The organism is Neobacillus sp. SuZ13 (assembly GCF_030123365.1).
Classification (GTDB): Bacteria; Bacillota; Bacilli; order Bacillales; family Cytobacillaceae; genus Neobacillus.
Window position 1 is genome coordinate 3,867,501 of the sequence record NZ_CP126107.1, and the last position, 57,671, is coordinate 3,925,171.

General features: G+C 40.0%; 48 protein-coding genes, 12 tRNA genes, 4 rRNA genes and 2 pseudogenes (2 of these 66 cut by a window edge). 5 read left to right on the top strand and 61 right to left on the bottom strand.

The window, feature by feature from the left end; all coding sequences use genetic code 11:
* The 14 genes and pseudogenes from QNH17_RS18920 to QNH17_RS18985 form a co-directional block, all read right to left on the bottom strand.
* Nucleotides 1-699 (bottom strand): 16S ribosomal RNA (locus QNH17_RS18920); it reaches 839 nt to the left of the window's first position.
* 329 nt (nucleotides 700-1,028) lie between these two features.
* The gene (locus tag QNH17_RS18925; RefSeq protein WP_283874347.1) at nucleotides 1,029-1,601 is read right to left on the bottom strand and encodes a kinase; all 573 of its coding nucleotides are present in this window, start codon (nucleotides 1,599-1,601) and stop codon (nucleotides 1,029-1,031) included.
* A gap of 18 nt (nucleotides 1,602-1,619) precedes the next feature.
* On the bottom strand, nucleotides 1,620-2,546 hold the full coding sequence (locus tag QNH17_RS18930) for an NAD-dependent epimerase/dehydratase family protein (protein ID WP_283874348.1): 927 nt from the start codon (nucleotides 2,544-2,546) through the stop codon (nucleotides 1,620-1,622).
* Nucleotides 2,547-2,598: 52 nt separating this feature from the next.
* Nucleotides 2,599-3,672 (bottom strand): phosphotransferase, encoded by a 1,074-nt coding sequence (locus QNH17_RS18935; protein ID WP_283874349.1) that lies wholly within the window; start codon nucleotides 3,670-3,672, stop codon nucleotides 2,599-2,601.
* 30 nt (nucleotides 3,673-3,702) lie between these two features.
* On the bottom strand, nucleotides 3,703-4,881 hold the full coding sequence (locus QNH17_RS18940; protein WP_283874350.1) for a carboxylate--amine ligase: 1,179 nt from the start codon (nucleotides 4,879-4,881) through the stop codon (nucleotides 3,703-3,705).
* A gap of 15 nt (nucleotides 4,882-4,896) precedes the next feature.
* Nucleotides 4,897-6,198 carry a glycosyltransferase family 4 protein gene (locus tag QNH17_RS18945; protein ID WP_283874351.1) on the bottom strand — a complete coding sequence of 434 codons (1,302 nt, stop codon included), beginning with the start codon at nucleotides 6,196-6,198 and terminating at the stop codon, nucleotides 4,897-4,899.
* Nucleotides 6,195-6,851 (bottom strand): PIG-L deacetylase family protein, encoded by a 657-nt coding sequence (locus QNH17_RS18950; protein ID WP_283874353.1) that lies wholly within the window; start codon nucleotides 6,849-6,851, stop codon nucleotides 6,195-6,197. Before QNH17_RS18950 ends, QNH17_RS18945 begins: the two co-directional genes overlap by 4 nt.
* Before the next feature lie 233 nt (nucleotides 6,852-7,084).
* Entirely contained in the window at nucleotides 7,085-7,252 is a 168-nt protein-coding gene (locus tag QNH17_RS18955) for a hypothetical protein (protein WP_283874354.1), read from the bottom strand.
* A 176-nt stretch (nucleotides 7,253-7,428) separates the two neighbouring features.
* Complete coding sequence (locus QNH17_RS18960; protein WP_349632591.1) at nucleotides 7,429-7,944, bottom strand: ABC transporter permease subunit; 516 nt, start codon at nucleotides 7,942-7,944, stop codon at nucleotides 7,429-7,431.
* A gap of 455 nt (nucleotides 7,945-8,399) precedes the next feature.
* Nucleotides 8,400-8,522, bottom strand: coding sequence for a GapA-binding peptide SR1P (locus QNH17_RS18965; RefSeq protein WP_081825451.1), 123 nt, complete (start codon nucleotides 8,520-8,522; stop codon nucleotides 8,400-8,402).
* Between the two features lie 519 nt (nucleotides 8,523-9,041).
* Nucleotides 9,042-9,143, bottom strand: a pseudogene (locus tag QNH17_RS18970) (VOC family protein); the annotation flags it as partial.
* Between the two features lie 652 nt (nucleotides 9,144-9,795).
* Nucleotides 9,796-10,251, bottom strand: coding sequence for an N-acetyltransferase (locus tag QNH17_RS18975; RefSeq protein WP_026565582.1), 456 nt, complete (start codon nucleotides 10,249-10,251; stop codon nucleotides 9,796-9,798).
* Between the two features lie 363 nt (nucleotides 10,252-10,614).
* Nucleotides 10,615-11,562, bottom strand: a complete 948-nt coding sequence (locus QNH17_RS18980; protein ID WP_283874358.1) for an N-acetylmuramoyl-L-alanine amidase family protein — start codon at nucleotides 11,560-11,562, stop codon at nucleotides 10,615-10,617.
* A 241-nt stretch (nucleotides 11,563-11,803) separates the two neighbouring features.
* Entirely contained in the window at nucleotides 11,804-12,895 is a 1,092-nt protein-coding gene (locus QNH17_RS18985) for a CotH kinase family protein (protein WP_283874359.1), read from the bottom strand.
* Between the two features lie 205 nt (nucleotides 12,896-13,100).
* Here QNH17_RS18985 and QNH17_RS30065 point away from each other — a divergent pair.
* A pseudogene (locus QNH17_RS30065) lies at nucleotides 13,101-13,175 on the top strand (CotG/ExsB N-terminal domain-containing protein); the annotation flags it as partial.
* A gap of 14 nt (nucleotides 13,176-13,189) precedes the next feature.
* Here QNH17_RS30065 and QNH17_RS18990 read toward each other — a convergent pair.
* Nucleotides 13,190-13,477 (bottom strand): hypothetical protein, encoded by a 288-nt coding sequence (locus QNH17_RS18990; RefSeq protein WP_283874361.1) that lies wholly within the window; start codon nucleotides 13,475-13,477, stop codon nucleotides 13,190-13,192.
* 130 nt (nucleotides 13,478-13,607) lie between these two features.
* Nucleotides 13,608-14,330, bottom strand: a complete 723-nt coding sequence (locus QNH17_RS18995; protein ID WP_283874363.1) for a DsbA family oxidoreductase — start codon at nucleotides 14,328-14,330, stop codon at nucleotides 13,608-13,610.
* A gap of 374 nt (nucleotides 14,331-14,704) precedes the next feature.
* Between QNH17_RS18995 and QNH17_RS19000 the strand changes: the two genes are divergently transcribed.
* Nucleotides 14,705-15,178, top strand: coding sequence for an SRPBCC family protein (locus QNH17_RS19000; RefSeq protein WP_283874365.1), 474 nt, complete (start codon nucleotides 14,705-14,707; stop codon nucleotides 15,176-15,178).
* Between the two features lie 78 nt (nucleotides 15,179-15,256).
* On the opposite strand, the gene QNH17_RS19005 is transcribed toward QNH17_RS19000, so the two are convergent.
* The gene (locus QNH17_RS19005) at nucleotides 15,257-15,745 is read right to left on the bottom strand and encodes a PD-(D/E)XK nuclease family protein (protein ID WP_349632592.1); all 489 of its coding nucleotides are present in this window, start codon (nucleotides 15,743-15,745) and stop codon (nucleotides 15,257-15,259) included.
* A gap of 252 nt (nucleotides 15,746-15,997) precedes the next feature.
* On the opposite strand from QNH17_RS19005, the gene QNH17_RS19010 reads away from it, so the two are divergent.
* Nucleotides 15,998-16,726 (top strand): hypothetical protein, encoded by a 729-nt coding sequence (locus QNH17_RS19010; protein ID WP_283874369.1) that lies wholly within the window; start codon nucleotides 15,998-16,000, stop codon nucleotides 16,724-16,726.
* 92 nt (nucleotides 16,727-16,818) lie between these two features.
* On the opposite strand, the gene QNH17_RS19015 is transcribed toward QNH17_RS19010, so the two are convergent.
* The 29 genes from QNH17_RS19015 to QNH17_RS19155 all read right to left on the bottom strand — a co-directional run bounded on the left by QNH17_RS19015 (nucleotide 16,819) and on the right by QNH17_RS19155 (nucleotide 41,069).
* The gene (locus tag QNH17_RS19015) at nucleotides 16,819-17,040 is read right to left on the bottom strand and encodes a hypothetical protein (protein ID WP_283874371.1); all 222 of its coding nucleotides are present in this window, start codon (nucleotides 17,038-17,040) and stop codon (nucleotides 16,819-16,821) included.
* A gap of 89 nt (nucleotides 17,041-17,129) precedes the next feature.
* Nucleotides 17,130-17,852 (bottom strand): CBS domain-containing protein, encoded by a 723-nt coding sequence (locus QNH17_RS19020; protein WP_283874373.1) that lies wholly within the window; start codon nucleotides 17,850-17,852, stop codon nucleotides 17,130-17,132.
* A gap of 74 nt (nucleotides 17,853-17,926) precedes the next feature.
* Nucleotides 17,927-18,766, bottom strand: a complete 840-nt coding sequence (locus QNH17_RS19025) for a deoxyribonuclease IV (RefSeq protein ID WP_283879545.1) — start codon at nucleotides 18,764-18,766, stop codon at nucleotides 17,927-17,929.
* A 71-nt stretch (nucleotides 18,767-18,837) separates the two neighbouring features.
* On the bottom strand, nucleotides 18,838-20,310 hold the full coding sequence (gene dacB, locus QNH17_RS19030; protein WP_481858535.1) for a D-alanyl-D-alanine carboxypeptidase/D-alanyl-D-alanine endopeptidase: 1,473 nt from the start codon (nucleotides 20,308-20,310) through the stop codon (nucleotides 18,838-18,840).
* A gap of 715 nt (nucleotides 20,311-21,025) precedes the next feature.
* Nucleotides 21,026-22,300, bottom strand: a complete 1,275-nt coding sequence (locus QNH17_RS19035; RefSeq protein ID WP_283874375.1) for a glycosyl hydrolase family 18 protein — start codon at nucleotides 22,298-22,300, stop codon at nucleotides 21,026-21,028.
* A gap of 100 nt (nucleotides 22,301-22,400) precedes the next feature.
* Nucleotides 22,401-24,995 (bottom strand): polynucleotide kinase-phosphatase, encoded by a 2,595-nt coding sequence (locus QNH17_RS19040; RefSeq protein WP_283874376.1) that lies wholly within the window; start codon nucleotides 24,993-24,995, stop codon nucleotides 22,401-22,403.
* Nucleotides 24,992-26,341, bottom strand: a complete 1,350-nt coding sequence (locus QNH17_RS19045) for a 3' terminal RNA ribose 2'-O-methyltransferase Hen1 (protein WP_283874377.1) — start codon at nucleotides 26,339-26,341, stop codon at nucleotides 24,992-24,994. The genes QNH17_RS19040 and QNH17_RS19045 overlap by 4 nt, the downstream gene beginning before the upstream one ends.
* A gap of 115 nt (nucleotides 26,342-26,456) precedes the next feature.
* Complete coding sequence (locus QNH17_RS19050) at nucleotides 26,457-29,033, bottom strand: DEAD/DEAH box helicase (protein WP_283874379.1); 2,577 nt, start codon at nucleotides 29,031-29,033, stop codon at nucleotides 26,457-26,459.
* Nucleotides 29,034-29,110: 77 nt separating this feature from the next.
* Entirely contained in the window at nucleotides 29,111-29,302 is a 192-nt protein-coding gene (locus QNH17_RS19055; RefSeq protein WP_283874380.1) for a YbxH family protein, read from the bottom strand.
* 133 nt (nucleotides 29,303-29,435) lie between these two features.
* On the bottom strand, nucleotides 29,436-32,105 hold the full coding sequence (gene ppdK / locus QNH17_RS19060) for a pyruvate, phosphate dikinase (protein WP_283874381.1): 2,670 nt from the start codon (nucleotides 32,103-32,105) through the stop codon (nucleotides 29,436-29,438).
* A 1-nt stretch (nucleotide 32,106) separates the two neighbouring features.
* Nucleotides 32,107-32,922 (bottom strand): pyruvate, water dikinase regulatory protein, encoded by an 816-nt coding sequence (locus tag QNH17_RS19065; protein ID WP_283874382.1) that lies wholly within the window; start codon nucleotides 32,920-32,922, stop codon nucleotides 32,107-32,109.
* A gap of 22 nt (nucleotides 32,923-32,944) precedes the next feature.
* Entirely contained in the window at nucleotides 32,945-33,580 is a 636-nt protein-coding gene (gene ccpN, locus QNH17_RS19070; RefSeq protein WP_283874384.1) for a transcriptional regulator CcpN, read from the bottom strand.
* A 188-nt stretch (nucleotides 33,581-33,768) separates the two neighbouring features.
* A complete protein-coding gene (gene mutM / locus QNH17_RS19075; protein ID WP_283879547.1) occupies nucleotides 33,769-34,578 on the bottom strand; it encodes a DNA-formamidopyrimidine glycosylase in 810 nt (269 codons plus the stop codon).
* A 139-nt stretch (nucleotides 34,579-34,717) separates the two neighbouring features.
* Nucleotides 34,718-34,852: an FbpB family small basic protein gene (locus QNH17_RS19080; RefSeq protein ID WP_283874386.1), complete on the bottom strand. Its 135-nt coding sequence runs from the start codon at nucleotides 34,850-34,852 to the stop codon at nucleotides 34,718-34,720.
* A gap of 166 nt (nucleotides 34,853-35,018) precedes the next feature.
* Nucleotides 35,019-35,100 (bottom strand) — tRNA-Leu (locus tag QNH17_RS19085).
* A gap of 53 nt (nucleotides 35,101-35,153) precedes the next feature.
* Nucleotides 35,154-35,224 (bottom strand) — tRNA-Trp (locus QNH17_RS19090).
* A gap of 3 nt (nucleotides 35,225-35,227) precedes the next feature.
* Nucleotides 35,228-35,312, bottom strand: a tRNA-Tyr gene (locus tag QNH17_RS19095).
* A gap of 24 nt (nucleotides 35,313-35,336) precedes the next feature.
* Nucleotides 35,337-35,429 (bottom strand) — tRNA-Ser (locus QNH17_RS19100).
* Nucleotides 35,430-35,453: 24 nt separating this feature from the next.
* A tRNA-Met gene (locus QNH17_RS19105) sits at nucleotides 35,454-35,530 on the bottom strand.
* Between the two features lie 22 nt (nucleotides 35,531-35,552).
* Nucleotides 35,553-35,628 (bottom strand) — tRNA-Ala (locus tag QNH17_RS19110).
* Nucleotides 35,629-35,645: 17 nt separating this feature from the next.
* Nucleotides 35,646-35,722 (bottom strand) — tRNA-Pro (locus QNH17_RS19115).
* Nucleotides 35,723-35,730: 8 nt separating this feature from the next.
* A tRNA-Arg gene (locus QNH17_RS19120) sits at nucleotides 35,731-35,804 on the bottom strand.
* A 21-nt stretch (nucleotides 35,805-35,825) separates the two neighbouring features.
* Nucleotides 35,826-35,914: transfer RNA gene (locus QNH17_RS19125), tRNA-Leu, on the bottom strand.
* A gap of 5 nt (nucleotides 35,915-35,919) precedes the next feature.
* Nucleotides 35,920-35,994, bottom strand: a tRNA-Gly gene (locus QNH17_RS19130).
* A 9-nt stretch (nucleotides 35,995-36,003) separates the two neighbouring features.
* Nucleotides 36,004-36,088, bottom strand: a tRNA-Leu gene (locus tag QNH17_RS19135).
* Between the two features lie 18 nt (nucleotides 36,089-36,106).
* Nucleotides 36,107-36,182, bottom strand: a tRNA-Thr gene (locus tag QNH17_RS19140).
* Nucleotides 36,183-36,205: 23 nt separating this feature from the next.
* A 5S ribosomal RNA gene (gene rrf, locus QNH17_RS19145) occupies nucleotides 36,206-36,322 on the bottom strand.
* 76 nt (nucleotides 36,323-36,398) lie between these two features.
* Nucleotides 36,399-39,333, bottom strand: a 23S ribosomal RNA gene (locus QNH17_RS19150).
* A gap of 198 nt (nucleotides 39,334-39,531) precedes the next feature.
* A 16S ribosomal RNA gene (locus tag QNH17_RS19155) occupies nucleotides 39,532-41,069 on the bottom strand.
* The 16S, 23S and 5S rRNA genes sit together here with 12 tRNA genes alongside, the layout of an rRNA operon.
* A gap of 442 nt (nucleotides 41,070-41,511) precedes the next feature.
* On the opposite strand from QNH17_RS19155, the gene QNH17_RS19160 reads away from it, so the two are divergent.
* A complete protein-coding gene (locus QNH17_RS19160) occupies nucleotides 41,512-41,649 on the top strand; it encodes a hypothetical protein (protein ID WP_283874387.1) in 138 nt (45 codons plus the stop codon).
* Nucleotides 41,650-41,700: 51 nt separating this feature from the next.
* Here the strand turns inward: QNH17_RS19160 and QNH17_RS19165 are convergent, their stop codons facing one another.
* The 6 genes from QNH17_RS19165 to QNH17_RS19190 all read right to left on the bottom strand — a co-directional run bounded on the left by QNH17_RS19165 (nucleotide 41,701) and on the right by QNH17_RS19190 (nucleotide 46,703).
* Nucleotides 41,701-42,471 (bottom strand): class I SAM-dependent methyltransferase, encoded by a 771-nt coding sequence (locus tag QNH17_RS19165; protein WP_283874389.1) that lies wholly within the window; start codon nucleotides 42,469-42,471, stop codon nucleotides 41,701-41,703.
* A gap of 110 nt (nucleotides 42,472-42,581) precedes the next feature.
* Nucleotides 42,582-43,334: an exodeoxyribonuclease III gene (locus tag QNH17_RS19170; protein ID WP_283874391.1), complete on the bottom strand. Its 753-nt coding sequence runs from the start codon at nucleotides 43,332-43,334 to the stop codon at nucleotides 42,582-42,584.
* A gap of 288 nt (nucleotides 43,335-43,622) precedes the next feature.
* Complete coding sequence (locus QNH17_RS19175; RefSeq protein WP_283874393.1) at nucleotides 43,623-44,423, bottom strand: divergent polysaccharide deacetylase family protein; 801 nt, start codon at nucleotides 44,421-44,423, stop codon at nucleotides 43,623-43,625.
* 95 nt (nucleotides 44,424-44,518) lie between these two features.
* Nucleotides 44,519-44,959, bottom strand: coding sequence for a peptidylprolyl isomerase (locus tag QNH17_RS19180; RefSeq protein ID WP_283874395.1), 441 nt, complete (start codon nucleotides 44,957-44,959; stop codon nucleotides 44,519-44,521).
* A 243-nt stretch (nucleotides 44,960-45,202) separates the two neighbouring features.
* Nucleotides 45,203-45,655 carry a CBO0543 family protein gene (locus tag QNH17_RS19185; RefSeq protein ID WP_283874397.1) on the bottom strand — a complete coding sequence of 151 codons (453 nt, stop codon included), beginning with the start codon at nucleotides 45,653-45,655 and terminating at the stop codon, nucleotides 45,203-45,205.
* Entirely contained in the window at nucleotides 45,582-46,703 is a 1,122-nt protein-coding gene (locus QNH17_RS19190) for a DUF2515 domain-containing protein (protein ID WP_283879548.1), read from the bottom strand. The genes QNH17_RS19185 and QNH17_RS19190 overlap by 74 nt, the downstream gene beginning before the upstream one ends.
* An 89-nt stretch (nucleotides 46,704-46,792) precedes the next feature.
* Between QNH17_RS19190 and shc the strand changes: the two genes are divergently transcribed.
* Complete coding sequence (gene shc, locus QNH17_RS19195; protein ID WP_283874399.1) at nucleotides 46,793-48,658, top strand: squalene--hopene cyclase; 1,866 nt, start codon at nucleotides 46,793-46,795, stop codon at nucleotides 48,656-48,658.
* A gap of 38 nt (nucleotides 48,659-48,696) precedes the next feature.
* Here the strand turns inward: shc and QNH17_RS19200 are convergent, their stop codons facing one another.
* The 9 genes from QNH17_RS19200 to QNH17_RS19240 all read right to left on the bottom strand — a co-directional run.
* Nucleotides 48,697-49,203, bottom strand: coding sequence for a mismatch-specific DNA-glycosylase (locus QNH17_RS19200; RefSeq protein WP_283874401.1), 507 nt, complete (start codon nucleotides 49,201-49,203; stop codon nucleotides 48,697-48,699).
* A gap of 62 nt (nucleotides 49,204-49,265) precedes the next feature.
* A complete protein-coding gene (locus QNH17_RS19205) occupies nucleotides 49,266-49,850 on the bottom strand; it encodes a YitT family protein (RefSeq protein ID WP_283874403.1) in 585 nt (194 codons plus the stop codon).
* A 111-nt stretch (nucleotides 49,851-49,961) separates the two neighbouring features.
* Entirely contained in the window at nucleotides 49,962-51,290 is a 1,329-nt protein-coding gene (locus QNH17_RS19210; RefSeq protein WP_283874404.1) for a Na+/H+ antiporter NhaC family protein, read from the bottom strand.
* A gap of 217 nt (nucleotides 51,291-51,507) precedes the next feature.
* Nucleotides 51,508-53,379 carry a ribosomal protection-like ABC-F family protein gene (abc-f, locus tag QNH17_RS19215; RefSeq protein ID WP_283874405.1) on the bottom strand — a complete coding sequence of 624 codons (1,872 nt, stop codon included), beginning with the start codon at nucleotides 53,377-53,379 and terminating at the stop codon, nucleotides 51,508-51,510.
* A gap of 161 nt (nucleotides 53,380-53,540) precedes the next feature.
* The gene (locus QNH17_RS19220) at nucleotides 53,541-53,675 is read right to left on the bottom strand and encodes an RAxF-45 family protein (RefSeq protein ID WP_283874406.1); all 135 of its coding nucleotides are present in this window, start codon (nucleotides 53,673-53,675) and stop codon (nucleotides 53,541-53,543) included.
* Between the two features lie 222 nt (nucleotides 53,676-53,897).
* Complete coding sequence (locus QNH17_RS19225) at nucleotides 53,898-54,311, bottom strand: hypothetical protein (protein ID WP_283874408.1); 414 nt, start codon at nucleotides 54,309-54,311, stop codon at nucleotides 53,898-53,900.
* A gap of 27 nt (nucleotides 54,312-54,338) precedes the next feature.
* Nucleotides 54,339-55,226, bottom strand: coding sequence for a peptidylprolyl isomerase (locus QNH17_RS19230; RefSeq protein WP_283874410.1), 888 nt, complete (start codon nucleotides 55,224-55,226; stop codon nucleotides 54,339-54,341).
* Nucleotides 55,227-55,247: 21 nt separating this feature from the next.
* The gene (locus tag QNH17_RS19235) at nucleotides 55,248-56,687 is read right to left on the bottom strand and encodes a S1C family serine protease (protein ID WP_283874411.1); all 1,440 of its coding nucleotides are present in this window, start codon (nucleotides 56,685-56,687) and stop codon (nucleotides 55,248-55,250) included.
* Nucleotides 56,688-56,850: 163 nt separating this feature from the next.
* Nucleotides 56,851-57,671, bottom strand: the 3' portion of a protein-coding gene (locus QNH17_RS19240) for a sensor histidine kinase (RefSeq protein ID WP_283874412.1). The gene runs 598 nt beyond the window's last position; 821 of the gene's 1,419 nt are visible here — the last part of the coding sequence; its start codon lies off the right edge, out of view; its stop codon occupies nucleotides 56,851-56,853.

Below are 57,671 nucleotides of genomic sequence, written 5' to 3' on the forward strand. Positions count from 1 at the left end.
CTCTACGCATTTCACCGCTACACGTGGAATTCCGCTTTCCTCTTCTGCACTCAAGTCCCCCAGTTTCCAATGACCCTCCACGGTTGAGCCGTGGGCTTTCACATCAGACTTAAAGGACCGCCTGCGCGCGCTTTACGCCCAATAATTCCGGACAACGCTTGCCACCTACGTATTACCGCGGCTGCTGGCACGTAGTTAGCCGTGGCTTTCTGGTTAGGTACCGTCAAGGTACCGGCAGTTACTCCGGTACTTGTTCTTCCCTAACAACAGAGCTTTACGACCCGAAGGCCTTCATCGCTCACGCGGCGTTGCTCCATCAGACTTTCGTCCATTGTGGAAGATTCCCTACTGCTGCCTCCCGTAGGAGTCTGGGCCGTGTCTCAGTCCCAGTGTGGCCGATCACCCTCTCAGGTCGGCTACGCATCGTCGCCTTGGTGAGCCGTTACCTCACCAACTAGCTAATGCGCCGCGGGCCCATCTGTAAGTGTCAGCCGAAACCGACTTTCAGCTTTTCCTCATGAGAGGAAAAGGATTATCCGGTATTAGCACCGGTTTCCCGGTGTTATCCCAGTCTTACAGGCAGGTTGCCCACGTGTTACTCACCCGTCCGCCGCTAGACTCCGAAGAGTCTCGCTCGACTTGCATGTATTAGGCACGCCGCCAGCGTTCGTCCTGAGCCAGGATCAAACTCTCCAAGAAAGTTGATTAGCTCATAAATATTACGTTGGCATAGTTTCAAAAATAGAAACTAAAATTTATAGTTTGTTTGCACGATTTTGTTTGTTTAGTTTTCAAAGAACAAACTCACTCCCTTATGAAGCGACAAAAAATATTATACTGTAACTCTCGCAAATAAGTCAACATTTTTTAAAATTAAAAGTGTTAATTGTTCGAAAATGTTTACACGCTCGAAGAGAACTTTCTTATAGTACCATGTAAGTTATCCAAAGTTCAATGATAAATTTTTCCAACTAATTAAAAAGGGCTGTGATTCACAAACCACAACAGCCCTAATGTCCTTTTTATTTTTATATTAACTTAATCTTTTTCCATTGCTCATATATGGATGGGTGTAATTCCTTAACATGTCCTAAGAACTGATCTAAATAGCCAAGTTTTTTTAATCCAGTGAATAATTTTGTCGGGACAGACCTTACAGTAGTCATTGCCCTTTTGTGATCGATTACTTTAATTTCTCCCAGCTCATTAAAAAAAATGTGGCGAACCTCGGTGTCAAGTCTAGTAAAACCAACCTTTTGTAATTCTGCTAGCATGAATAATATCTTCATTGCGATTAGTTTGGGTAGTTGCTTCTCTTTTTTTAAGTAGGCTTTAAGATTACCACCATTCACTAATTCCATTACAATATAATTGGATCCATATTCATAGAGACGGGGGATAACGGAACTTGACTGTCCTATTTGTAGAGCATATAACTCCTTTTTTTGATTGTCTTCATTAACATATACTTTGACACATTTCTCAGGTGACAATTGAAAGACGGACCCATCTGCACCTTTCCCAAGCATTGTAAAACCGTTCAAATCTTGTATTGTAATTTTGCCCTTATTTTTGGCTGCTATTTTATCAAAATCATTCATTTCTAATCTCCTTTAATTTCATTTGTCTTTCAACATCCTTTTATAATAGTTTAATGTTTCATTTAATCCTGTTTGCAAATCAAAGTCAGGTTTCCACGACAAAAGATTCACAGCTTCGGTATTATCCAATCGACTATAACGAATATCCCCTTCGCGTTCAGGCATAGGGATGGGTGATAGTTTACTATTAGTTAGTGAAGTAATTATTTGAAATAGTTGGTTAATGCTTGTTTTAGAATTAGTGCCGATATTGAAAATACCATTTGCCCCCTTTTCAATGGATAATACATTGGCACGCGCGACATCTTTCACAAACACAAAATCTCTTGTTTGTTCTCCGTCTCCAAATATATATGGGGCATCACCATTAAGCACTTTTTTAAAAAAGATCGAGATGACCCCGCCTTCTCCAATAGAAGATTGGCGCGGTCCATAAACATTCGCATATCTAAGAATCGTGTATGGAAGTTGAAAAAGTTGATGAAAGGTCTGAATGTATAGTTCTGAAGAATGTTTGCTAATTCCATAAAAGGATTGAGGCTGAACGGGGAATGTTTCCTTTATACTACAATCATCTTTTTCCCCATAAACAGCACAAGACGAAGAAAAAATGAATTTTTTTACATTAAACTTTTGAGAGCATGCTAGCAAACGAATCGTTCCCAGAATATTTTGGTTAGCATCCTCGACTGGTTTTTTTACCGAGTAGGCAACATCTACTTGTGCCGCCAAATGGATCACCACATCCGGTTTTTCTCTGGCAAAAACCTCCTCTATTTGGGGCGAAGAGATGTCCATTTTAAAGAATCGAACGTTTGGAGGGACAAATTTTCTATTACCAGACTGTAAATTATCTACTACGATCGGTTCATAACCGGATTGAATTAATAAATCGACAACATGCGAACCAATGAATCCAGCTCCCCCAGTAACGAGCACCTTCATCTCAACAATCTCCTTTCATGTATAAATCCTTATTTAGACTTTGAGATCTTCACTAATATAATCCCAGTTCTTTGCCCCAAACCTCTATTTTCTCGAGGTATCTCTTGAGGAGTGTGCTCTTTCCTCCATCCAACACCTTTTGCAAATGACTAGAGAGCTTTTTTTCAAGCGTTCTCTGTAAATAGGCTTTTTTAAGAAGATTTAGTGGATCTTCTTTGAAGGTTATTCCATATTTTAACATTTCCTGACAATAAACTTGCACACATTTTCTTCTAATCTCTTCTTCACTCTTCTGCCAATCTGAGCGAAAATCTATTAATAATTCAACAAGAACGGCCAAATCATACCAGCATGGATAATGCTTCGCAGACTCCCAATCAATTAAAGTAACTTTCCAATTCTCTACTCCATCATTGGCAATTTCACAGCAAATATTGTGGACATGGAGATCGCCATGGATGAGACATTGTCCGGTTTCAGTAATTTCCGGAAAAAAATTTGGCCCTTTTTTTAATATTTTTTTGATCATCTTATACCTTGGAGCTACCAATTCTTTTAAGTTAGGATCTTTCATTGCCAGATCCAGGTTTTCCTTTGCCTTTTTGATTCCTTTAGTCCGTTCCTTTACCTTTTCCTCAGAATCAAAAAACGGAAGAGAAGAGTCAAATAGATCCGCATGCTGCAAAAATCGTTTATCAAATGTTATGGCATGAAATTTGGCCACCGTGGGGATAATTTGTTCCAAATGTTTTGGAGCTAATTTTATTTGTCCGCGTAATGGCTGCAAACATTCAGTAAACATCCATGTCTCATTCCCATTAACGTTCGGTTCCAACAAATACAATTTCGGCATAAACTCTTGATAAATATTATAGGCTTTTTGATACATATTGATTTCCAACCGATGATTTTCTTTCAGCGGCTGTTTGTAAATTTTAAGCACGATGGGAATGAACTCCTGCCCATCGGATAGAGTCAACTTCCAAATACTTGTCTTTTCACGAGTATTTTTGAGACATTCAATTCTTTCATCTACTAATTTTACGTTTTTTTTAAAGACTTTTTTTAGCTTTTCTTCCCAATCATATTGTTTCCAACAGCTTAAAACTTCTTCTAAACTATTCAAATAGAAAGTTCCTCCTTCTTTAATTATTTATTACTTTCTTCCCCATAAATTTCGTAAATGGGAAACAAAACTTCGAACAAATGGTAGTGGGTCATTCCAAGCAAAGAGAGCTTCAACTTTTTTTCCAGATAAGCTCTTTATCCACTCAATGAATTTCATTTCCCCAGTTTTTTGTTTTTGACGAAAGGATAGAAAATCGCGAACAAAGTAAACCCATTTGACCCCTTCTTTCTGCTGTGTCACAGGTGAAGGGTTTTGCCCGGTAAGGGATAAATAATACAAGTGAGCCAAATTAACCCCACAAGCACTCGATAACGCTTGAGTTAATCCGATTCTTGAATTGATTTCAATAAATTTCAGCTTCCCATCTCTTGGGTCGCGTTTAAACTCGGCAATAGCTAAGCCTTTGAATTGAATATCTTTTAGGAATGTCGTAGCGAGTTGAATAACTTCTTCGTCCCTAATACTAAGGGCAAGTGCTGTAGATCCAAAATGTGGGGGAAATTGATGTAATTTTTGATTCATCCACAAGCCAACTAAATTCATATTTTCATCAAAAAATGTTTTCACAGAATAAATGCAATCCTCATTACCAGGGATGACTTCCTGGATCATGAGTTCACCGAATGGGCGATAAAAATGGTACTCCTCTCTCAATTTGGAAGGCTCTTCAACAACGATCGCTTTTTTATAGAGTCTATGATCGATATTTGTGCGAAAATGGGAGGAATAAACTGGTTTTAAAATGCAAGGAAAGGTAACTTGCTCAATAATTTCCTCGAACTGCTCTTCGTTATTAATAGCGAATGTTTTTGGGCATGGTACATTTGATTTCAGGGCCAATTCGTATGTTAGTCTTTTATCCAATACCGCTTCAACCAGTGTGTGTTTTGGTAAGAGAAATCTATAATAGTGGGAAAGGACAAATCTATTTTTTGAAATAAACTGAACAAAGTCATCAGAACCTGCGTACAAGACTGCCTTTTGTCCTAATTTTTGTGCCAGCCTGGTAAGAAATAAAATTAATGCAGGTCCCTCACTAACTGGATTCGGACAAATCCCACAGTCGGCAAAACGAGTTTTACCAATTTCATATTTACCTCTTGTATCAAAGGCATATACTTTTATTCCTTTTTTCGCTAAACTCCTCACAATTCCTATCCCGGTAGCACTTAAATCAAGAACAACAGCTGGAATATCATGTCGCATGCTTTTTTCCTCCTTTCATAATAATGATTGATAAACTTCTTCAATTTTTCGAACCATTTTATTAACGGTTAAATTTTGTTGTGCAAATGTATAGGCATTTCGTGCTAATTCTTCCCTTAATGATTTTTTTTGTAAAAGAAGCAATAACTTGTCTGCAAGTTGCTTGTAGTTAGCCGGTTCAACGATAAATCCTGAATAACTATCTTTAATAATCTCCGGGATGCCGCCACAATTGGTTGTAAGAATTGCCTGATTGCTAAACATTGCTTCGATAATAGAAATTGGCAGCGTATCACTTGTGGTTGGGAGAACAAAAATGTCTGATTCACTTAGCAATTTTGGTATGTCTTTTCTACTCCCTAAAAAGGAAACATTTTTTAATCTCAATTCACTAACCTGTTTTTCAAGTTTCTTTCTCATTTCACCATCGCCTACAATCCGCACTTCTACATTTTTCATCTGGTCTTTTATAAGAGCCAAAGCTTTAAATAAATACTTATGGCCTTTCCGAGGACGAAGTCGTGCGATACAAGTTATGACCGTTTTATTCCTGCTTTTCTTCTGAAAATCCTCAACACCAAAATCAATCCCTGTATAAATAGTGGTTATTTTATTATCTCTTGCACCTAAATTTCCTAGAATTGGGCGAAAGATATCGCAAAGGACGATTACTTGATTGGCATTTTTTATGGCCTGTCTGTCAACGGCCCAAAAATAGAATTCCTCAACCGATCCTTTTTCAATTAAGTTAAACTTTAGTCTGTTTTGGGTCATAAATCCGTGAGGTGTAAAAAGAAGCGGTTTTTGAAAAGTTTGGTTTAGGATTCCTAGCACATTAGCTGTGTATCGATCTTGTGGGTGGATAATATCGTATTGAGACAGATCAAAATTTTCTAGCATTGTATAATAACTGGATAATTTGCTGATATTGTGTAGAATTTTTTCATTAAAGCTGCCATAACGATTGAGAAAAAATTGCTTGTATTCCTCAGAATATCGATCGCGTAATGCTTTCATTTCCTCTGACGGAAAAGAGTTTAATGCTATTATATCGACACTATGTCCTATATTTTCCAAACCGTTTTTAAGGGCATTGATATAGTGCTGCAAGCCACCTATCAATGGAAATTCCCAAAATGTTGTGATTAATATCTTTAATTTTTTGTTTTGAATTGCAGATGTATGGATTTGCTTTCTTTTTTTTACTTGTTTTTGTTCAAAAGGTTGATCGACCCCATAATATTGATCCAATGAAGAAATTAAATGAGGAAAAATGGTCGGCATATTAGGTTGGTCATTGGGTTGCTGATTTATCATTTCCATACCCTCCTAATGATTTCAAATGCTTCCCCGTATTCAACCCCAACCGTCATTCCTCTGACGCGCGCCAAATATCTCACACCATCATAGGAACGTGGATGTGGGAATGGTCTCATTTCAACATCATAATATTGAAGAGATTTGATTTTGTCGTCGATGGTATCCGTAATATCCACAAAATAATTGGGTTTGAATTCTTTGTCGTTTGTATGCTGACTCCATTCACTTGAAGAAACGGTTTCAAAACAAAGTATCTCAACCGGCTTTTTTCCCGGCAATGGACGAGCAGCAGTTAACACGGCCTGAAACAATATTTGGTGGTCACGGTTGGTATCACCATAATGATGGGTGAATATCATAGCGGGACTATACTTGTCCAGCAGGTTCTCAATGGATTTGTTAATTTCAACAAGCGGGATTGTTTCCAGCAATAAATTTGGTAATTCCAGAAAAAGGACCTCATCTACTCCTAAGTGTTTATTTGCCTTCAGCATGAATTGTTGTATATGATGCTCCTCTTCCTTCCGCCCCTTAACAGCAATCACAGTAATGACTTTATAGCCATGATTAATTAACTTCTTAATGGTTCCTCCGCTCCCAAGAATCTCATCATCAGGATGAGCGGCAATCACTAACACATTTTCACTCATTAGAACACCTCAACTCCAGTTAAAGTAGTTTTCTTGTAATTATATGATAATAAGAAGCAGGCGATATGGACTTTATGGTAATAATGAAAAATAGGCTAATTAGTGGAAGTTTTGACTGTTTAATTCCCCCCTTAGCTATCTAAAAATAAAAAAAAACATATGCATTTCGCATATGCTCTCTAGAGCTGCATATTTTATTCAAGGAAATATTCTAAAAAGCAACCCTTTTCTCATTAGAAACTCGTTAACCTCTTCATGATGGCTGTTTTACGTTCCTTATCCTTGATTCTGGTTAAATCTAGTGCATACTCATGTCCTTTATTTTTTGATTTTAAGATTTCTCTTATTGCATTTTTCACACTTTCTTCAGTATCTGTAACCATAATCACCTTCCGCAGCATTCTTTCCCACCTCTAAGTTTCATTTATTTTTCGAACTTGATTTATTGTTTTGTTTTTAAAGAAGTCAGCGACTGATGAATTTATCAAAGAAACACAAATGGCAGTAATAATAAAGAAGCCAATGGGTACGAGTACAATCCATGGTTGTGTATATAAATAACTGATATCTCCGCCAATCACACCAGACCATTCATAAGAAATCGTCCGTGGCGGTGTATCTTGATCCGGATAATGTGTTCCTCCAAAAAAAGCTTCATAAATCCAAGATGAGCAAGCAGTTGTAAGCATTGAATAAATTGCTGACCAAATAGTAGAATCGACTTTTCACAGACATGCGGGACAATATGTTTAAAAAAGATCCGTGTTTTACCCGCTCCAAGTGTTCTTGAAGCTTCGATAAATGATTCCTTCTCGATCAGCCTCATTTCATTGGCCACTTGAAGGCTTAAGTTCGGTATCGCAATCATCACCAGAATAAAAGTTTCAAATAAGGCCCTTTTCCAAAAAGGGGTATGAAACACATCCAGCGGCATCCATAAAACACTGTACAAGATAAAGTATGCAATAATGGTTTGCGGTACAACCGAAAACTGCTCAAATAAAGTTTTTATGCTGTTGTAAATACGATGGTTGCAGGAGTAGATTGAGACGTTCCAACTTATCTTTGAAAAAAATTTTAGCGCAGTCCATATTTAGTTGGAGGGTACCTTGAGGATCATTTTCGAATCTCTTAGTGCTCTCTTAAAAAAGTCCATCTCACTTGTGATACGGTTCACCGCATCAACTAAACCAGCGGTTTATTCAAGTATATGAGGGTTAGGATTTAAAATGAAGTTTAAATGATTAAAGATAATAACATAAGGGAGTTGAGGTAGGGTCAAATAGATTGTTGAAGAAAAAACTGTATTACCATGAATGGAAGTATGTCTTTTATAGCATAAAAAACAGATTTCCTTTTTAAGGAAATCTCAGAGTGTAGACAAACCCTTTTTAAAAAGTTATCTGAAGAAAAAGGGGTTTTGTTACTTTTTTAGTTACATATTTGGTTATTATCCTGAGAAAAAACACCATATATTGATGATTTATTAACTATAAAAACCGTTCTCAACATTTGAGGACGGATTTTATAGTATTGATTTATCTTGAATTATTTAGAAGCCTTCTTTTGTTTTTTATCACAGCAAGTGCATTGTCCGTACAAAGTTGATACTTTCTCATTCTCAAAATGATCAATTGTGTTATTGCAAATTTGGCAAATGATAGTTCCCATTAGAAAAACCCCTTTGTTTGAATTTTATAAGATAGACACTTTTAACCTCTTAAAATGTAAGCGATTTATATTCTTTGATATTATAATAGTATATCACATTTAGTTTGTCAACCGTAAATTGTATAACACATTTCAAGAGATAATGTCGATTGTTAGGAAAACTATAAATTTAAGGTCCTGGTGCAAAATTTCAGATAACTTGAAATTTATCTATAAATCTTAAGTTATGACACTTTTGGAAGTTACTTTTGGACAAGGTTGTCACTTTAGGATTTATTTTGTACCTTTTTTAAGTGCTATTTTGCACATACAACTTTAAAACCCAGCTACCTTCACATGAGAAGATTAGCTGGGTTTTTTAATTATTTACATCCAATTATTATAGAACTATTCAGATCCGACTAGTAAAAAAGCGACTGCTCATTGTTCAGCAATGGCGCCCGTTTGTTGAACAAGGAAAGTGATGCTCTTGTTTTTCAAGCATCGCACCCGTAAATTTAATTAAAAGCAAATAAAATTTTAATAGTTAGAAATTTCTACTAGATCACAATCTGGATCCCAAGTATAAAAAGAAGTTATTGATCCTAATGCTCCAGTTCTTTTTACTGGACCTTCTTCAAGTTTTTCTTATAATTTTCTTTCAGTCTTGATTTCCACATGATTTAAGGAATGATGTTAAGTATATAACCACAAAGACAAATTTACATCTGTCCCTAGTATCGGCCCCACCTACGCCAGATACGCTGACGGCCACGCATGCCATCCAACCCATTATCTATTATAATAGAAAACGCTTACATTTTCAAATTTTGCTTTCAAGTTAGCTTGGTCTTTCTTCTTATGTGGAAGCACTCAAGAAACTCAAAAAAATTGACTTCTTCTAATATCGTCTGACTGGTCTATTCCAAATGGCCTTTGACTTCCGATTATTTAAGGAACAACAATGGATAAGAGAACAGACCATTAATCATCTTATAGAATAATCGATTTAAATGGCTGTATTGAGCCAAGGATAGGCGCTGGCGCTGGACAATTCTCAAAGTCAAAATTTTATACTTTCTTATCTTTCAACAAAATAGGTAACTCGACTTAAATCACGTCCCAAGTGGCGATTATTTACTTGGGTCTTTTCTCGTACGTCGTATTGTAATTACAAATCTAGAATTTATCATTTCCTACACAACGAATAAAATGGCACCACATTATGGCGCCATTCCTATTTCTCTTGTAAACTGCCAAGTTTATTATCACTGTATGCAACCTATCTGACACCTTAACCAACATACTTAATCATTGCGACTTCATCACAGCAATCCAACTTAGGACAATTCATACAATCCACCCATACTTTTTCAGGCAAAGTCTCCTTTGCTACGATCTTAAAGCCACATTTTTTGAAAAACTCTGTTTCGTATGTGAAAGACATTACACGGCTAATTCCAAGTTTCGGTGCATCACTTATAATACGATTAACTAATGTGCGACCAATACCTTTTCCAGCATAATCGGGAGAAACAACCAAAGATCGTATCTCTGCCAGGTCCTGTCCTAAAACATGTAATCCTGCAACCCCTAGTATATTATTATCCTCTTTCATAACATACAAACATTGTAAATGTTGATAGAGTGATAAATACGTACGAGGCAATACGATTCCTTTTTCAGCAAAAATTTGGATTAAATCATAAATATCTTTAACATCACTTGTCACTGCATGGTAAATATCCATTCTGTATCTCCTTTTGTAATAATTATTTATAAATATACAACAATATGTATTTTTATTCAATGGTTTTAAGGACAAAAAATTTTTTATCCCCTTAAGTAAAAAATAGCTTGGATCAACCTCCTAAGCTACATTGCCATTAACAACTCCTCCTTAATTCATTTTCAATCGTTTCTTCTCCTGTTCACAAAATTTTTCAATGATCCGTTTAGTTGCGTGTCATCCTATCCCCTCCTGTTGACTTAGTCAACATCGAAACGGAAAATTGATTATGTTGCAGCTGACTTTACCTTACAAAGAGATTGAACCTAATAGCAAAACAAGGGTGTCAAGCACCAATAGCGCCTGACACCCTTTTACTAACAACTATTTATTACTGTTTGAGTAGTTTATAATACCATCGGAAATGCTGGTGAGTAAGTTGGTAAGATAGCTAGTGTCGGACAAGTGCTTGTCTTCGCTTGGATTGCTCATAAAACCCATTTCAATTAACGTACTAGGCACTTTCGACCAATTAAAGCCTGATAGGTCACCACGATACGAAATCCCATTTACTTTTACAGCTGGATTTTTTTTAGTTTCATCAAGTATAAGCTGGGAAGCCTTTAGACTATCTTGATAAATAGCCTTTGTATATTGATCATCCTCAGAAGGGGTTAAGACAGAAAGACCTTTAACATTCCGATTGGTTGATCCATCGGCATGAATCCGCACAAATAAGTCGGCGTGATTTTGATTAGCAATTTCGGCTCTTTCTTTATTACTCAAATTCACATCATGGGTTGTTCGAGTGTAAATGACTTTTACTCCTCTTTTTTCAAGCAATTTGCCTAAAATTAGTGAGGCCTCTAACGTTAATTTGTACTCTGGCTTCCCTGTGGCAACTCCAGCCGTTCCACCCGTTACTTTAATTTTGGTTTCTGACGCACCAGGTCCTACAGGCTCCTGTCCCAGGTTAGCCCGTCGTTGGTGTCCTGGATCAATGACCACTATGAAGTCATTTCGCACTTCTTCTTTTTCTTCTTCAACTGTCGTTTTCGCTGTTTCTTGCACTTCTTTACTAATTTCCTGTTTTATAGCTTGTTCGCTTAATTCTAATGTTGGGCTATTTTGGCTTTCTGAAGTCAATGCATTCGTTCCAGTTGTTTCACTCTCGATTTCTGTTCCTACTGTTTTAGCAACTTTTTGTTCCAACTTCACATTCTTTGTTGATGGGTTTTTTCCTTCCTCATCTTGTTGACTGAAGATATAATACACAGGAATCACTGTTAGAAGGATTATGATCGTGATTCCTATCTTAACTGACTTAGACATTACTTCAGATACTCCTTTCGGCTTTTGATCAAATTTCCATTGTAATTCTCCAACAATATTTATTGTATAATCAAATTATGGGTCCGAGCCATCATTAATAACATTAAATTGAGAATAACTCCCAAAAATAACAGATAGTTTAAAATTTAGACAAATCTCTACGAAATCCTATTTTTCCAATTACAAACCAAATAAAAATAACCACCTAGTTAAGTAGATGGCTCCTTTTCCTCTGGACATTTCAACTTAGCGCTGCTAATTTCCTGGATAAGTATTTTCTTCTTTCCTCGATATATTTCGTGATGACCGATAATTCCTGGTCGAAAATATCTATATCTTGTTTTTTATATGGATCCTGAAGAACATACGGACGAATCAATTCTGTCAGTTTTTCTGCCTTCGGAATCATATGTCCTACTGTAAATTGCTGCTCCATTATTTCCTTAAGGAGCAGTTGATATTGCTTACGAAAAGTATCTACATATAATAATCGCGCCGTTAATGTATTAAAGCCATCATACGGAACATAATCAGACTCCATCATTTTTCCATTGACATCTCGGCCCCATGTCGCATCATAGTCCCACGGTATAATCTCAAAAAGGCGTGTTTCACTATTCCTATAAAGAGCATAGTTATGAACAAAACCATCATAGTTTGATGTAAATATAACACCAGCCACCCATCGGAGATATTTATCAATATCTACAAACTTATGAATCTCCTTTTCAAATTCACTTTTTGAGAATGTATTAATGTTAAAGATAAATTCCTGTAGATGATAATCATCTTCTGGCGTACCAACTTTTCTTTCATAGCCCAATCGGAGGGATCTTTTAGTTACTTTGTCCAGATCACTCATCAGTGAAAAGTTGGCATCCCCATCCACGGCATAAAAAATGCTCCCCTTTGGCAGGTCCCTTCTTTTTAAGAAATTCTCATCAACACTCTCAATTTCCAAATAGACCCCCTCTGCTCTTGCATTTTGAATCAGAAAGATATGACGCGATTCTGGTGATAACACACCAAGCTCCGCAAAGAAATCAAATGACAGTTTGTTTCTGATTAATGAAGGATCCTTAAATTCTGCATTCAAATGAATATGTTTGGAACCTCTGAATGTTTTCGGTTTATAGAAGGAAACCTGGTAAGACTTTTTCGATAAATCACGGATATGAGATCCTCGATAGGCAATATCGATATCGAGCCGTTTCCCTTCAATCGTTAACTGGGCTGGAATTGGGTCATCAATCCAAATGTCCCTTTTCAACTCCCGCAGGTCGATTGGTCTAATAAATAGTTTGTATTGCGGTAGTAGTGCTGTCTCGTCCATTTTTCTATCCCTCCTTCCTATATTCGTATGAGAATTGAAGGAAGGAGGTCCCTTTTGGACAGCTTTTTTTTCGTTCATAGGCCTTTTTCTCACTCAAATGTACCTGTACATACGTAATTTAGTAGAAGAAGAGTGAGTTTCTTGGACAAATTTGTCAATTAGTTATGTGCTCCCTTTTCAAGCTTAAAGGAGGTGCTAAGTTACAATGAGCGATTTTTCAGCTGAAGATATTCAAAGAGCCGCAGATGAAGTAAGACGAGGCGATTTTTGGGACTTTTTGTTCCGTGATCCTAGTCAAGACCGTCGCACTACACGCAGAAGAACATCTAGACGCAGAACATCCAGACAGCAAATGACATCACGGATGAACACATCTAGACGTAATACATCCAGAAATCGTAACACTTCGAGAAACCAGAATACATCTAGAAATCGTAACACTTCGAGAAATCGGAATACATCCAGAAATCGTAACACTTCGAGAAATCGAAATACATCACGCCGAAATACTTCCAGAAGATGTACTTCAAGAAGAACTTCTAGATGCAGATGGACAGGATGGCGTCGAGGTTCAAGAAGCAATACTATCATCAATCGTTGTTGGAAAGACGGCAACATGTGGAATTTGAGAGTCCGCAACCGCTAATAAGTTCTTTTTAATAGAAAATGGGAAAGGAACTTGTCTTCCTTTCCCATTCTTATGAATAAACCTCTACTTTTTCTCAGGAATAGCACAATTCCCATCCGCACAACTAACATCTTCCTCTGTTGAAAGATCTTGCAGGACTGGAACCGGAGACTCTTCTTCCCAGACCTTTTGCAACGCTCCCATAAACGTTTCTGTCGGTTGGGCACCTGAAATTGCATATTTTTGATTAATGACAAAGTACGGTACCCCGCGAACACCATACTGCTGAGCAAGGGATTCATCCTGACGGACATCTGCCGCAAACGCATTTTTATCATTTAGGACATTTAACACTTCTTGACGATCCAATCCTGATGCTTCTGCAATGTCAGCAAGTGTATCTATATCCCCAATATGCTTCGATTCTGTAAAATAAGCACGAAGAAGTTTTTCAGAGACAAGAGCCTCTTTCCCTAGTGTCTCTGCATATTTAGCCAAACGGTGGGCATCAAATGTATTAGTCGGCTTCATTTCATCAAAATTAAATGTTAAGCCCACAGTGGACGCCTGCTGCCCAACTCCTTGATTTGCTTGTTTCGCTTGATCAACACTCATACCATATTTCCCAGCTAAAACTTCATGAATATTTTGACCAATATTCTTAGGAGAATTTGGGTCAAGCTCAAAGCTTTTGAATTCAACTTCCACTTGATCCTTATGAGGAAATTGATCTAGCGCCATTTCTAATCGGCGTTTTCCTATATAACAAAACGGGCATACATAATCAGACCAAACTTCAATTTTCATATCGACACCTCTTTTTATTCTAATAATAAATATAGTAACACAAGACGGATGAAAACCAATCCAAAGTGCTCAATGAAAAATTGGTTGAATTTACCTAAGAACAAGGTGAAATTTGTTCTTAGGCCTAGTAGGCACTCCAGAGGGTGACATTCTTAAAATCAGTGAACACGGCCATGAAACTGTCCTCCTTCAATACATAGTCCCCACGATGATGTTTATTTTTGTCCTATGGTTCCAGAGATTTATAGGAAGAACACCACCATCTCCATGAAAAAAGTCCCGTTCTCGACATAAATGGTATAGTAAAAGGATATTTCTTGTTAAAAAGAGAATTATTAGTAAACTAATCAAAAAATACCTCGAGGTGATATTGGTTGAAAGAGTGGTCAAAGGAAATTGAAATCCATGCTCCCATTGATATTGTTTGGGGATTGTTAGATGGTTCATTAGAGGATATGCAAAAGATAATGCCTCAAGTAGTCGATCATCAACCGGTAAAAGTGACAAATGAAGGTGTCGGGAGCATCTATCGGCAGAAATATCGAGAAGGGAAACGTGTCGAAGAGTATGATGTTGAAACATTAGAATTTAAAAATACTCCAGAACAAAAGAAATTAAAGGTTGGCTTTACGCTTGCCAAAATGTTTGAGATCACCGCTTTGTATGAATTAAAAGCCATCAATGAGCAAAAAACTCTTTTTAAATACACCTGCACAAACAAACCACTAAAAGCCTTCCTCAAGTTATTCTTATTCTTAGCAAGCGACAAAATTGTCGTTCAATTTTGTGAGAGAGTAAAAAAAGTAGCTGAAGAAGAATATAAAAATAGCAAAGTACTTATAAGATAGCCTGGTTAAAGACTATTTTTACAAAAGAAATTCCACAAGTTTGAGACCTGTGGAATTTTCTTTTTTCATATGGACTATTCAATTAGCTATTATTTTATTGGGCTCCAAAAAGTACAGAAGATCGCGGGTTACTATTTCTCCGGTTAACTCCTCCCACGCATACTTATAGAAGGATAGTTGGCTTCGATAGAATGCCTGCAGCTTTTCGTAGTCTTCGACCTGCTTAGCTCGGTCCGTTTTGTAATCTACAATTGTCCATGTCCCATTCTTTTTATAGATGAGATCAATTGTTCCTTTCAAAAAGAAAGGATGCTTATCCGCAGGGTTTGCTGTGATTAACGAATAAAGAGAATGCTCTCTTTCCACTTTTAATGTAAAGGGAACCTCCGTCAGCACTTCCTCTGCCATCAGCATTTCATCCCAAAGCGGTGAGTTTCGAAAGTTTTCTAGGTAGGTGTTTACTTCTTTTTCTCTTTCGATTGGAAGCTTATATTTGCTTAAACCGACCTTAATATAATTAGAAATAGCATGACCTTGAACTACTTTTTCAAAAATATCATGAATCAGCGTGCCCTAAGATTTGCCGCCGCCCGATTCCCTTTCAATTGTTATCAACTCAGAATAATCCTTATCCTTGGTTGGCGACCAATGTTCAAAGGTTTTTACCTTACTCTGGTCCAATTACTTTATAAAATATATCTACATACTCACTCTGTTCGAGTTTCATGTTTGTTATTCCTTCAATGTTATATGAAAAGACATATATTCTTCATATTTGGTAATAATAACCTCGATAAACATTGAAAGGATGGATGTTTGATGTCGTTAGAATGGTTTGACAGAGTATGTGGAGAACTGCAAGAACACCTGGAATCTATTTGTGAAGAATACGATCAGGTTGGTCAAATGACAATTGAAAGAGCTGCCAAACATCCGAGGATTGAGTTTTATGTCGATACCGCAGATGTTGATACCGAAGAACTGGAGCGTGATTATTTCTGCTCATTGTTCTTTGATCCTCAAAATGAGGAATTTTACATCGATACCTTCGATGTGGACACCGGACATACGGCGAAGGTCATCCTTTCAGACATAGAAGACATTGTAGAGGAAGTTCACGCCAGTTTACATGATTACATGAACGGCGATGACCACTATACAGATGATGGGGTCTATCTTCAGACTTCCGAGGTCTATGATGATGATGAGGATGAGGAAATCGAAACCGTCTATGTGGATGATGAGGAAGAAGAGTATTATGAAGCCGAACAAGTAAACAGTGACGACATTTTTGAGGAAATTGATGTTGACTGGTCGACACCGGAGGTAACAGCCTTTAAACATGAAGACGAGGTGGAAGTAACTTATCAATTCGGATTGGTCCAAGCCACTGGCGACGGTGTCCTCAAACGTGTCAACCGGATCTGGACCACAGACGATGAATTAATCAAAGATGAGTCCCATTTCATTTTTAGCAAAGAAGAAGCATCAACAATTATCGCTATGATCGCCTCACATATGGATCAATTAAGCGAGTTTGAATTTTAGCAAAATCAGCTTATAGCTACGAGCATGCCTACGAGGTGTGCTCGTTATTGAATGCAAAATAAAAGCTCTCCAAGACAGGAGAACTTTGCTGGTTATTCCATCACTATCCCTTTATGGTAATCTTGCATAAAGGTTTCAACCGCTTCTTGTGCTGCCCCATTGGATTCAAAAATTTGGACTAGCACTTCATTGCGATTATCAACCGACAAAATATTTACGTCATTAAAACGGTTAATGTCCAATTGTACTCTTAAGTCTTCCGCAATGCTGTTGGCTTGAAATTGATCATTGATGAGAAATCGATAATTCCGCATAAATTCACCCTGCCCTTTCTGTGGGGATTCCATCTATTACAGTTTTTCCGATTTCAATTGAATTTATTGATCATTAGGATGAATTCTATTCACTCCACTGTGTAATCAATTTGAATTAGATCCCAAGCAGTAATCATGCCCAGGGGCGTCTCGTCCACTTTGCCATTTTCAGTGATGATTATTCCTTCTATCTTGCGCTTTTTCTTATGTGCTTTTTCAAAAATATTTTCAACCTCAAAAATATTAATCTCTTTTGAGAGGATTTCGATTGGGTATTCTTTCTCATAATTCATGATATCTGATACATGAATGTTGGCAAGATTGACAAGACCGCTTTCCATATTTTGCGCCATCCATTTCACAATCGAACTTGATGTAAGTAAGCCCATACATTTTTTGTTTTTATAAACCGGAAACTTAGAATAACCGTACTGTTTAATTGCGGCGGTTACTTTTAAGATACTGTCGTGATAATCAAAGAACACCACTTTCTTTGTAGCAATCGACAGCGCATAATTAGGACGGCTAAACACATTAGCTATTTTTTCAATATGAGAAACAACCTTTGCGTTAGGCTCTGCAATATAAAATCCAATTTCCATTTTCTCGTGCACAATGGCGTTACGAAGCCGAGCATATTGCTCTAAGTCTTTTTTATACGTTTCAATCATTTGATATTTTTTGGCGCCAACCTTCACGAGGACGACGAACCTATCATCATTTATTTGAACGATATCCCGCAATGCATCGTGTACTTGGTTAAAAGCTACTTCAAAACGTTCCGAAAGAAGTTGTCCTTGTTTTTTATTCATATTCTTTTGCTCTCCCATGGAAACTCTTTATCATTATATTAATAGTAAAATTAATACTTCAAATTTTCAAGAAATTATTCCCCCCACTTTTGCTTGAGCATTTCTATTTCTTCTCTATGAGATAACCCTTCATCATCAGGAGTTTCTAGGACTAAAGGAATTCCCTTAAAAACAGGCGATGTAATTAGTTCCTTTATTTGATGGGCTTGGATCAGGCCATTAGTGTGGAAAATGTTTGCGTGCCGGTCTTTTTTTGAGCCTGTTGGGTATTTCGAGTTATTTAAATGAATGGCCTTTAACTCGGCAAAATATCCTAAACTTTCCCCTTTTTCGAGCAGTTCACCTGAATTTTTCCCTGTCCAAAGGCCGCTCGCAAAGGCATGGCAGGTATCGAGGCAAAAGCCGATTTTATCTGGGTATTCACATAGATTTCTAATTTGGACCAGTTCTTCGAATGTTGTTCCTAACGCTCCTTTTGTACCAGCATTATTCTCTAACAAAATCAAACAGTTTCCATCCCACTGACTCAGAACGCCATTTAACATCGCAAGCATTAAATGATAACTTGCTAGTGGGTCAGTTAGGCTAATTTGGCTTCCATAATGGACCACAACCCCAATGGACCCACAGGCATTGGCAATTTGTAAATCATTGAGAAGTGATGCGATTGTTAGATCCTGCTTGTCTTCTGATGGTGTTAAACTTGTAGAATATGGTGTGTGTGCTATAGATTGCAGCTGATGGTTTTGGCAAAATTCATTGCAGTTTTTCGCATCTTCATGGTCGAAATCCTTAATGGAAAGGCTTCTCGGGTTTTTCGGAAAATATTGAAAAGCGGATGCACCGTTTGCAACCGCTTGTTTTGCTGCTCCTAAATATCCGTTTCTAATGCTAACATGACTGCCATAGATCATCACTAGTCTCCATCCGTACTTTTTACGAATAGGATTTGTTGAGCATGACCATTCTATTCGAATTAGGTGGATTATTGATTGGCTATTATAGTTAGCATACGATCCTCTACCTTTTTCCCTTTAGTATCTTCAAGTAGGTTATTTAAGAGAATCGAAAAGATTAATGTTTGTCCACTTTTGGTTTTCACGTAGCCTGATATGGAACTTACCGTAGAGATGGTTCCTGTTTTTGCCTTTACCTTTCCTCTGACAAGAGGATCTTTTAAACGATTTCTTAAGGTGCCGCCTTCCATCTTTTCAGGTGCCCCAGCGACTGGTAATGAATGAAGATAGCTCGAAAACCACTTTTCTTTCTGCACAGTAAACAACAGTTGCGTTAGTTGGTTTGCTGGAATCAGATTGACATGTGATACGCCGGACGCGTCCCGAAGGACCAATGTTTTGGGGTTAACCCCAAATTTGACTAATTCTGAATTTAATACTTTCAGTCCGTTTTCCCAACTCCCTTTTCCCTTCACAACCTTGCCCATTTCCTTAATTAATATTTCCGCATGGACGTTGTTGCTCAGTTTCATAAAAGGAACCAGCAGCTCAGATAATGGTATGGAATGATGGGTTGTTAACATTTTTGCGGTATCAGGAACCATTCCTGTTTTTAGTTTTCCTGTCACTTGAATTCCGTGTTCTGTTAACGATTGTTTTAATAGGGACATAGAAAATCTTGTTGGATCCCAGACACCGATCCAGTCCTGTTCCGGTTTTGCCTTGATTGGGATTGTTCCTTTGATGGTGATGGTATTTTTTGCGTGTACCCGCTCAATCGTAATATTCTTTTTACTTTCCTCTGCGCCGGTGACGGCTTTATTGATGATTTTTAGATAACTGGTTTTCGGGGTCATTTTCACGCTTGGCTTCTCCCCTTTTCTCGCTGCAGGTTGGACGAGTACTTTGACAGATCCAGCATCATAGTCTTTGGTTGGAGATGCCGTTAATGCCGAAATCTGTGCCCCATAATGGGTGGTTTCGTCACTCCAGGGTAAATCGAGTGAATAACGGACATCATCATACCAAGTATCATCCCCAATAAGATTACCGCTTATTTTTTTAATACCACGCTTTTGAACTACTTCAGCCATTTGATCAAAATCAGATTTCAATAAGGTTGGATCACCTTTCCCTTTTATATATAGATTCCCATGAAGTGTCTTCTTCTTTATCGGACCATCTGTATGTATTTCCGTTGTAAAAGTGTAGTCTTCACCTAGCACATTAAGGGCCGCTGCCGCAGTTAATAGTTTCATGTTGGAAGCGGGCCGTAAACGGACATCCCCTTGTTGGGCATAAATGATTTTTCCATCTTTTGCGGAACGGATACTAACCCCAGCAATGGCCCCTTTTAATGATGGATCGTTATTGATTAGTTGATTCATCTGTTGGACCATTTTTTCGTGGCCGTACATGTCTGCGTTCACTTTTATAGAGGGAACAGAAGGAACAAGCACCATTATTAGAATAAGAATGTAATATTTAAATCTGTTACTCAAACTTTGGTCCCAGCCTTTCCTTTTTCCTAAGAGTTTGTCCGAAAAAAGCAAATAATATCATATCTGACTTTTTGATTGTACAACCACTAGATTTCCAGGTTAAGCTAAATCGTCAATAATTTGTGCCCGCTAATTGATAAAGATCCATTAATTTATACAACTTCTTGGACATTGTTTTTTCTCTAAATCCATTGCATCTTAAAATGGACTAAGGGAAGAATTAGTTTTTTTATACATACAGGATGGTTACCTTCGGACGTTGAGCAGGGTTAGTTGTATAATCTGAAGATCGGAAATACTTACTTTGATCACGAATACTTTCGTCCACTAGTTTCATCATCAATCCTTGGTTAGAACTGCCTTTTGAATGCCAACGGTGTACGCTGAATGCAGACCCTCTATTACCAATATATATGTAATTAAAATGAATTAGGAAACGGCTCTTTCAAGTTAACTTTTCTTAGTGTTTCCGATGAAACTATCCGTTTTTGGGTTTGTCCGAAAAAAGCAAATAATATCAGCTTTGGATTTTTTCTTGGACAACCATTAGATTTCTAGAATATGTCTAATTGTACAAACCTCCTTGAAAATTGTACAAAACACTCCAATTTTCGTACAAAAGGCAGTTAAAATTGCACAAAACTATCCCGAAATGGCACAAAACTTCCCTAAAATTGTACAAAAGTAAAAATCCCCCACCTAACCCAGTATAAAATTACACCATCCTCCTCACCACATTAAAATTTTTACGAAGATAAGCCCAATTCTGAGGTGCCGGCAAGCTAATTTGCCAAAAAGTCGTGCCCGCTAATCGATAAAGACCCATTAAGTTATACTTTTCTATATAACTGCGAATATCTTCAAACCAAACGATATGTTCCTTCCCACCAGGCCAGTAGCGATACCATGGTGCTTTCGCCGTAGCATCAAATTCAATCGGTTCGCCAACAGCAATCGCTTGATTTTGTGCAGCATTAACAGATAGGGCACGTGTTTGATTCGTCCCCACCATTTTGTCATACCCATACAACGCCAACGCGATTTGTAGCTTTCGAGGATTAATCTGCGTTAGTGAGTATTGAATGACTTGCTCCAGCCACGGAATCGGGGCGATCGGATCAGGCGGACCTCCAGGGTAACCATAATCCATTGTCATCACGGCAACTAAATCAACTGCATTACTAATACCGGCATAATCGTATGCACCGATAATCCGATTTGTCGGTATATCAGCTGTTTTGGCATGAACATTTACATGTAATATCAATTCACCTAAACTTTTTTTTAAAGCCGTAAGAAACAATATAAAGTCATTCCGTCGTGCAGGTGGAATAAATTCAAAGTCAATGCTCACGCCGCCAAACCCACGTTGTTTCGTTAAATTCACAATACTTGCCACTAGATTGGCACGATAAGTTGGATTCTCGAGCACCCTTCCAGCCAATTCCGCGCTAAAATCAGTTCCCACCAAATTCCTAATCATCATCAATGGGACGATCTTCAATTGATTGCTTCTTGCGACTAGAGGCGCATCCTCGACCATCTTAAAAGCATATCCTTCATCTGTAAAAGAATAAGCTACTACTGCCAAATAAGTAAGTTGCCCCACAAGAGAATTCAAGGTTGCCAGATTGGCAGCTTCGGAGGAAGGAACTAAAAATCCAAGGGTCGCTAGATCTGATTTCATCGGAGATGGCACATTGATCGTTTGACCTACTATCAATTGAGTTGGATTCAGACCTGGATTTGCGGCCAGAATGTCTGCCGGCTTACTGTTGAATTGCTGAGCCAATTTCCAGATTTGATCGCCTGCTTTTATTCGATACGAGTGCAGTGGCGGCAGATTATCCGGAAGATATAAAGCAAGCCCTGGCACGAGTGCATTAGATGATGGCAATCCATTCAGTTCGACTATCGTTTGGGTCGAAACACCATACTTCGTTGATATCATCCGCAAATTTTCACCAGCAGCCACAATATGAACAGCCATGTTCTCACACTCCTTTTTTACTATCATATGGGCATGAGATGTAAAGTTATTACACATAGAAAAAACGAACTTGCTACTAAACAAGTTCGCCCTTTTGTACCTATAGTCTTGGATCAATTGGATCTGATTCCAATGCTAGAATCCCAAACACGCACTCATGGTATCGGTCCAATGATTCTCTTCCAACAAAGCGCTTAACAGCTTCCACACCTAAGGAAAATTCCTTTAAGGCATTGCGTTGTTTCTTGCCCGCATTTCGCTGCTTTAGCCGGGACAGATTCTCTGGTTGTAAGTAATCGATGCCGTAGATAATATGCAAATACTTACGGCCTCTTACTTTTATAGCCGGTTGCACTAATTTGCCTTTATGACGAACCACAAATGCTTCCGGCTTAACAACAAAACCTTCATGCCCTTCTTCCGTCATTTCTTCCCACCAAGCAATCGCCGCTCTCATTGAGTCCTCATCATTTACCAGCCGATATTCCGTTTCCATAAAAAGCTTGGAAAGGACACTGAATTCTTTATTCTTCTCCATATGCCAGGTATGTGGTTTATCGAAAAATGTTTCATTACAATGTGCTAGCGTATGAAAAGGAGCAATTTGAATCCCTGCTAACCCTTCCGTTTCCCAGCAATACTTTTGATACACTTCGTTAAACACTTTCGCATTGTGAATTTTTTCATCGGTTTCCGCAAGCCAACTGGCAACATCTTTGCCATTAGCAGCTGCTTTCTCCAACTGTTCCTTTAATTTACTGCGATCAAGCAATGCCATTTCTCCCACATGGGCGTATTGATTCATGATTAGTTCTTTTGCTTTTAGATTCCAAGGAAGGATTTCAGCGTCCAGCAGGACAAATTCCGTGTTGTATTTTTCAAAATAACCACTCAAATCAGCATGTAATACTTGTAGAATTTGTTCCTCCAGCTCTTTCTTGAAAAAGGATCTGCCAGTCCGCGTATAAATCGAACCTAATGTCTCTCTGCCGATATAATCTTTGGCCGCTTCCTTATTTTTAAAAAGAAGCAAAATGCCTCGGCTTCCCATATGTTTTTTCTCTACAATCATCGTATCAATGCCATTCGCTTGATAATAGTCAAACGCTTCTTGCGGGTGCTCTAAGTATCCCGCTAAATTCGAAGGTTTTGGAGTTGGGCTCATTGTCGGCGGTAAGTAAACTATCTCCTCAAGAGGAAGAGTAAAATGAGAAAAGTCGTCCAGGGCGGATTTGGCCACATCCTTATGGATAGAAATCTCCCCATTATGCTCAGTTATCACCGAAAACCCATTGACAAACTTACCTAGATTAGGCGGTGCCATCCGCTTACTTTCCCATTCCTTAATTGGGTTGTCAGGAACATTGGCATAATCCTGTTTTGCGGCTACCGATACAAATTGTTTTTCTGGAAAACGATAGGCGGTAAGCCTCCCGCCAAATACAACACCTTGGTCAATGTTAAGTGTGTTATTTACTAAAAGTGGCTGCGGCTTGGGATCATGACCCCAAATAATTAATTCTTGTGATTGATGTTCAATGGTCCAGTCTTTTCGCCGCGGCTTGCCATTTTCATCAAGCCCCTCTGAATCTCCATACCTGCAAAAATCAGAAATCCGCTGCGATTGTTTGCCAATATACCAATCCCTTATCCCGGCATGCGTAGCAACCGCCACATTGACACCATTTTTTTGGATAACCAAATGCGATTTTGCAGCGAGCAGAAGTTCCTTTAATTCTGCTCTTAATTGCTCAGTAGATTCTTTACCAAATTTTCGCTCATACTCAATAAAATCTGCTTCGACTTTTTCATCACCGTGTGCCAGGTTCACCTTACGCCCATCCAGCCAGCGGGCAATTTTCCAGCCGTGGTTGCTATCTATCATGTATGCAATTCCTGCATCCACATGTTTTTTGAAAAATTTCATGGTTTCCAGCGACTGTGGTCCACGGCTCATTACGTCACCAAGTGAAAGGATTCTCCTACCCTCTGGATGAAGGAATAAGCCTTCCTCGTTTTCCTGATAACCCAGCTTGGTTAGCAATTCAAGAAACTCCTCCAAGCAGCCATGAATATCCCCAATAAAATCAATGCCATAACCCACATCGATGGATAAAGGATTCGCCAGCCGCCCTATATCCAGGGTATCAAGCTCCGGTTCATCTAAAATATAGGTGCGGTGAAAGCCTTCCTTCTTAATAAACCTAAGCGTTCGCTTGAAGTGCTGGTACTGCTGTTTGAGCCGATTCTTCCCGCGTGGAAAATCCCGCTCCTTATCACGAGAAATTAGTTCTTTTTCTGTTACGTTTAACACAATCGCAATCACGGGGACATGATATTTTTTACCTAGGTGAAGATAACGCTCACGATCCTCTTCTTTTAAGTGTGTCGCATCAATTATCGTTAGTTTATTTAAACGGCACCGTTTCCCAATTAAATATTCCATCGCATCAAATGCCTCGTTTGAAATCCGGTAGTATTCATCAAATAAGGCATCCGCTTCATCCTTTGGACGCTGATTCCAGGTGATAAATTCTACATCACTGACAAGGACCCGGAATTGATCGGAACTGACAACTTCTGAAGCTAGAATCTTCTTTTCATGGACCAGTCGGTTTAATAACGTGGTTTTACCGCTATTTGAAGGTCCAACAAATAGGACAATTCCAGCATATGGTAAGTGAATTTTGGTCATGATTGCCCCTCCTCTCTTAAAAAGATAGCCATCTGGGTCGGCTGACCAAAAGTCGGATGTTCTTCACCAATGCCTTGAAAACGTACTTGATAGGGATAGGAACTTACCCAAATTTCACATTTCCCCGTAAACTCTTCCCTTGTCCATTCAAAGCGGTGATCATGATGTCTCATTGCCTCATCCATATCATAAACTACATTATATTCTTGATTCGGTGTAGTCACGATCAACACTTCTGGTCGATAGTCTTTAAAAATCGTCTCGAATACCCTTGGTAACCGGTATTCATCTATATGTTCAATCACTTCGCAAAGAATCATGACATCTTTGTTAATAAGCCGTTCATCATAATAAAATAACGATCCAGCTAATAACTGAGGCACCACAAATCCACGTTTCTCTTTTGCTTGATCAAATCGGTCTAATGCCTTTAACCGTGCCCGATTCGATGGCTCGACTGAAAGAATTTCCTGCACCCCTTCAATAAATCCTAACTTGACAGATAACTTTCCTTCCCCAGCACCTAAGTCAACAATGGTTTGTTTTTTGGTTAAGGCCTCGACATATTTAATAATCGCTTCGTAACGAAGATCATTTAAACGTATTTTCGGCGGTTCGATTGCCTCCTCTTTTTTCGTTTCTTTTTCGAAGAATTTTGACTGCGAAATCATCTTTTGAAACCGTAAAGAACGATGTAAAATCAGCGACTTTTGTGGGTGGTTCTCTAACCAGCCTTCTCCGTAGCGGTCAAACTTCTCTAGTTCTCGTTCATCAATAAAATAATGCTTATAGTTATCGATTACTGGAATCAGAATCGAAAGTTGTTTGAGTGCATTCTGAATTGTTTGTTTTCCTGAAAGAGTGATAAACCTTGCTGAGCTTTTTTCTCGGATAGCACTTTCCCCATATTCAATCTTAACCGCATAACCCATCGGTGCAAATAACGCTTCCAACTCGCGGTTGTTTAAATCCGTGGCTGCCGGCCCAAAAGATACTTCCATGTCAAAGGGATGTTCAACCCATGAGGCATATTCCTCCTTCGGTTTCCCATTTAACGCAGTCCCCAGTGCTTTTCGGATGGAGGTAACAAATATACTACTTGCCGCAAACTCGCGGTCATTTATGTAATGAGAAATATCATATAAATCAGGTGAGTTCTTGACTAAGTCAATTGGGTCTGTTTTTACAAAGATGATGAACTGTACTTCGTCTCTTGAAAAAATAGGATAAACCAGGCGGACAGATAGCCCTTTGTCACCACGTTCATAGAGATTATTTGGATTTTTGGCTAAAAGGTAAGAAACTGCTTCCGCCCCTTGGCCTCGAACGGTTAAGGATAGCTGCATTTTTTCACTTCACTTCCAATTGGCAATAGTTTAGTTTCATTTTAACATATTTACATCATTTTTCTTTAGATAGAAAAGTAACCCAGTTTCCTCAAGTTAGAAAACTGGGTTACTATTAATATTCATCACCATATCGATATCTTCTGTTTTTTGCTGCAAAGCATGCCTCACAGGTTGGAAATGAATGATCCCAGGGCAGTTTCTTGCCACAGTTTTTGCATTTTTTTACGAACTTTTTAATATCTGTTTTCAGGCGGTCTTGTACTTTATCACTGACCTCTTCTCTCAGTCTTTCCCAATAGATGGCAGTAGTTCGCTCTCCTAATCGATATAAAAATAAGAGATGGAGACCAATTGCTTTGTAACTTAATTCTAATTCTTCTAAGCTGCGTTCCTTCACAATCGGTTCAGGGAGTTCACGTCCCTGGATAATTGCATACATGGTATCTTCCCATTGTCTGGTTAATATGGGCTCGTTTTTTGAAAAAGGCAGATGTAAAAAGCCATAAAGGTCCAATAAAGAGAGTCTTGCTTCAATTTCCGTCCCTGCAATCATTTGATAAAGCGACTTTTCCTCTGCTAGTGATGCCTTCTTCGTCCCTTTAGGACTTTCAAATTTCCCCCATAGTTCAAAAAAGGTACCTAAATCATGATAATAACGTTGAAAGCGTTCAAAAACAGAATTGGTTGGTGCAATCGCAAAGGTATGAACAGGTTCATCTTCCCGCAAAAGCAAGTTCCGCATTTTTCGGATATCACTCGTAAAAGCCACTTTGCCAATATTGTAAATGCCCTTTCGCCCAGCGCGACCCGCAATTTGCTTCACTTCTTGTGAGGTCAGCAAACGACGGCGTGTTCCATCAAACTTATCATTTTCTAAAAAAACAATTCGGCGGATCGGCAGGTTTAATCCCATTCCAATCGCATCTGTGGCCACAATGACTTTTGTTTTTCCCTTATTAAATTGCTCAATCTGCTTTTTCCTTGTTTCTGGAGGCATACTTCCGTAGATCATACTGACGGTATGTCCGTCATTTTGCAGACGTGAGGCCGTTTCCAGCACGCGCCGACGTGAAAAACAAATCAACGCATCTCCTTTTTTTACGTGTTTAATATGAAATTCTTTCGTTTCTACTTCGAGTGGGGTATCGCGTGTGTATTCATGTATCTCAATATTGGATTCACCCAAAAGCTGCAACAGCATCGTTTTTGAATTCCGACTTCCAATGATATGTACCTCTTCTGCATTGGCTTTCGTAATTGCCTTATACCAGGAAAAACCACGGTCTTTGTCGGTAATCATTTGCGCTTCATCAATTACGACTACTTCATAGAACTCTTTTTCATAAAACATTTCCACAGTGCAGGACGTATGATTGGCCCCAAGCGTCATTTTTTCTTCTTCCCCCGTTTTTAATGAACACGGCGTCCCCTCAGCGTTTAACTTATCATAAACCTCAAGGGCCAAAAGTCGAAGCGGAGCTAAATACAAGCCGCTATAGGCTTCTTTCATCCTTTCAAGCGCATGATGTGTTTTCCCTGTATTAGTCTCACCGATATGAAGGACATAGCGGATCTGCCGCTGGAGCGAAGGGTCGTATTCGGTTGCAAATATGTCCCTCATCATCCGCTCTTCTTCTTCTCTTTTTCGCTTTAGTTCTTCTTCAGCTTCCTTTTGTTTCCGCTCGCGCTCTTGGAGGTCTTTTTCAAAAATTTCCTTATGTACCTTTTCATCAAAAGGAATTTCAGCCAAGCTGATTAAATCAGCTAGGTATTCAGCTTGAATATCCTCAATAAAATATCCCTCTATATCATAAAGCACCTGTGCAATACTTCCTTTTACAAAGGAAGCCGATAGTTCTTCATGAAAGGTTTTAAAGAAATCGCTCTTCAGTTGATCTGGCAACTGCTCTAAAATTTTTTCCGGAATAAGGTCGGACAGATAATCACCAATTAAGCTTTCATAAACGAAGAAATAGGTTTGATATTCATATAAACTTCTGCCCCAATTCATCGTTTTATGGATATCACCTGTCAGTTCTTCAAAAAAGCTGGCAACCGTGGTGTAGGCTGAGGGATTAAAATGACCTTCATCAATTAATTTTTCTTCTAACGCAAAAGTATCGACAGATTGGAATTTCACATTATTTTTTAAATCCGCCACTAATTGTTTTGCCACGAAGTAACGTAACGATAAATAGAACCATTCATATTGTTCTTCCAAAAACACAACAGCGTTATCCTCAATTTCACTTCTAATCAATTGCTTCTGTTCATCCAGTTGTTTTTGTTCTTCTCGCTTGAAAAAAGAGGTTTTCGCATCCTGGTATTGTTTCTGCCACAAGTCTGGTTTTCCTGAAAATGTTTCCTTCATCCATCCCATCGCATCAAATGGTTGATACATGCGCATTTCATCTCTAAACAATTTGTTGATCAATTTACGATCGATTCCCTGTACCTCAAAGCCTTTTTCACTTAATAATTGCTTTTTTTCATTCCGTGGGACATCATTCGTCGACTTATTCAACCAAACATTGATCCAAATTTGTTCGACATAATCCTTGCGGTCCACTAGGTATTGTTCAAAGGATGGCAGTGTTTCCTTCGTTTCGAAATAATGGTTAATATCTTCATATATTTTCATTTTTGTATGTTCAATCGCTTGAGGGTAAATTATCGTTAATTTGTTCATCAAATTCCCTCCTTTTCTATAAAATGGTGGTTTAGTCTATAATAACATAAAAATAAAAACCGAACGAATATTCGGTTTTATAACTGATGGTTATTGCAATATTGATCAACCAAGTCTTCGATTTGATCTAGCTCAGGAAACTTTCCTGAAAACTGAAATTTAATTTCCTCAATAAAGTTTTCTTGATGGTATACATGGATAGCACCATTCTGTTGAATGACACTAAATTCTGGTACAAATCGATACCCGCTGCGTTCAATTGCCCCCATTGCTGTGATTCCCCTTTTTGTTTTTTTATAGTATAAGCAGAAAATAGCTTGCTAATCCCATATGGGATCGTAATACCATTGGGAAAATAAAAAGGATGGTGCACTTTATTTTGCACACATCCTTTTTCTTTCTTTATGCAGTTGTATAAACTTCTGCTTTATTTATTTCATGGCGAATTGTTGCCTGAGCTGCCGCTAATCGTGCAAGTGGTACACGGTATGGCGAACAGCTGACATAATCCAAGCCTGTTTTATAACAAAATTCAATCGAGGTCTTTTCACCGCCATGCTCACCGCAAATTCCTGTTTTTAAGGAAGGCTTTGTTCCACGGCCTAACTTAACGCCTGTTTCCACGAGCTTTCCTACACCATCTTGGTCAAGAACTGCAAATGGATTTTCTGGCAGTACTTTATTTTCGATATAAGCTTGCAAGAACTTTCCTTCGGCATCATCACGGCTGTAGCCGAATGTAGTTTGAGTTAAATCATTAGTACCAAAGGAGAAGAAATCCGCTTCCTCGGCAATCTTATCGGCAGTCAAAGCAGCACGAGGAATTTCAATCATGGTTCCAATTGTGTAACTGAAGTTCTTTCCTGTTTCTTCTTGAACAAGTAATGCCGCATCAATTACCAATTTACGCATATCCTTTAACTCATTCACATGACCAACCAAAGGAATCATAATTTCCGGCTGTACTTCAATACCTTTGTCTGCGAGGGTTGCCGCTGCATAGAAAATGGCTTTCGCTTGCATTTCGTAAATCTCTGGATAAATCATTCCAAGACGGCAGCCACGGTGCCCTAGCATTGGGTTAAACTCATCTAATTGTCTAACTTTTTTAAGTAACTGCTCTTTTGATTTTAATTCTGGTGATTGAGGATCTAAGATTTGAAGTTTCGTCACTTCCACTAACAAATCTTCTTTATTTGGTAAAAATTCATGCAACGGCGGATCAAGTAACCGAATAGTGACAGGTAATCCTTTCATTTCTTCAAAGATTCCTTCAAAATCTCCTTGCTGCATTGGTAAAAGATGATTCAATGCTTCCATTCTTTCATTATAATTTTCAGCAAGAATCATTTTTTGAACAATTGGTATCCGTTTCAAGTCCATAAACATATGTTCCGTACGGCATAAACCAATTCCCCCTGCTCCGAATTCGAATGCCTTTCTGGCATCTTCAGGATTATCTGCGTTGGCACGGACCCCTAGTTTACGTTCTTGGTCTGCCCATGCTAGCAACAACTGAAATTCATCCGATAGTTCTGGGTCAATCATTGGAATTTCTCCCAGCATAACTTCACCCGTGGAGCCGTCAATCGTAATGATATCTCCATAACTAACGACTTGTTCACCCACTGTAAACTGTTTAGCCTTTAAGTCAATCTTTAGGGCTTCGCAACCGCAAATACATGCTTTCCCCATTCCGCGCGCAACAACGGCAGCGTGGCTCGTCATTCCTCCTCGGCTTGTCAAAATCGCTTGGGATGCAACGATCCCGTGGATATCATCAGGTGTTGTTTCCGGACGAACAAGGATTACTTTTTTACCATCAATGCTTAATTGCTCGGCTTCATCGGCATCAAAAACAACTTGACCTGTTGCTGCTCCTGGTGAAGCCGGCAATCCTTTAGCTACCACTGTTTTCTGAAATTTATCGTCAATCCGTCGATGCAGGAGTTGATTAAGTTGGTCAGGGTCGACACGAAGCAAGGCGGTCTTTTTATCGATGATTCCTTCCTCTACCATTTCCACCGCAATGCGGATAGCCGCTTGTGCGGTCCTTTTGCCGTGACGAGTTTGTAAGATAAAAAGCTTGCCGCGTTCAACCGTGAACTCGATGTCCTGCATTTCTTCATAATGGGACTCGAGTTTCTTACAAGTTTCAGTGAATTGCTTATATACTCCGGGCATCTCGTCTTTTAATGTGGCGATCGGCTGTGGAGTACGAATCCCAGCAACCACATCTTCTCCCTGGGCGTTAATTAAGTATTCACCGTAAAGGACATGCTCACCAGTCGAAGGGTTTCTTGTAAAGGCCACACCCGTGCCAGAATCATTACCCATGTTTCCGAACACCATACTCTGAATATTTACGGCCGTTCCTAAATGGTCAGCAATTTTATTCAAACGGCGGTAGACAATCGCCCGCTGATTGTTCCAAGAATTAAAAACAGCATGAATGGCAAGGAATAATTGCTCTTTAGGATCCTGCGGGAAACTCTTTCTAGTATGTTTTTTGACGATTTCTTTATAGCCAATAATGACTTCTTTCCAGTCTTCAGCACTCATTTCCGGGTCAGAAGAATAGCCTTTTTCTTCACGAATTTCTTCTAATAATTGTTCGAAAAAGTAGGTATCAATATTAAGGACGACATTACTAAACATTTGAATAAAGCGGCGGTAAGAATCATAGGCAAAACGCGGATTATTCGTTAATTTTGCCATTCCTACCACGGTTTCATCATTCATGCCTAGGTTCAAAATGGTATCCATCATACCAGGCATGGAGAAAACAGAACCAGATCGTACAGAAACTAGTAAAGGATTCTCCGGATCGCCGAGCTTTTTCCCCATTTTCTCCTCAAGACGAGCGAGGGCTTCTAACGTTTGGACTTCAACAATGGTAGGAATCGTTTTGCTAGCTTCATAGAATGCATTACATGCCTGTGTAGAGATCGTAAAACCATAAGGCACCGGCAGTCCTATTCGCGTCATTTCCGCTAGGTTCGCACCTTTCCCCCCGAGCAAACCTTTCATATTGCCATTTCCTTCATGAAATAAATAAACGAATTTCTCCATATTATAAACCCCTCTCCTTTTTTAACACGTCTAAGATTAAACCTGCTGTTTCTTCTACGGCTTTATTTGAGACATCAATGACTGGACAGCCCACGCGTTTCATCACTTTTTCAGCGTGATCTAGTTCATCAAGGATACGCTTAAAGCTAGCGTAATTCGCTTGTGAGGCTAACCCCATTGCTTTTAAACGTTCTTTGCGAATTTCATTCAACTTATCTGGTGAAATAATTAATCCAATACAATTTTTGCGCGGTATTTTGAACAATTCATCTGGCGGCGCCACCTCTGGCACCAGCGGAACATTAGCCACTTTAAAACGTTTATGTGCTAAGTACATAGACAAAGGAGTTTTCGATGTTCGGGACACACCGATTAGAACAATATCAGCCTTTGAAATTCCTCTTGGGTCACGGCCATCATCATATTTGACGGCAAATTCGATGGCTTCAATTTTCCGGAAATATTCCTCATCCAATTTTCTCATTAAACCTGGACGATGGTGCGGCTGTTTATGAAAGCTCGTTTCAAAGGCATTCATTAATGGACTTAATAGATCGACTGCCAAAATTCCTTCTTCTTCTGCACGGCGATCCAAATAATTTTTTAATGCCGGTACAACGATTGTATAGGCTATAATGGCAGGCCCTTTTTTCGCCAATAAAATCATATCCTCAATATCTTCAAAGTCATCTACATAGGAATTACGACGAATTTCAACCTGACCGCCATTAAACTGTGTTGCCACTGCTTTGACAACAAACTCAGCTGTTTCTCCTACTGAGTCGGATACAACATAGACCACTTCTTTCTGTACCAAAAGACAGCCACTCTCCTTCGTTTCATTTATTTTCCATGATTTCTAAATATGCTCGTGTAATCGTCGTTTTAGTGATGCGGCCAAGAAGCAAATATGTATTTTTTTGGCCATCTACTTCTTTTACAACTGGTAAGGAGTCAATGTGATTATGAATCATCTTTTTGGCTGCCTCGAGCAAGGTTTCTTCGGGATGTATTGTCATAATATTTGGCATTCTCGTCATGATCACACTAACAGGCAATTCATGGAGATTTTGATTTCCTAGTGATGCTCTGAGCAAATCCTTTCGAGATACGACCCCAGCTAAATGGCCTTTAGAATCAACAATATAGAGTGTTCCAACATCCTCTAAGAATAGTTGAACAATTGCATCATAGACGGAAGTAGATTTTTCAACCACGATCGGAAGGGCCTTATAATCCTTTACCTTTTGATGGATGAATTTCTTCGCTTGCTGCTTTGCTTCATAGCTTTCATTAAAAAAATAACCCACCCGAGGCCTTGCTTCTAAGTTTCCAGACATCGTTAATATAGCGAGGTCGGGTCTTAATGCAGCTCTTGTTAATGAAAGTTTCTCTGCGATGTCTTTCCCTGTAATAGGTCCATTTTGTTTAACAATCTCGAGGATTTCATCCTGGCGTTTAGATAATTTAATCATTACCACCCCCTTAATCACATTAAATATGTTATATTCATTAGGTTTATTATAAATGTGTTATACTTATTTGTATATAGTATATTACATTAGGACGAAAATCGAAACAATAAGTTTTATTTTTTTTGACAAAATAACAAAGTTTTATTTTTCAAAAAAAAATCTCGCCACATTCGACGAGATTCTGTAAACTATGTCTGACAATTAGGACAATAAAAGGTTTTCCTTGAGGATATTGTTTCCATTATGATGATTGCCCCGCATCTATTACATTCTTCACCTTCACGATCATACACCTCACACAAATTATTAAACCCGCCTGTTAATTTATCATTCTTAAAAAGTGGATTATCCATGTAACCGCCATGTTGGATGCCTTTTTGGAGGATTGTTCTGATCGAATGATACAGTTTCTCTCGCTCAAAATCGCTCATATCATCAATGTCCTTTGTAGGAATTATACCGGCATCGTAGCAGATTTCAGCGGAATAACAATTTCCGATTCCTACAATAAACTCTTGATCAATCATTGTAGTTTTTAATCTGCCATGCTTTTGACCAATCCTTTTAAAAAAATTATTTAATGAAAATTCAGTGGATAACGGTTCTGGACCTAAATGTGCTAGGTGCTGCTCTGCTTCTGTTTGATTATAGAGATGCAAATATCCGAGGCGGAGGCCAATAAAGTATAGGTGATGTTCACCAAATGATAAACGTACCTGAACTGTCCGATTTGGCTTATCTGCTTCTGTCCCATAGAACATCCAGCCGCCAAGCATTAAATGGAGTAAAAGAATTTGACCATTTTGCAGTTGAAAGAGTAAATGCTTTCCGCGACGATTGATTGAAATAATTTTTTGATGGTGACACGTTTTAATAAACAGGTCGGGATTTAAATTGATTGATTTTTCCCGATTTATTTGTATTTCTGTTATCGTTTGACCTGCAATTTTTTGTTTTAATAGGATTTTATAGTTTTCCATCTCAGGAAGCTCTGGCATCAAATGACTCCTTCCATATTAAGCATGTGTTTAATACAATTCCCCATTAAGCAAAAAAGAAGCCTATTAGTGATAAAGAAAATCCTGACCTATTAAGAAAAAAAAGAGCAACCCCGCGGGTTGCTCTACTAATTAGTATTCATGCATAATTCAACTTTTTTGAATGTTTATCATCAATTTTCGTCTCAATTCTTTCCATTGCTTTAAAATCACTTTCTATTTCCTGTTTATTATCCTTTACCAATTCCTTAAAGCTAAGTTTACGTTTTCTCATTCCTTCCTCCACCTTTCTTTGTTTCTATTATACCCAAGCTATAAACATCAGAATCATCATAAATATTACAATTATTTGAACATTTATAACTTTTTAATTATTTTTATTATGATAAAAACAAAAAAGGCCAATGCTTTGATTGTACAAAGCATTGACCTTTAATTGATACCGGTGATCGGGGTCGAACCGATACTCCTCACGGAACACGATTTTGAGTCGTGCGCGTCTGCCAATTCCGCCACACCGGCATAATAAAAAATCCATAGATTATGCTATGAAATATTAGTTAAGCATTATTAAACAGGGGCAGTAGGAATCGAACCCACACTGAAGGTTTTGGAGACCTTAGTTCTACCTTTAAACTATGCCCCTAAATGGTGGAGGGGGACGGATTCGAACCGCCGAACCCGGAGGGAGCGGATTTACAGTCCGCCGCGTTTAGCCACTTCGCTACCCCTCCACATATAAAAACAAATAATAAAACTGGAGGAGGAAGAGGGATTCGAACCCCCGCGCGGTGTTACCCGCCTGTCGGTTTTCAAGACCGATCCCTTCAGCCAAACTTGGGTATTCCTCCATAATAAAAATAAACAATCTAAATTGGTAGCGGCGGAGGGGATCGAACCCCCGACCTTACGGGTATGAACCGTACGCTCTAGCCAGCTGAGCTACACCGCCATAATATCATTTTTAAAGAAATTGGTGGAGTCTAGGGGGATCGAACCCCTGACCTCCTGCGTGCAAAGCAGGCGCTCTCCCAGCTGAGCTAAGACCCCGAAATTTATTAGAAGAATGGTCGGGAAGACAGGATTCGAACCTGCGACCCCTTGGTCCCAAACCAAGTGCTCTACCAAGCTGAGCTACTTCCCGATAAAAAATGCGCCCTGAGAGATTCGAACTCCCGACCTTTTGATTCGTAGTCAAACACTCTATCCAGCTGAGCTAAGGGCGCAAAGAAATTTAATTATTTAAGTGGTGCCGAGGACCGGAATCGAACCGGTACGGTAGTCACCTACCGCAGGATTTTAAGTCCTGTGCGTCTGCCAGTTCCGCCACCCCGGCACGTTTGGAGCGGAAGACGGGATTCGAACCCGCGACCCCCACCTTGGCAAGGTGGTGTTCTACCACTGAACTACTTCCGCAAAAAACTTTGGTGCGGGTGAAGGGAGTCGAACCCCCACGCCTTGCGGCGCCAGATCCTAAGTCTGGTGCGTCTGCCAATTCCGCCACACCCGCGTATCCAATTTTAAAAAATGGTGCCGGCTAGAGGACTTGAACCCCCAACCTACTGATTACAAGTCAGTTGCTCTACCAATTGAGCTAAACCGGCATATAATTTGGAAAAAATTTTCCGCCTGGCAACGTCCTACTCTCACAGGGACGCGTGTCCCAACTACCATTGGCGCTGAGAAGCTTAACTTCCGTGTTCGGTATGGGAACGGGTGTGACCTTCTCGCCATTGCTGCCAGACTATTTGATTGAGGTTTCATTCCCTCAAAACTAGATAATGCAGAAGAAGTTTGTAAACTCAGAGTTCACCTTAAAAATGGTTAAGTCCTCGAACGATTAGTATCAGTCAGCTCCACATGTTACCACGCTTCCACCTCTGACCTATCAACCTGATCATCTTTCAGGGTTCTTACTAGCTTGCGCTATGGGAAATCTCATCTTGAGGGGGGCTTCATGCTTAGATGCTTTCAGCACTTATCCCGTCCGCACATAGCTACCCAGCGATGCTCTTGGCAGAACAACTGGTACACCAGCGGTGCGTCCATCCCGGTCCTCTCGTACTAAGGACAGCTCCTCTCAAATTTCCTGCGCCCACGACGGATAGGGACCGAACTGTCTCACGACGTTCTGAACCCAGCTCGCGTACCGCTTTAATGGGCGAACAGCCCAACCCTTGGGACCGACTACAGCCCCAGGATGCGATGAGCCGACATCGAGGTGCCAAACCTCCCCGTCGATGTGGACTCTTGGGGGAGATAAGCCTGTTATCCCCGGGGTAGCTTTTATCCGTTGAGCGATGGCCCTTCCATGCGGAACCACCGGATCACTAAGCCCGACTTTCGTCCCTGCTCGACTTGTAGGTCTCGCAGTCAAGCTCCCTTGTGCCTTTACACTCTGCGAATGATTTCCAACCATTCTGAGGGAACCTTTGGGCGCCTCCGTTACTTTTTAGGAGGCGACCGCCCCAGTCAAACTGCCCACCTGACACTGTCTCCCACCCCGATCAGGGGTGCGGGTTAGAATTTCAATACAGCCAGGGTAGTATCCCACCGACGCCTCCACCGAAGCTAGCGCTCCGGCTTCTCAGGCTCCTACCTATCCTGTACAAGCTGTACCAAAATTCAATATCAGGCTACAGTAAAGCTCCACGGGGTCTTTCCGTCCTGTCGCGGGTAACCTGCATCTTCACAGGTACTATAATTTCACCGAGTCTCTCGTTGAGACAGTGCCCAGATCGTTACGCCTTTCGTGCGGGTCGGAACTTACCCGACAAGGAATTTCGCTACCTTAGGACCGTTATAGTTACGGCCGCCGTTTACTGGGGCTTCGATTCAGAGCTTCGCTTGCGCTAACCCCTCCTCTTAACCTTCCAGCACCGGGCAGGCGTCAGCCCCTATACTTCGCCTTGCGGCTTCGCAGAGACCTGTGTTTTTGCTAAACAGTCGCCTGGGCCTATTCACTGCGGCTCTTCGAGGCTATTCACCTCAAAAAGCACCCCTTCTCCCGAAGTTACGGGGTCATTTTGCCGAGTTCCTTAACGAGAGTTCTCTCGCTCACCTTAGGATTCTCTCCTCGCCTACCTGTGTCGGTTTGCGGTACGGGCACCTTTTATCTCGCTAGAGGCTTTTCTTGGCAGTGTGGAATCAGGAACTTCGGTACTAAATTTCCCTCGCTATCACAGCTCAGCCTTCGCGAGAGGCGGATTTGCCTACCTCTCAGCCTAACTGCTTAGACGCGCATATCCAACAGCGCGCTTACCCTATCCTCCTGCGTCCCCCCATTGCTCAAACGATAAAGAGGTGGTACAGGAATATCAACCTGTTATCCATCGCCTACGCCTTTCGGCCTCGGCTTAGGTCCCGACTAACCCTGAGCGGACGAGCCTTCCTCAGGAAACCTTAGGCATTCGGTGGATGAGATTCTCACTCATCTTTCGCTACTCATACCGGCATTCTCACTTCTAAGCGCTCCACCAGTCCTTACGGTCTAGCTTCAACGCCCTTAGAACGCTCTCCTACCACTGACATCAAAGATGTCAATCCACAGCTTCGGTGATACGTTTAGCCCCGGTACATTTTCGGCGCAGAGTCACTCGACCAGTGAGCTATTACGCACTCTTTAAATGGTGGCTGCTTCTAAGCCAACATCCTGGTTGTCTAAGCAACTCCACATCCTTTTCCACTTAACGTATACTTTGGGACCTTAGCTGGTGGTCTGGGCTGTTTCCCTTTTGACTACGGATCTTATCACTCGCAGTCTGACTCCCACGGATAAGTCTTTGGCATTCGGAGTTTGTCTGAATTCGGTAACCCGATGAGGGCCCCTAGTCCAAACAGTGCTCTACCTCCAAGACTCTTACTACGTGAGGCTAGCCCTAAAGCTATTTCGGAGAGAACCAGCTATCTCCAAGTTCGATTGGAATTTCTCCGCTACCCACACCTCATCCCCGCACTTTTCAACGTGCGTGGGTTCGGGCCTCCATCCAGTGTTACCTGGACTTCACCCTGGACATGGGTAGATCACCTGGTTTCGGGTCTACGACCACATACTCATACGCCCTATTCAGACTCGCTTTCGCTGCGGCTCCGTCTCTTCAACTTAACCTTGCATGGGATCGTAACTCGCCGGTTCATTCTACAAAAGGCACGCCATCACCCATGAACGGGCTCTGACTACTTGTAGGCACACGGTTTCAGGAACTATTTCACTCCCCTTCCGGGGTGCTTTTCACCTTTCCCTCACGGTACTGGTTCACTATCGGTCACTAGGGAGTATTTAGCCTTGGGAGATGGTCCTCCCTGCTTCCGACCGGATTTCACGTGTCCGGCCGTACTCAGGATCCACTCAGGAGGGAACGAAGTTTCGACTACAGGGTTTTTACCTTCTCTGACGGACCTTTCCAGGTCGCTTCATCTACCCCGTTCCTTTGTAACTCCATGTTGAGTGTCCTACAACCCCAAGAGGCAAGCCTCTTGGTTTGGGCTATGTCCCGTTTCGCTCGCCGCTACTCAGGGAATCGCGTTTGCTTTCTCTTCCTCCGGGTACTTAGATGTTTCAGTTCCCCGGGTATGCCTTCCATACCCTATGTATTCAGGTAAAGATACTGTTCCATTACGAACAGTGGGTTTCCCCATTCGGAAATCTCCGGATCAAAGCTTACTTACAGCTCCCCGAAGCATATCGGTGTTAGTCCCGTCCTTCATCGGCTCCTAGTGCCAAGGCATTCACCGTGCGCCCTTTCTAACTTAACCTAAAAGGTTTATAACTCTTACTTACATAAGAGAGAAAAACTAAAATGGCGATTACTCGATGTTTACTTTGCTTCTTCATTACGATTATCTAGTTTTCAAAGAACGAATGGTTTGAGAGAATTGCACTCTCAAAACTAAACAAACAAAGATCGCGAACAAACTGTTTTGTCTGGCTCATAGGTCCAGCTTTATCCTTAGAAAGGAGGTGATCCAGCCGCACCTTCCGATACGGCTACCTTGTTACGACTTCACCCCAATCATCTGTCCCACCTTAGGCGGCTGGCTCCTTACGGTTACCCCACCGACTTCGGGTGTTACAAACTCTCGTGGTGTGACGGGCGGTGTGTACAAGGCCCGGGAACGTATTCACCGCGGCATGCTGATCCGCGATTACTAGCGATTCCGGCTTCATGCAGGCGAGTTGCAGCCTGCAATCCGAACTGAGAATGGTTTTATGGGATTGGCTAAACCTCGCGGTCTTGCAGCCCTTTGTACCATCCATTGTAGCACGTGTGTAGCCCAGGTCATAAGGGGCATGATGATTTGACGTCATCCCCACCTTCCTCCGGTTTGTCACCGGCAGTCACCTTAGAGTGCCCAACTGAATGCTGGCAACTAAGATCAAGGGTTGCGCTCGTTGCGGGACTTAACCCAACATCTCACGACACGAGCTGACGACAACCATGCACCACCTGTCACTCTGTCCCCCGAAGGGGAAAATCCTATCTCTAGGAGTGTCAGAGGATGTCAAGACCTGGTAAGGTTCTTCGCGTTGCTTCGAATTAAACCACATGCTCCACCGCTTGTGCGGGCCCCCGTCAATTCCTTTGAGTTTCAGCCTTGCGGCCGTACTCCCCAGGCGGAGTGCTTAATGCGTTAGCTGCAGCACTAAAGGGCGGAAACCCTCTAACACTTAGCACTCATCGTTTACGGCGTGGACTACCAGGGTATCTAATCCTGTTTGCTCCCCACGCTTTCGCGCCTCAGCGTCAGTTACAGACCAGAAAGCCGCCTTCGCCACTGGTGTTCCTCCACATCTCTACGCATTTCACCGCTACACGTGGAATTCCGCTTTCCTCTTCTGCACTCAAGTCCCCCAGTTTCCAATGACCCTCCACGGTTGAGCCGTGGGCTTTCACATCAGACTTAAAGGACCGCCTGCGCGCGCTTTACGCCCAATAATTCCGGACAACGCTTGCCACCTACGTATTACCGCGGCTGCTGGCACGTAGTTAGCCGTGGCTTTCTGGTTAGGTACCGTCAAGGTACCGGCAGTTACTCCGGTACTTGTTCTTCCCTAACAACAGAGCTTTACGACCCGAAGGCCTTCATCGCTCACGCGGCGTTGCTCCATCAGACTTTCGTCCATTGTGGAAGATTCCCTACTGCTGCCTCCCGTAGGAGTCTGGGCCGTGTCTCAGTCCCAGTGTGGCCGATCACCCTCTCAGGTCGGCTACGCATCGTCGCCTTGGTGAGCCGTTACCTCACCAACTAGCTAATGCGCCGCGGGCCCATCTGTAAGTGTCAGCCGAAACCGACTTTCAGCTTTTCCTCATGAGAGGAAAAGGATTATCCGGTATTAGCACCGGTTTCCCGGTGTTATCCCAGTCTTACAGGCAGGTTGCCCACGTGTTACTCACCCGTCCGCCGCTAGACTCCGAAGAGTCTCGCTCGACTTGCATGTATTAGGCACGCCGCCAGCGTTCGTCCTGAGCCAGGATCAAACTCTCCAAGAAAGTTGATTAGCTCATTTATTACGTTGGCTTAGTTTCATTTCTGAAACTAAAATTTATTGTTTGTTTGCACGATTTTGTTTGTTTAGTTTTCAAAGAACAAGTCTATTAATCTTTCGTCAGCCAATCGAGCGATTAGCGACATTTGTTATTTTAACATAACAACCAACCATCGTCAACTTCATTTCGAAATATTTTTCAAGGCATCAAACTAAGTTATTTCGTTTCAGCGACAATGAATATAATACTATCCTATTAACCAAACGTCAACCACTTCCTTTAATTTTTTTATATTTGAATTGCACAATTCCGAAGAAAGTACGGGACTTGCAATTATCATTATTAATTACATACCTATAGAAAAGATAAATAATTAGGTTTAGATTACTTTTTATAGGAAAAAATACTTTTGTACTTGTGTTTAGCAAAAGGAGATGACATTAAAGTGAGTATGGACTTCCTGAAAAAAGAGGATGAAAATGGATTCGTTGCTCCTAGCGAACAAGAGCAATTAAATCAATCGGTTTTGGATGAGAGAATTCCGGAATTTGATGTGATTGGAACAGCACTTAACGATGTTTAAATTGCAAAAACCCTTTGCAAAAAGAGAATCCACTCTTTCTGCAAAGGGTTTTTACCTTTTTAATGCCTTCAAAATAACAGCTTCACCTTGGAATGAGATTACTTGATCATTCTCAATTGTAACCCTGAATTTCTCTCTTACTTTTTGAGGGGAGTTTCGGATGTAGTCGGATAACTTATCTTTTTCGTTCTCTGATAAATTCATTCGCTTACACCAAGACTCATATTCGAATGTTTTTTCAAAACGATGTATTTCATAGACCTCAAACCCATTCACCTCAAGCATACGGAGCCATTCACTCTTTTTCCAAGCTCTGAAATGACTGTAGTCCCGCCATTTTTCGACCGTATTATAAAATAAGTCATAGTCATCTTCTTCTGGAACGACATTATCATCAAGTAAAAACTGACCAGATGGCTTTAAAACCCTTTGGACTTCCTCCACAAATCTATTTACGTTTGGGAAATGGTGCGGAGCAATCCGACAAGTAACAATATCAAATACCCCATCTGAAAAAGGAAGATATTCTGCATCCCCTATTTTAAAATCGACATTTAAATGACCATTACCTCGAATGAATTTTTCTGCAGCTTTTAACATTTCCGGAGTTAAATCCAAAGCGGTGACTTTCTTAAGCAAAGGAGCAAACGCATTAGCTGTATGTCCGCCGCCAGTGGCAATATCCAGTAATTCTTCTTCCCCAGTGATTGCCGCCAATTGCACAAGTTTTTGCAAGTCATTCCCATCCTTATGGATGGCACTACTCACATAGGAATCAGCACTTTTTCCAAACTGTTGTTTTACATCTTTTTTAATATCCATGTCATTTCCCCTCTCCGCAACTTATCTATATTTAATTATAAGGATGCTACTTCATAAAGAAAATGACAGGTTTTTTATGCTTTGCCATAAGAAAAACTAATTGTGTTGAATCAATAGATTTCTAATATGATTGGACAATGGTCGCTTCCCATCACATTACAATGGATGTCCACATTCTTAAGTCGCTCTCGTAACTTTTCAGAGACAATAAAATAGTCAATTCGCCAGCCAATATTTCTTTCCCGGACTTTAGCCATATAAGACCACCAGGTATAAGCGCCCTCTTGATCGGGATGAAAATGACGGTAGCTGTCAATAAACCCTTCTGCAAGTAATGAAGTCATTTTCTCACGTTCTTCTTCCGTAAAACCAGAATTGCCTAGATTTGATTTAGGATTGCGCAAATCTATTTCCTGATGAGCAACATTCAAGTCCCCGCATAGGACCACTGGTTTTAGTTGATCTAGTTCTTTTAAATGTTGAAGGATCCTATCTTCCCATTCCAATCGAAAATTAATTCGGGCTAAATCTCTTTGAGAATTTGGGGTATACACATTGACTAAGAAAAAATCATCAAATTCTAGGGTAAGTATTCTTCCTTCATCTTCAGACTCATCTGTCCCGACTCCATACCGAACAGAAAGCGGTTTGTTTTTAGTAAACACTGCTGTACCGGAGTATCCTTTCTTGATTGCATAGTTCCAATATTGGTGATAACCATCCAATTCCAGATCAATTTGCCCTTCTTGCAATTTCGTTTCTTGCACACAAAAGATGTCTGCATCTACTTCCTGAAAATATTCCAAAAATCCTTTTTTCACACACGCCCTAAGGCCGTTGACATTCCATGATACAAATTTCATTTTTAACGATTCCTTCTCCCTTGCTTACATATTATTTAGCTGTGTTTTTACTTGTCTGTTGATTTCCGTTCCAGGCACTTCGCTTTCCGCGGGCGTGCCGGGGAGCCTCCTCGTCGCTTTGCTCCTGCGGGGTCTCCCCTGCCCCGTACTCCCGCAGGAGTCTTCGTGCCTTCCACTCCAATCAACATTAACCTTTATTACAGCCTATTATTTGTTTTGATAGGAGACATTTTATCAGTAATGGTGCAATTGTGAAAGTAGAATGAATGCGAAAGAAAAAGGCAGTGGTTAACTGCCCTTTTTTAGTGGTATAAAGTATTTTTCTGCTAATTTGCCGGAAAACAGGTTAGATGCCGGGACAATTTTGATATTTCGTTTTTCCAATTCGGCCATCGATTGAAAGACACCGATCGAACATACCTTCCCAGTTATACCAACATGCCCAATCGCAATTCCTGTACCTTTAATTTCAGTTACCTTCGCTAGTCTAATCATTTGTTTGTATACATGTGAAGAGGAGGAAATGTCATCTAAAAATATATCTCTTTTAAGGATGGGAACACCTAGCTCTTTGGCTATTATCGGGAATTTTGTATTTGGGCTCGTTGCACTATCGATGATATATAATCTTTTTTTCTTAGCCACTTCAACGATTGCGCGAACAATTTGTTCATTTTCAACAGCAAGAGAGCCCATATGGTTATTGATCCCTACGGCATACGGAACATCCTTTATGGCATCCTCGACAATTTGTTTTACTTCTGCAGGTGAAAGATCATTCATAATCGGCCTTGGCCCAAGCCAGGATCTTTTTCCTCTCTTCGGTTCCATCGATAAATGAATCATCACTTCAATGCCATATTTATGTGCCCATTCCGCATGTTCTTTAGAGTGCTCGGTAAACGGCATGACTGCAGCAGTAATCGGTATACCTCCTTCGAGGAAGTCCCGAACCCCACCTGTGCCCCCGCCAAAATCGTCAATAATAATCGCAGCCTTCAAATTTTTGGTTTCTGTTTTTTCTGCTTTAGCAGATGGTTGAAAAGAAAATAACAGGAATGGAATAAGCACGAAAACAATTTTCTTCATAAAAGACCCCCAATTTGACTTTTGAGGTTAATTTGCCCTATCCAATCATAAATTAGACAAAAAAAAGAGAGCAAAGCTGCTCTCTCTTATAAGGATTACTCCTCATCAAAAACTTTTACCTCTTTCATTTTGTCACCATTTTTCATTTTAAGAGCAGTCTCAAGTCCAGATGTCACTTGACCAAAAACAGTATGAACACCATTTAAATGTGGCTGTGATTCATGAACGATGAAGAACTGGCTGCCGCCTGTATTTCTACCCGCATGCGCCATTGATAAGGAACCCGGAACATGCTTGTGAGGGTTTCCTTCAGTTTCACAATTAATTGTGTAGCCTGGGCCACCCATCCCAGTTCCCGTCGGATCCCCTCCCTGACTTACAAAACCAGGGATGACACGATGGAAAACTACACCATTGTAAAAACCTTCGTTTGCTAATTTTTCAAAATTCGCAACTGTACCAGGAGCTTCATTAGGGTAAAATTCAAGCTCCATCTTTTCTCCATTTTCCATTAATATGTATCCTTTTTTAGCCATTAAAAAACACTCCTTTATGTAAAAATCATTTTTATCATACACTTTTCAATGAAGAAAAGAAAGTTTGGGACCCCAATTTTCTTCGATTGGTTATATTTCAACCACGCTTGTGGTATTATAATAGTACCCCTTCCGACATTCGCTTGTTGCGGGACACTTAACCACTGTACGGACGGAAGGGGCAAGGTGTAACTAAGGGTTACATCGCAAAAAGCCGAGATGAAAATCTCGGCTTTTTGTCTGTTAACCTTTTCGTTTCGCCATCCAGCTGTAAAATGAATAAATAAACGATAAAAATAGCAAATACCCAAAAAACGAATATAGGTGTTCCCAGTTCTCGGCGTGTTCAAACCATCCCATCACTTCCGCTAATCTTTCAAAAATGGGCATTAAAAGACTGATAAACAAGATCAAGCCTGCCTTCCCCCATTTGTTCAACTGGTCCATAACCCGCAGGAAAACGAAAATCAACACCGGCAATACCACAAGTGTAAACCCAATATTAATGGAAAAGATATTTGGGATTGGCCTCATTGGAAACTTATATATATCTTTACCTACGAGTAATAAATCTAAATACGTTGCAAGCAAGGTAGCTAAAAACACGGCTGCAATTGATGGGTTAGTCCAAAATCGATATGGCTTTTTTCGCGATGGCTGCGAGTTCGAGTCGTTCAAGTGTTTTACAGTATTCATTTATTATCTCCCCGTCCATTTTTTCATGGTCCTCAATTAAGTAATCGACCACACGAACATTATCAAACCAGTCTCCTTTTTCAGCCTCCGTATGAATGACATTCTTCCAAGCGTATTCAAGGGCTGGACTATAAATTTTTCTTGCCCGAGGTCTGAGTTGACAGGCTTTTAAACGCGTTTGATAGGCAAAGCCTGGGATTCCTTCGTTAACGTTATTAAAAATATTCGGCCAGTAATCTTTCCTTGATCCAGTATGCGGATGGGTTTTTGCCCAATCTAACACTTGTTTTAACCGCTCTTTGTTTTTAAAAAGGATTGTATATAATCTTTTTCCAAGTAGAATACGCTCATGTAATGACTCAAACTGATGCAGTGTTTGCCCAGCAAGGTTCCTTTTTCCATAAGGAAAAAGAATATGGTTAAACGAAAGCAAATCTTGGAGGATATATTCAAATTTATTTAACACACTCTTTTGGTACAGTGGGTTTTGGACCACTCGTTTCTCCAAATAACTTTGTTCATTGATAACCAGGGCGATGGCAAGGATATAGGTTTCTTGCTTACGCCAAAATTGATTCCAAATTGTTTCCATGAAGGTTGAAATGTTGAGAAAAGAACACAAATAAAATAATGGTTTATTTTGCCTTAAACTTTCCTGGTACAGCAAAAATTGTGGGTATACATCTTGGAAAATCAACCAATTTCCACGCTCTAAAAAGGCAAAGAACGTTTCACTATCTTTTTTCGAGAGCAAACGGGTGAGAAATTCTCCTTTTAAGTCGGTCATGTTCCAACCGCCATTGCGTGAGACCATATGTCCAAGGAATGCCCAATGGATTTCAGGATGAAGGAGGTAAAATTCCAAGTAGGCTTTTGTTCTTGTGACATTATTTAGGTTATGCACTGCTGTCCTTTCTCTTATATGTTCTAAAAGCGTTCCTTCTGCTTTCGTTAGTTTTGGCGGGATCCCTGCTTGTTTGCTCTTATTTTTTAATTCTTCTCTAATTGATTCAAGTGGGGTCTTCTGGCGATTTCTCGTAAAAAATATGGCTCATGACCTCCTTTACGAATTCTCCTTCCACCAATGGAATATGTATGAATGAGAATATTTTACTGGGAGAGGAATGAGAAACCCTTATGATCAATTCTAGCAAGGGCATCGATAGGCTGGTTGAAAGGCTTCGAGCAGACCAAACTCCCGACGGATCCTGGAATTACCCCTTTGAAACAGGATTGTCAACAGATGCCTATATGATCATTTTATTGCGGACATTGGAATTAAATGATGAAGAATTAATTCAAGGTTTGGTTGCGAGGATTTTTAGTAAACAAGAGGAGAATGGGGCTTGGAAGCTTTTCTATGATGAAGGCGATGGCAACTTGACCGCCACCGTTGAAGCCTATTATGCATTGTTGTATTCAGGGTATGCCAAGAAGGACGACAAGCGTTTGCGGAGAGCGAGAAGATATATTATATCCAAAGGCGGCTTAGAGGAAGTAAGTATCTTCACCAAAGTGATGCTTTCTTTAACGGGTCAATATATTTGGCCAGATTTTTCTCCTCTTCCCATTGAATTTATACTTTTACCACACTATTTTCCGATTAACTTTTACTCACTTTCTGTCTTCGGCCGAGCCAATCTAACGCCAATTATTTTACTTGCCGATAAAAAGTTTTTTATTAAAACTTCGATGAGCCCGAATCTTTCAGAACTGCACTTACACCGGCATCATGAAAATCTTTGGTTTCGCTCCTCAGAATCTCGGTCACTGCTTTCATTTATCAAAGATGGAGTCAAAAGATTGATGGGCATACCAGAGCAACTCCATCAATTAGCTGTCGAGCGGGCTACGAAATACATGCTAAATCACCTCGAACCTGACGGCACTTTTTATAGCTATTATAGCTGTACCTTTTTGATGATTTTTGCCCTAATCGCCCATGGGTATAAGAAAACAGATCCCATAATCACAAAGGCTGTGAACGGATTGCTTGCGATGAAATGCGAGATCAACGGCCATCCCCATATGCAGTACACAACAGCGAATGTCTGGAATACTTCGTTGATTGGTTATGCTTTGCAGTCGGCTGGGGTTACCACAGATGATCCAATGGTGACAAAGGCCAATCAATATCTTCTAAACCGCCAGCATCACAAATTTGGTGATTGGGTCATTCATAATCCAAAGACTATGCCCGGAGGATGGGGATTTTCAGATGTCAATACGATGAATCCAGATGTGGATGATACAACAGCTTCACTCCGTTCTATTTCGAGAATGAATCCGCTTGAGAGACAGGCCTGGGACAGAGGACTTAACTGGCTTTTATCAATGCAAAATGACGATGGCGGCTGGGGGGCGTTTGAAAGAAATACCGATACAAAGTTGTTCGAATTCCTCCCTATTGAAAAAGGTGAGTTTTTGCTAGCAGATCCATCTTGTGCTGACATTACAGGGCGAACCTTGGAATTTTTCGGGAATTACACGAATCTATCTAGTGACCATAAAGCGATCCATAAAGGGATGGAATGGCTTTTAAGTAATCAATTGAAGGATGGTTCTTGGTATGGGAGATGGGGTATTTGTTATCTTTATGGAACATGGGGAGCTATTACAGGGTTATTAGCCAACGGGATTCCTTATGATCATTCTGCTGTCCAAAGGTCCGTGAAGTGGTTACATACTATCCAAAATAAAGATGGCGGCTGGGGGGAGTCATGCCAAAGTGATAGTAAAAAGGCTTATGTGCCATTAGGATATAGCACGTTAACTCACACTGCCTGGGCACTCGATGCCTTGATTGCTGCTTCAGAAGAACCTACATCACAAATTAGAAACGGAATCACCTATTTATTAACTTCCCTTGAAAAAGAAGACTGGACTACTGCTTATCCGAAGGGGCAAGGTATGGCCGGAGGTTTTTATATTCACTATCACAGCTATCGCTATATTTTCCCTCTTATTACCTTGTCCAACTATAAAAATAAATTCGAAGCATAGAAAAACATCGCCGGGGAGCAACATCACCCGACGATGTTTTATTCTGATAGGAGAGGGACTAGCCCTTTATAAATCTCAATAATTTCTTCCAGTTTCATTCGAACCAAACCACTTGAAGATGGGGCAACGAAATCCACTACTCCAGGTACAAGACCCTTGGTTTGCCTTCCCCACTGAATTACTTTTAAACCACTGTATTGCTGATAGACTCCTTTTCCAACAAAGCAGACTACCTTTGGTTTAAACTGATCGATCTTCATCTTTAAGATCTCACTACCCTCCCTATACTCTCCTTTGGTAATTTCATCCGCTGCCTTTGTCGGCCTTTCAACAATATTAGTAGACCCAAATCCTAAATCTAAAAGCTTCGCATCTTCCATTGCTTCATATTTCCGTGGCGTTAACCCTGATTCGTACAATATCTTCCAAAAACGATTGTTTGGACTTGCATAATGATGCCCAAGTTCACTAGATCGAATGCTTGGATTAAAACCAACAAATAAAACCTTTAAATTTTCCTTGAGAAGATCTCTGAGAGGTTCCATCGTATATCTCCTTATTAACTAACCTTTTTATACTAACTCATCTTACCCCTAATATGAGTTATTTACTTTATTACATTCTGCTCAATATTCCTAGTGGTAATTAGGCTTGCTAGCAGTCCCACAATAGCAACAATAATCAGCGAATAAAAAAGTTTCACATCTTGAAGAAGGTACAAACCTGTAATAATGATGCAAGCATCCATCACAAACATAATGATACCCACATTGACTTTTGACCATTTGGCGATGAGCAGTGCCAGCAGGTCCATTCCGCCTGGACTAATATGATTTCGGAGCATCACCCCAACCCCACTCCCAATAATTACAGCTCCAATAAACACACTGCTAAGGATGGACAAATGAAACATCCCATTCAATGGTACCAGCAATTCTATCATAATACCGGAACAGATCGCTCCCATCACACCATTAAAAAAATACTCGGGATCTGATTTAAAGGCGAACATGTAAACAGGAATATTCAGTAATATAAATGTCAATCCAACTTTAAAACCCAAAATATATTTTAGCAGCAGGCTGATGCCTAAAAACCCTCCATTAATGATATGTAATGGCAGAATAAATCCATTAATACCAATCGCTATCATCGTGCTCCCGAATCCTATTATCGCCAACTTTTTCAGCATCTGATCATCCCTTGTCCAAATTCTTTATTACCACATATATGAAAGAATTAAGGACTTCATTCGGAGTGATTCATATCTGAATGGTGAAAAGGAGTCGCATCGGGCTCCATTTTAAGCTATCACTGCTTGCTTTTCTTTGGATGATTTTCGTGCTTGTTTTACTAAGGATACTAGAATCGTTAAAATGGGTAAAATCCATAAAAAAAGTGCAAATGGAAGGTATGCCATAATTGGTATTCCGACAATGCTACTGCACATGATGGCAAGAACACTCCAAGGCACCACCCCCGGAAACAGCATGGTTGAATCCCCCATAACTCGGGCTAACTCTTCTTTTCCATATTTACTAGACCAATGGGGCAGGAAAGACCTACCTGTGAGAATAATCGGCAGCGTTTGATTTGCTGCGATTAACGTGATCAAAAATGTCGCCAGCAGTGTTTTTAAAGTGTCGCCAGTTAGAGTGCGAGATGATTGTAACCATCTATCTAAATAGGGCTGAATGACATTCATTTCTTCCAAAAGTCCATTATATGCACCTGCTAAGGCTAGAAATAAGAGCAATTCATACATATGAAGGAACCCGCCGCCTAGACCCTCAATTCCATGCCACAATGAGAAAACGAGTTTTGACCATGAAGTTCCACTGAAAAGGGCGATAGATGCGGCTGATAGAATACTAGTGAAAAAGGCATAAACGATACTAATCCTTAAAAGGACAAATGTAATTAATATAATTGGCGGGATAAATTTAATGACTGAAAGATCATTCCAACTTACTAGGTGCTGCTTTGTACCTGCCGTTCCTGAGATCAGATAGTCCGCTACTCCATAAAAGCAAAAGCATAGAAAAATAGCCGTTAACGTAGTAAAAAGCATCGCTTTCCATTGTCTATTTACTGGCAATTCAACTGTATGGGACAGTAGTTGATGGGCGCTCGAAAATGGTGAAGTTCTATCTCCTACAAATGCACCTGAAACCAAAGCGCCTGCCACCATTTCAATGGGAAGTTTAAGGACGATGGCCGTACCGATGATTGGTATGCCAATCGCGCTTATAGTCCCGACCGTTGTTCCCAGCAGCATTGAAAATACCATGGCACAGAGAAAGGATAAGACAAAAAAATGATTTGGAACAATAAAATGCAGAGCAATTTCCACCATCTGCTGAATAGTCCCTGCTAAATACCAAGACGGCAGTAAAAAACTCACCAGAAATAGGATTAAGATGACGATTCTAGTTTTGTTCACACCAAAAATACTAATATGCAGAATCTGTTTTAAACGTAAATTTTTTCTCATAGCCAACCACGCAAGTACGAAGTAGCCTGGAAAAAATCCTATGACAAGCGGATGATGAAATATGACTGACAAAACCACCCCTGTCAAGGTAACGATTAAAAGCAGTGATACTTGCTTTAAAGAAAAATTCATATTCATACCAACCCATCCTTTATGAAAGAAACATCTTTAATTATAAGGAAAAGGACCCCATACGAAAAGGAATTTATACCCTAAAAAAAAGAAGCCGCAAACATACGGCTCCCTTGTTACGCAAACGTATTATAAACACTTTCAGACACTTCCGCAGTCGGTTGATAAAAACAATGCTGTTTAAACCTGGCACTCCCCGTTGACCCTGGGGAGCAATATCTGTTTAGATAATTTCTTCTAGCTGTTGGTAAAGACGGTCACGATTATGTTCCCGCTCCTCTAATTCAAGATAAATTCTTTGCAGCAGTTCAAGTTCACTTTCCTCACCGAGTTTTTGTTTTAAAAGCTGAATTTCCGCTTCAATTTGCTCAATTTTTTCCTCAATCAAGGTTGCCCCCACTTCTTCCACCTTTGATGCTTTAGGTGGGGAAGTTTTCGTCAACACTGGCCTTTCCGGCTGTTTTATCTCGATTGTTTCTTCCAATTTGCCTTTCGCCCAATCATAGTTCCCATCGAAATAGCAAACAGTCCCATCCTGGAGCCAGTATATTTTCTTAAACAATTTATTAAGAAAATAGCGGTCATGAGACACAGCTAAAATAGTGCCATTAAACTGTTCCAGCGCTTCCTCTAACACCTCACATGAATCAATATCAAGATGATTGGTCGGTTCATCCAGAATCAGAAGATTTATATCCTGGTACATTAACTGGGCAAGTCTAAGTCTCATTCTCTCCCCGCCGCTTAGCTGACTTACCTTCCGAAAAACTGCTGTTCCGTAAAATAAAAACCGGGCTAAAATATGACGAGCCTCTCCTTCATTGACGACTACTTCAGACCGAAAGACGTCAATCAGCTGTTTATCGCCAATATCAGTAAAAACATGTTGTGATAGATAACCGGCCTTTACATTAATCCCAACCTTGATAACACCTTTATCAGGTTCAATTTCTTTCAGAATCATTTTTAAAAGTGTCGATTTGCCAGTGCCATTTTCCCCGACAATTGCAGTGCGGTCCTTATACTGTACGAGCATGTTTACTTGGTCCAACAAGTTCTTGCCTCCAAAACTCTTCGCAACATCCTCTATGACGATTACATCTTTACCGCTTCGATCATTGGCTTCGAAATCAATCGCCATTTTTTTGACGTCTATCTTTGGGCGGTCTAGTTTTTCAATTCGATCCAGTGCCCTTTGCATATTGGTAGCACGTTTATGAAGGGCAGCACTGGGTGGATTGGAGCGGTTTGCCCAGTCGCGGAGACGCTTAATCGCTTCTTTCATTTTTTTTATTTTCTTCTGTTGTTCTTGATATTCCTGAAATTCCCTTAAGAGCCTCTCTTCTTTCTCTTTCACATAACCGCTGAAATTCGTATGGTACAGTTCAATTTCTCCATCTTCCATTTCCAGCACTTTTGTGACAACTTCATCTAAAAAGTAACGGTCGTGAGAGATGAGAATAATCGTTCCTGTATATTCCTTAAGGAAGGACCCCAGCCATTCAATCGCTTTCATATCTAAATGGTTAGTCGGTTCATCAAGGAGTAGAAGTTCGGGATTTTTCAATAAACTCAAACCCAATCCAACTTTTGTTTTTTCCCCGCCGCTTAATGATGAGAAGGGTTTATCAAGCAGGTTGGTAATATTCAACCCGTTTGCAATCCTATCTAATTGGGCATCCATTTCATAACCGCCATTTAAGATAAACTCATCTTGAAGCTTTCCGTATTGATCCATTAATCTTTGTAAGGCACCTGGGGCAATTTCATGTCCCATTTCAACCTCTAATTCCTGAAGTTTGGTTTCAGTTGCAATTAATTGCTCAAAGGCTGTTTTTAATACTTCTTTACCTGTTAGTTCTTTGAAATCGGGTATTTGAGCCAAGTAACCAATCTTCAGACCCTTTTTCCTATGAATAACCCCTTCATCGACCGTTTCTTGATTTGCTAAAAGTTTTAAAAGCGTTGTTTTACCTCCGCCATTACGGCCGACAAGGCCAACTCGGTTTCCTTCCTGTACTTCAAAGGATAGATCTTTAAAAATTATATTTCCGCCAAATGATTTGGTAATATGGTTTACACTGCAAATAATCATGTTCAATCTCCTTATTAATCAAAATTAAGATGAACACTCTCTTCCATATAAAAAAGCCACGAGCATCTTTAATGACCCGCAGCTTTGTTAATTTCCGCATTAAAAAAGAGTGCAAAAGACGCACTCTCTTCCTGCCTATTTAAAGTGGGTAAAGAGATGTGTTATCGTTCCATATTCATTTTGTAATTTTGAAAAAAGGGCAGACTACTCCCTTTGAAAATTACACCATGAAAAATTGCACGATAAATATTGAGAGCTTCCAGCCAAAGTAACCGTGCAAAAATAGAACGTTTCATCTCTTCTCCACCTCCGTTTCAAATTAGTTATTTTCATTGTAAATAGTTCTGATACCGATTGCAAGCCTATTTTTTCTGACTAATCTAAAGTTTGGGAATTCAATTTCGCTAACTAGAGCAGTTTTATCGCGAACCCTTGGGTGGAATTCGCCAAACCGAAAGATTTTTTCGCCAAACTTTAGAGGTATTTCGCTACCTAAAGACTTTTTTTCGCCAACCCCTTTAATGAAGGTACTTTTTGCGAGACCCCTGCCTTCTGCGATAGACAAACTTTCTAAAATCATCTTCCTTTAGATTCCCATCGTAGATTAAAAAAAGCAATGATTGGTACTCTGGATACCGATCCATGACGAAAAGGGCGAACTCCTTCCGTTCGCCCTTTAGCATCAATTTAAACTCTTCCTGGTTACTAATATCTTCAATCTTCTTTTCATAATAGGCTTTCGTATCTTCCCATTTTTCCTTGCGATTCTCCAATACATCACGGGCATACTCAGGTAGTTTCTCAATCACAAGATCAATATAGCCTTCTGACCACATAATCATTTTATCCTTTTCAGGAAGTTCAAAAACCATATGCATCAGTTCAAGATCATCTACTGTATCATTCGCTGCATATTTCCCGACCCGATTCATCTTGTTATTCACCTCTAGATCCTTTGGTTAGACTTCTTTCAAGTTATTCTCAATATCATAACTCTTCTTCTTTTTCTCTAGCCATGTTGTGTACTCAGAATCAATTTTCTGATCTAGTAATGTTTCTTTTATTTTAGCCTTACTGTCATTATAATTTGCTTCTTTTGCCTTCTTTTTAGCCTCTACTTTAATAATATGGTACCCATAATCCGTTTTTACTGGCTTACTAACTTCCCCGACTGCAAGACCAAATACAGCATCATCAAATTCTTTGACCATGGTTCCTTTTGCAAAATAGCCAAGCTCGCCACCAGCATCCTTTGTACTCTCATCGGTAGAATATTCTTTTGCTAACTCTGCAAAATCAGCACCATCGTTTAGTTTCTGTTTAACCTTATTTGCAGTTTTCTCATCAGCCACAAGAATATGACTTGCTTTAATCTGCTCAGCTTGGGCATATGAATCTTTGTTTTTATCAAAATAAGTTTTCATTTCCTCCTCGGTAATGGTAATTTCCGGCTCCAGCAATTTTTTAATCGTCAAATAATTTTTTAGATCCTGTTTTAGGTATGCTAAAGAAGTATTGTTGGTTTCAAGTGCTTGATTGAAAGCTTCTTCACCACCATAGGATGCTTTTAAAGTTTCGATTTCTTGATTCAGTTCACTATCTTTAACGCTAACTTTTTGTTTTTTAGCTTCTGCAGCCACAATTTTTTCGCTAATGATTTTGTCCACCGTAGCAGAACCGTACTGTTCGACCATTTTACTATAAAGTTCGTCTTTACTAATAGCCTCACCATTAAACTTTGCGACCGTATCCTCCTTCTTAAGGGTAAAACTTAGTAAAATTACCGACGTTACAATAAGTACTGATAGGATTATTACCATTATTTTGTTTTGCTTTAATAAGGACATTTTTCTTGATACTCCCTCCAATTAATCCGCAAGTTTCACATTTACAGTGATTTGTTTTCCATCGCGGTAAACTCCAAATTTTATTTCATCACCCTTGCTTACTTTGGTATATAAATATTTACGTAAATCTGAGGAACTGGTAATTTCTGTTCCATTCATGGAAACAATAATATCCTTTACTTGAAGTCCAGCTTTTGCAGCAACAGAATTCGCTTCAATATTTGTTAATATGACACCTTTTGTTGTGCTAGGCAGATTTTGCCAATACATTTGTGCCACTTGATCAAGATCAGCAAGTCCTACCCCGAGATAAGGGCGGTCAATTTTTCCACTGCTAATTAATTGATTCACGATTGGAATTAGGTCATTACTAGGAATTGCAAAGCCTAAACCTTCGACACCACTTTCGGAAATTTTCAAACTATTGATGCCAATCACTTGTCCTTGTGGGTTAATTAAAGCACCCCCGCTGTTCCCTGGATTGATTGCTGCATCAGTTTGAATAACATTGGTATCCCAATTTCCAGCAGAGGTTGTAATGCCAATGCTTCGGTTGGTTGCACTGACAATCCCTTGGGTAACAGTCCTTGAAAGATCAAGTCCAAGCGGGTTCCCGATGGCGTAGACCTGGTCGCCTGGACGAAGTGTGGACGAATCACCAAAATCTGCTGTTGCCGTCACATATTTAGCATTAATTTTTAAAACAGCTAGATCTGTTAAAGCATCAGTGCCAACCACCTCAGCCGTTGCTTTTTCACCGTCATACAAAGATACTTCTAGTTTCGTTGCTCCTTCGACCACGTGGTTATTAGTGACAATATAGGCTGTATTATTATTTTTTTGAAAAATAACTCCGGATCCTGAACCACTTTCCACACTTTGTGAAGAGCTTGGGTTTCCATAAAAATTATTCTGTTGTTGCTGATAATTAACAATCCCGACAATCGCCTTGGATACCTTTTCAACTGTATCCGCAATCGAATTAGAAGTTGCAGCTGTTGGCTGAGCCACTACAGGTTTGACCGCAGTTTCTTGTTGAGAACTAATTGCATCTTGAGTCTCCACTTTCGGGAAATGGTCTTTTATATAGTCTGTATGAGGCAAAATCGTTAATGTCAAGACAGACCCAATTACCCCTGCTGCAAGTGTGGAGGCAAATCCTTTTACGTTTCGTTTTTTCTTATTCAGTTGATCCACCTGATTGTTAATACGCGTTTGTTCCATTCCTGGAGTGATTGTTGCTTCCGTTGAAGGTTTAAATTCAGATCGTTCTTCTTGATCTTCACGATTCACAAAACTGTTTGTCTCCACCGTGAAGGTCGCATCTACTGCATTGAAATTTTCTTTAATATGGTTGACATTAATTGATTCATTTGATTGTTCTTCGGCTTTTGTAATATCTGTTATATCAGATGTATTTGGTTGATTTTTATCGAATTCATTTTCATTTTTATAATCCATCTCATTCAATCTCCTTTAAGCATGTTTTATCTTGTCTCTACTTTACCTCTGAAATCTTAAGAAATTATTAACAAACTATAACGGCTTTTAGAAATATCTACGAATTTTTATCGTTTTTACGTAAAAAAGCTGCAGGCACCGGCCCGCAGCTTCTCGCAATTTTTTATAGTTTAATGACGAATTTTGTTCCTTTTCCGGCTTCACTGAAAACGTTAATTTCTCCATTATGAAGGAGAACCAATTGCTTAACAATCGAAAGACCTAACCCAAATTCTCCATAGGGGTTACTGGTCCTAGAGATATCAGCCTTATAAAAACGGCGCCAGATATTTTCAATCTCACTCGGTTCGATACCAATTCCGGTGTCTTCCACTTCAATAATGGTCGACTGCCCCTCCGCTCTTCCTCGAAGCCAAATTGTCCCGTCCTTGGTAAATTGAATGCTATTTTTAGTAATATTAATTAAAATTTGAATTAGTCTGTCATAGTCAGCATTAACCATAACATCTGGTTCTGCCTGAATAACAATTTGATTATTTTTATCCTCAGCTTGCGGCAATAGCTGTTCCTGAATAATTTCAAGTAACTCGAGGAGCTGAAACTCTTCTCTGTATAACTGGATTTGATTCGATCGAATTTTGTCATAATCCAAGTTTTCACTAACAAGCCGAATAAGTCTTTTAGCCTCTTGGCTCACTAAATTTATTCCTCGTTCCTTATCTTCCTCTGGAATCATATCATTTTTCAACCCTTCGATGACGCCGCTAATGGTGGTTAATGGCGTCCGCATTTCATGAGAAACATCAGATAAAAATTGTCTTCGCCTATTTTCTAGACTTTCAATTTCCTCCATCGAGGTATTAATTTTATCAACCATGTGATTAAAATCGTTTGCTAATTCACCAATCTCATCAAAATTAGAAGATGAAACATGGACATGATAATTTCCCGCTGAGACAAGGGAGGTTGCTTCACGAAGACGTT

What these genes read in the sequence shown, in the direction of transcription:
- QNH17_RS18925 (WP_283874347.1), bottom strand. Translation starts at nt 1,601, where the DNA reads ATGAATGATTTTGATAAAATAGCAGCCAAAAATAAGGGCAAAATTACA.
- QNH17_RS18930 (WP_283874348.1), bottom strand. Translation starts at nt 2,546, where the DNA reads ATGAAGGTGCTCGTTACTGGGGGAGCTGGATTCATTGGTTCGCATGTT.
- QNH17_RS18940 (WP_283874350.1), bottom strand. Translation starts at nt 4,881, where the DNA reads ATGCGACATGATATTCCAGCTGTTGTTCTTGATTTAAGTGCTACCGGG.
- QNH17_RS18945 (WP_283874351.1), bottom strand. Translation starts at nt 6,198, where the DNA reads ATGATAAATCAGCAACCCAATGACCAACCTAATATGCCGACCATTTTT.
- QNH17_RS18950 (WP_283874353.1), bottom strand. Translation starts at nt 6,851, where the DNA reads ATGAGTGAAAATGTGTTAGTGATTGCCGCTCATCCTGATGATGAGATT.
- QNH17_RS18955 (WP_283874354.1), bottom strand. Translation starts at nt 7,252, where the DNA reads ATGCTGCGGAAGGTGATTATGGTTACAGATACTGAAGAAAGTGTGAAA.
- QNH17_RS18965 (WP_081825451.1), bottom strand. Translation starts at nt 8,522, where the DNA reads ATGGGAACTATCATTTGCCAAATTTGCAATAACACAATTGATCATTTT.
- QNH17_RS18975 (WP_026565582.1), bottom strand. Translation starts at nt 10,251, where the DNA reads ATGGATATTTACCATGCAGTGACAAGTGATGTTAAAGATATTTATGAT.
- QNH17_RS18980 (WP_283874358.1), bottom strand. Translation starts at nt 11,562, where the DNA reads ATGTCTAAGTCAGTTAAGATAGGAATCACGATCATAATCCTTCTAACA.
- QNH17_RS18985 (WP_283874359.1), bottom strand. Translation starts at nt 12,895, where the DNA reads ATGGACGAGACAGCACTACTACCGCAATACAAACTATTTATTAGACCA.
- QNH17_RS18995 (WP_283874363.1), bottom strand. Translation starts at nt 14,330, where the DNA reads ATGAAAATTGAAGTTTGGTCTGATTATGTATGCCCGTTTTGTTATATA.
- QNH17_RS19010 (WP_283874369.1), top strand. Translation starts at nt 15,998, where the DNA reads ATGTCGTTAGAATGGTTTGACAGAGTATGTGGAGAACTGCAAGAACAC.
- QNH17_RS19015 (WP_283874371.1), bottom strand. Translation starts at nt 17,040, where the DNA reads ATGCGGAATTATCGATTTCTCATCAATGATCAATTTCAAGCCAACAGC.
- QNH17_RS19020 (WP_283874373.1), bottom strand. Translation starts at nt 17,852, where the DNA reads ATGAATAAAAAACAAGGACAACTTCTTTCGGAACGTTTTGAAGTAGCT.
- QNH17_RS19025 (WP_283879545.1), bottom strand. Translation starts at nt 18,766, where the DNA reads ATGATCTATGGCAGTCATGTTAGCATTAGAAACGGATATTTAGGAGCA.
- QNH17_RS19035 (WP_283874375.1), bottom strand. Translation starts at nt 22,300, where the DNA reads ATGGCTGTTCATATTGTGGCTGCTGGTGAAAATTTGCGGATGATATCA.
- QNH17_RS19040 (WP_283874376.1), bottom strand. Translation starts at nt 24,995, where the DNA reads ATGACCAAAATTCACTTACCATATGCTGGAATTGTCCTATTTGTTGGA.
- QNH17_RS19045 (WP_283874377.1), bottom strand. Translation starts at nt 26,341, where the DNA reads ATGCAGCTATCCTTAACCGTTCGAGGCCAAGGGGCGGAAGCAGTTTCT.
- QNH17_RS19050 (WP_283874379.1), bottom strand. Translation starts at nt 29,033, where the DNA reads ATGAACAAATTAACGATAATTTACCCTCAAGCGATTGAACATACAAAA.
- QNH17_RS19055 (WP_283874380.1), bottom strand. Translation starts at nt 29,302, where the DNA reads ATGGGGGCAATTGAACGCAGCGGGTATCGATTTGTACCAGAATTTAGT.
- ppdK (WP_283874381.1), bottom strand. Translation starts at nt 32,105, where the DNA reads ATGGAGAAATTCGTTTATTTATTTCATGAAGGAAATGGCAATATGAAA.
- ccpN (WP_283874384.1), bottom strand. Translation starts at nt 33,580, where the DNA reads ATGATTAAATTATCTAAACGCCAGGATGAAATCCTCGAGATTGTTAAA.
- mutM (WP_283879547.1), bottom strand. Translation starts at nt 34,578, where the DNA reads ATGCCAGAGCTTCCTGAGATGGAAAACTATAAAATCCTATTAAAACAA.
- QNH17_RS19080 (WP_283874386.1), bottom strand. Translation starts at nt 34,852, where the DNA reads ATGAGAAAACGTAAACTTAGCTTTAAGGAATTGGTAAAGGATAATAAA.
- QNH17_RS19165 (WP_283874389.1), bottom strand. Translation starts at nt 42,471, where the DNA reads ATGGATATTAAAAAAGATGTAAAACAACAGTTTGGAAAAAGTGCTGAT.
- QNH17_RS19170 (WP_283874391.1), bottom strand. Translation starts at nt 43,334, where the DNA reads ATGAAATTTGTATCATGGAATGTCAACGGCCTTAGGGCGTGTGTGAAA.
- QNH17_RS19175 (WP_283874393.1), bottom strand. Translation starts at nt 44,423, where the DNA reads ATGAAGAAAATTGTTTTCGTGCTTATTCCATTCCTGTTATTTTCTTTT.
- QNH17_RS19180 (WP_283874395.1), bottom strand. Translation starts at nt 44,959, where the DNA reads ATGGCTAAAAAAGGATACATATTAATGGAAAATGGAGAAAAGATGGAG.
- QNH17_RS19185 (WP_283874397.1), bottom strand. Translation starts at nt 45,655, where the DNA reads ATGAATACTGTAAAACACTTGAACGACTCGAACTCGCAGCCATCGCGA.
- shc (WP_283874399.1), top strand. Translation starts at nt 46,793, where the DNA reads ATGATCAATTCTAGCAAGGGCATCGATAGGCTGGTTGAAAGGCTTCGA.
- QNH17_RS19200 (WP_283874401.1), bottom strand. Translation starts at nt 49,203, where the DNA reads ATGGAACCTCTCAGAGATCTTCTCAAGGAAAATTTAAAGGTTTTATTT.
- QNH17_RS19205 (WP_283874403.1), bottom strand. Translation starts at nt 49,850, where the DNA reads ATGCTGAAAAAGTTGGCGATAATAGGATTCGGGAGCACGATGATAGCG.
- QNH17_RS19210 (WP_283874404.1), bottom strand. Translation starts at nt 51,290, where the DNA reads ATGAATATGAATTTTTCTTTAAAGCAAGTATCACTGCTTTTAATCGTT.
- abc-f (WP_283874405.1), bottom strand. Translation starts at nt 53,379, where the DNA reads ATGATTATTTGCAGTGTAAACCATATTACCAAATCATTTGGCGGAAAT.
- QNH17_RS19220 (WP_283874406.1), bottom strand. Translation starts at nt 53,675, where the DNA reads ATGAAACGTTCTATTTTTGCACGGTTACTTTGGCTGGAAGCTCTCAAT.
- QNH17_RS19225 (WP_283874408.1), bottom strand. Translation starts at nt 54,311, where the DNA reads ATGAATCGGGTCGGGAAATATGCAGCGAATGATACAGTAGATGATCTT.
- QNH17_RS19230 (WP_283874410.1), bottom strand. Translation starts at nt 55,226, where the DNA reads ATGTCCTTATTAAAGCAAAACAAAATAATGGTAATAATCCTATCAGTA.
- QNH17_RS19235 (WP_283874411.1), bottom strand. Translation starts at nt 56,687, where the DNA reads ATGGATTATAAAAATGAAAATGAATTCGATAAAAATCAACCAAATACA.